Source organism: Microvirga sp. HS2, from assembly GCF_055792805.1.
The window spans coordinates 56136-113524 of record NZ_JBVVAJ010000003.1 but is presented as its reverse complement, the minus strand read 5'-3'; the positions used below and the strand labels follow the sequence as shown (position 1 = coordinate 113524).

At 65.1% G+C, this 57389-nt stretch carries 49 protein-coding genes, 1 pseudogene and 1 riboswitch (2 of these 51 cut by a window edge); of the genes and pseudogenes, 27 read left to right on the top strand and 23 right to left on the bottom strand.

Annotated features, from left to right (window positions below; all coding sequences use genetic code 11):
• From ACS5Q0_RS04345 to ACS5Q0_RS04325, 5 genes are all read right to left on the bottom strand, one after another.
• Positions 1–346, bottom strand: partial view of a potassium transporter Kup gene (locus ACS5Q0_RS04345; RefSeq protein ID WP_473125372.1) — the 5' end (the start) only. It extends 1586 nt beyond the left edge of the window; the window shows 346 of its 1932 coding nt (coding positions 1–346); the start codon lies at positions 344–346; the stop codon falls past the left edge of the window.
• Positions 347–646: 300 nt separating this feature from the next.
• Positions 647–1933, bottom strand: a complete 1287-nt coding sequence (ispG, locus tag ACS5Q0_RS04340; protein ID WP_473125371.1) for a flavodoxin-dependent (E)-4-hydroxy-3-methylbut-2-enyl-diphosphate synthase — start codon at positions 1931–1933, stop codon at positions 647–649.
• 68 nt (positions 1934–2001) lie between these two features.
• On the bottom strand, positions 2002–2538 hold the full coding sequence (locus tag ACS5Q0_RS04335) for a Fur family transcriptional regulator (RefSeq protein WP_473125370.1): 537 nt from the start codon (positions 2536–2538) through the stop codon (positions 2002–2004).
• 165 nt (positions 2539–2703) lie between these two features.
• Entirely contained in the window at positions 2704–3354 is a 651-nt protein-coding gene (locus ACS5Q0_RS04330) for a class I SAM-dependent methyltransferase (RefSeq protein WP_473125369.1), read from the bottom strand.
• On the bottom strand, positions 3351–4499 hold the full coding sequence (locus tag ACS5Q0_RS04325; protein ID WP_473125368.1) for a glycosyltransferase family 4 protein: 1149 nt from the start codon (positions 4497–4499) through the stop codon (positions 3351–3353). Before ACS5Q0_RS04325 ends, ACS5Q0_RS04330 begins: the two co-directional genes overlap by 4 nt.
• Positions 4500–4603: 104 nt before the next feature.
• Between ACS5Q0_RS04325 and ACS5Q0_RS04320 the strand changes: the two genes are divergently transcribed.
• The 15 genes from ACS5Q0_RS04320 (at position 4604) to ACS5Q0_RS04250 (ending at position 23257) form a co-directional block, all read left to right on the top strand.
• Entirely contained in the window at positions 4604–4933 is a 330-nt protein-coding gene (locus ACS5Q0_RS04320) for a SemiSWEET family sugar transporter (RefSeq protein WP_473125367.1), read from the top strand.
• Positions 4934–4958: 25 nt separating this feature from the next.
• Complete coding sequence (locus ACS5Q0_RS04315) at positions 4959–6146, top strand: DNA topoisomerase IB (RefSeq protein WP_473125366.1); 1188 nt, start codon at positions 4959–4961, stop codon at positions 6144–6146.
• 66 nt (positions 6147–6212) lie between these two features.
• Entirely contained in the window at positions 6213–6548 is a 336-nt protein-coding gene (locus ACS5Q0_RS04310; protein WP_473125365.1) for a hypothetical protein, read from the top strand.
• 81 nt (positions 6549–6629) lie between these two features.
• Positions 6630–7508, top strand: a complete 879-nt coding sequence (locus tag ACS5Q0_RS04305; RefSeq protein WP_473125364.1) for an MBL fold metallo-hydrolase — start codon at positions 6630–6632, stop codon at positions 7506–7508.
• Positions 7509–7659: 151 nt separating this feature from the next.
• The gene (locus ACS5Q0_RS04300; RefSeq protein ID WP_473125363.1) at positions 7660–9096 is read left to right on the top strand and encodes a cytochrome ubiquinol oxidase subunit I; all 1437 of its coding nucleotides are present in this window, start codon (positions 7660–7662) and stop codon (positions 9094–9096) included.
• A gap of 11 nt (positions 9097–9107) precedes the next feature.
• Complete coding sequence (gene cydB / locus ACS5Q0_RS04295; protein WP_473125362.1) at positions 9108–10157, top strand: cytochrome d ubiquinol oxidase subunit II; 1050 nt, start codon at positions 9108–9110, stop codon at positions 10155–10157.
• Entirely contained in the window at positions 10157–10288 is a 132-nt protein-coding gene (locus ACS5Q0_RS04290) for a hypothetical protein (protein WP_473125361.1), read from the top strand. The genes cydB and ACS5Q0_RS04290 overlap by 1 nt, the downstream gene beginning before the upstream one ends.
• Positions 10289–10825: 537 nt before the next feature.
• On the top strand, positions 10826–12601 hold the full coding sequence (locus ACS5Q0_RS04285) for a type I secretion system permease/ATPase (RefSeq protein ID WP_473125360.1): 1776 nt from the start codon (positions 10826–10828) through the stop codon (positions 12599–12601).
• Positions 12602–13924 (top strand): HlyD family type I secretion periplasmic adaptor subunit, encoded by a 1323-nt coding sequence (locus ACS5Q0_RS04280; RefSeq protein WP_473125359.1) that lies wholly within the window; start codon positions 12602–12604, stop codon positions 13922–13924.
• A 428-nt stretch (positions 13925–14352) separates the two neighbouring features.
• Positions 14353–16587 (top strand): alpha,alpha-trehalose-phosphate synthase (UDP-forming), encoded by a 2235-nt coding sequence (locus tag ACS5Q0_RS04275; protein ID WP_473125358.1) that lies wholly within the window; start codon positions 14353–14355, stop codon positions 16585–16587.
• Complete coding sequence (gene otsB, locus ACS5Q0_RS04270) at positions 16580–17350, top strand: trehalose-phosphatase (RefSeq protein ID WP_473125357.1); 771 nt, start codon at positions 16580–16582, stop codon at positions 17348–17350. The genes ACS5Q0_RS04275 and otsB overlap by 8 nt, the downstream gene beginning before the upstream one ends.
• A 4-nt stretch (positions 17351–17354) precedes the next feature.
• Positions 17355–19166, top strand: a complete 1812-nt coding sequence (locus ACS5Q0_RS04265) for a glycoside hydrolase family 15 protein (RefSeq protein ID WP_473125356.1) — start codon at positions 17355–17357, stop codon at positions 19164–19166.
• A gap of 101 nt (positions 19167–19267) precedes the next feature.
• Positions 19268–20203, top strand: coding sequence for a glucokinase (locus ACS5Q0_RS04260; protein WP_473125355.1), 936 nt, complete (start codon positions 19268–19270; stop codon positions 20201–20203).
• Between the two features lie 68 nt (positions 20204–20271).
• A complete protein-coding gene (locus tag ACS5Q0_RS04255) occupies positions 20272–21387 on the top strand; it encodes a succinylglutamate desuccinylase/aspartoacylase family protein (protein WP_473125354.1) in 1116 nt (371 codons plus the stop codon).
• A gap of 286 nt (positions 21388–21673) precedes the next feature.
• Positions 21674–23257: a peptide chain release factor 3 gene (locus ACS5Q0_RS04250; RefSeq protein ID WP_473125353.1), complete on the top strand. Its 1584-nt coding sequence runs from the start codon at positions 21674–21676 to the stop codon at positions 23255–23257.
• Positions 23258–23284: 27 nt separating this feature from the next.
• Here ACS5Q0_RS04250 and ACS5Q0_RS04245 read toward each other — a convergent pair whose 3' ends face one another.
• The 6 genes from ACS5Q0_RS04245 to ACS5Q0_RS04220 form a co-directional block, all read right to left on the bottom strand.
• Positions 23285–24757, bottom strand: a complete 1473-nt coding sequence (locus ACS5Q0_RS04245) for a PAS domain-containing protein (protein WP_473125352.1) — start codon at positions 24755–24757, stop codon at positions 23285–23287.
• A 148-nt stretch (positions 24758–24905) separates the two neighbouring features.
• Positions 24906–25808, bottom strand: coding sequence for a sugar kinase (locus tag ACS5Q0_RS04240; protein ID WP_473125351.1), 903 nt, complete (start codon positions 25806–25808; stop codon positions 24906–24908).
• A gap of 81 nt (positions 25809–25889) precedes the next feature.
• The gene (locus ACS5Q0_RS04235; protein WP_473125350.1) at positions 25890–26798 is read right to left on the bottom strand and encodes an N-acetylglucosamine kinase; all 909 of its coding nucleotides are present in this window, start codon (positions 26796–26798) and stop codon (positions 25890–25892) included.
• 44 nt (positions 26799–26842) lie between these two features.
• Positions 26843–27736: an N-acetylmuramic acid 6-phosphate etherase gene (locus tag ACS5Q0_RS04230; protein ID WP_473125349.1), complete on the bottom strand. Its 894-nt coding sequence runs from the start codon at positions 27734–27736 to the stop codon at positions 26843–26845.
• A 100-nt stretch (positions 27737–27836) separates the two neighbouring features.
• Entirely contained in the window at positions 27837–28862 is a 1026-nt protein-coding gene (locus tag ACS5Q0_RS04225) for a serine hydrolase domain-containing protein (RefSeq protein ID WP_473125348.1), read from the bottom strand.
• A 6-nt stretch (positions 28863–28868) separates the two neighbouring features.
• The gene (locus tag ACS5Q0_RS04220) at positions 28869–29966 is read right to left on the bottom strand and encodes an anhydro-N-acetylmuramic acid kinase (protein ID WP_473125347.1); all 1098 of its coding nucleotides are present in this window, start codon (positions 29964–29966) and stop codon (positions 28869–28871) included.
• Positions 29967–30106: 140 nt separating this feature from the next.
• Here ACS5Q0_RS04220 and ACS5Q0_RS04215 point away from each other — a divergent pair, with 140 nt between their 5' ends.
• The 4 genes from ACS5Q0_RS04215 to ACS5Q0_RS04200 all read left to right on the top strand — a co-directional run bounded on the left by ACS5Q0_RS04215 (position 30107) and on the right by ACS5Q0_RS04200 (position 33912).
• Positions 30107–31606, top strand: a complete 1500-nt coding sequence (locus ACS5Q0_RS04215) for an ABC transporter substrate-binding protein (RefSeq protein ID WP_473125346.1) — start codon at positions 30107–30109, stop codon at positions 31604–31606.
• A gap of 72 nt (positions 31607–31678) precedes the next feature.
• Positions 31679–32626 (top strand): ABC transporter permease, encoded by a 948-nt coding sequence (locus ACS5Q0_RS04210; protein ID WP_473125345.1) that lies wholly within the window; start codon positions 31679–31681, stop codon positions 32624–32626.
• Between the two features lie 3 nt (positions 32627–32629).
• Positions 32630–33469, top strand: coding sequence for an ABC transporter permease (locus tag ACS5Q0_RS04205; protein WP_473125344.1), 840 nt, complete (start codon positions 32630–32632; stop codon positions 33467–33469).
• Positions 33466–33912, top strand: coding sequence for a GNAT family N-acetyltransferase (locus ACS5Q0_RS04200; protein WP_473125343.1), 447 nt, complete (start codon positions 33466–33468; stop codon positions 33910–33912). The genes ACS5Q0_RS04205 and ACS5Q0_RS04200 overlap by 4 nt, the downstream gene beginning before the upstream one ends.
• Here ACS5Q0_RS04200 and nagA read toward each other — a convergent pair.
• The 7 genes from nagA to thiB form a co-directional block, all read right to left on the bottom strand.
• A complete protein-coding gene (nagA, locus tag ACS5Q0_RS04195) occupies positions 33909–35045 on the bottom strand; it encodes an N-acetylglucosamine-6-phosphate deacetylase (RefSeq protein ID WP_473125342.1) in 1137 nt (378 codons plus the stop codon). The genes ACS5Q0_RS04200 and nagA overlap by 4 nt on opposite strands.
• Positions 35045–36094 (bottom strand): SIS domain-containing protein, encoded by a 1050-nt coding sequence (locus tag ACS5Q0_RS04190; RefSeq protein WP_473125341.1) that lies wholly within the window; start codon positions 36092–36094, stop codon positions 35045–35047. Before ACS5Q0_RS04190 ends, nagA begins: the two co-directional genes overlap by 1 nt.
• Positions 36084–36863 (bottom strand): GntR family transcriptional regulator, encoded by a 780-nt coding sequence (locus tag ACS5Q0_RS04185; RefSeq protein ID WP_473125340.1) that lies wholly within the window; start codon positions 36861–36863, stop codon positions 36084–36086. The genes ACS5Q0_RS04190 and ACS5Q0_RS04185 overlap by 11 nt, the downstream gene beginning before the upstream one ends.
• Positions 36860–37741: a glucosamine kinase nucleotide-binding domain-containing protein gene (locus ACS5Q0_RS04180; RefSeq protein WP_473125339.1), complete on the bottom strand. Its 882-nt coding sequence runs from the start codon at positions 37739–37741 to the stop codon at positions 36860–36862. Before ACS5Q0_RS04180 ends, ACS5Q0_RS04185 begins: the two co-directional genes overlap by 4 nt.
• Before the next feature lie 148 nt (positions 37742–37889).
• Positions 37890–38591, bottom strand: a complete 702-nt coding sequence (locus ACS5Q0_RS04175; RefSeq protein WP_473125338.1) for a thiamine ABC transporter ATP-binding protein — start codon at positions 38589–38591, stop codon at positions 37890–37892.
• Positions 38578–40119 carry an ABC transporter permease subunit gene (locus ACS5Q0_RS04170; RefSeq protein ID WP_473125337.1) on the bottom strand — a complete coding sequence of 514 codons (1542 nt, stop codon included), beginning with the start codon at positions 40117–40119 and terminating at the stop codon, positions 38578–38580. The genes ACS5Q0_RS04175 and ACS5Q0_RS04170 overlap by 14 nt, the downstream gene beginning before the upstream one ends.
• Before the next feature lie 43 nt (positions 40120–40162).
• Entirely contained in the window at positions 40163–41167 is a 1005-nt protein-coding gene (gene thiB / locus ACS5Q0_RS04165; RefSeq protein ID WP_473125336.1) for a thiamine ABC transporter substrate binding subunit, read from the bottom strand.
• A gap of 68 nt (positions 41168–41235) precedes the next feature.
• A riboswitch (TPP riboswitch) is annotated at positions 41236–41342 on the bottom strand.
• 142 nt (positions 41343–41484) lie between these two features.
• On the opposite strand from thiB, the gene solA reads away from it, so the two are divergent.
• On the top strand, positions 41485–42663 hold the full coding sequence (solA, locus tag ACS5Q0_RS04160) for an N-methyl-L-tryptophan oxidase (protein ID WP_473125335.1): 1179 nt from the start codon (positions 41485–41487) through the stop codon (positions 42661–42663).
• 92 nt (positions 42664–42755) lie between these two features.
• Here the strand turns inward: solA and ACS5Q0_RS04155 are convergent, their stop codons facing one another.
• Positions 42756–45107, bottom strand: coding sequence for a Tex family protein (locus ACS5Q0_RS04155; RefSeq protein WP_473125334.1), 2352 nt, complete (start codon positions 45105–45107; stop codon positions 42756–42758).
• Between the two features lie 193 nt (positions 45108–45300).
• Here ACS5Q0_RS04155 and ACS5Q0_RS04150 point away from each other — a divergent pair, with 193 nt between their 5' ends.
• The 3 genes and pseudogenes from ACS5Q0_RS04150 to ACS5Q0_RS04140 form a co-directional block, all read left to right on the top strand.
• On the top strand, positions 45301–46611 hold the full coding sequence (locus ACS5Q0_RS04150; protein WP_473125333.1) for an Hsp70 family protein: 1311 nt from the start codon (positions 45301–45303) through the stop codon (positions 46609–46611).
• Positions 46612–46711: 100 nt separating this feature from the next.
• Positions 46712–49474 (top strand): phosphoenolpyruvate carboxylase, encoded by a 2763-nt coding sequence (gene ppc, locus ACS5Q0_RS04145; RefSeq protein ID WP_473125499.1) that lies wholly within the window; start codon positions 46712–46714, stop codon positions 49472–49474.
• Positions 49475–49580: 106 nt separating this feature from the next.
• A pseudogene (locus ACS5Q0_RS04140) lies at positions 49581–49748 on the top strand (plasmid stabilization protein); the annotation flags it as partial.
• A 71-nt stretch (positions 49749–49819) separates the two neighbouring features.
• Here ACS5Q0_RS04140 and ACS5Q0_RS04135 read toward each other — a convergent pair.
• A complete protein-coding gene (locus tag ACS5Q0_RS04135; RefSeq protein WP_473125332.1) occupies positions 49820–50758 on the bottom strand; it encodes a DUF817 domain-containing protein in 939 nt (312 codons plus the stop codon).
• A 130-nt stretch (positions 50759–50888) separates the two neighbouring features.
• Here ACS5Q0_RS04135 and ACS5Q0_RS04130 point away from each other — a divergent pair, with 130 nt between their 5' ends.
• The gene (locus tag ACS5Q0_RS04130; RefSeq protein ID WP_473125331.1) at positions 50889–51803 is read left to right on the top strand and encodes a dihydrodipicolinate synthase family protein; all 915 of its coding nucleotides are present in this window, start codon (positions 50889–50891) and stop codon (positions 51801–51803) included.
• An 18-nt stretch (positions 51804–51821) separates the two neighbouring features.
• Positions 51822–52601, top strand: coding sequence for an SDR family oxidoreductase (locus ACS5Q0_RS04125; RefSeq protein WP_473125330.1), 780 nt, complete (start codon positions 51822–51824; stop codon positions 52599–52601).
• Positions 52602–52659: 58 nt separating this feature from the next.
• Here ACS5Q0_RS04125 and chrA read toward each other — a convergent pair whose 3' ends face one another.
• The 3 genes from chrA to ACS5Q0_RS04110 are packed head-to-tail and all read right to left on the bottom strand — an operon-like array spanning position 52660 to position 55092.
• Positions 52660–54006: a chromate efflux transporter gene (gene chrA / locus ACS5Q0_RS04120; protein WP_473125498.1), complete on the bottom strand. Its 1347-nt coding sequence runs from the start codon at positions 54004–54006 to the stop codon at positions 52660–52662.
• Positions 54007–54040: 34 nt separating this feature from the next.
• A complete protein-coding gene (locus ACS5Q0_RS04115; protein WP_473125329.1) occupies positions 54041–54820 on the bottom strand; it encodes an LOG family protein in 780 nt (259 codons plus the stop codon).
• A gap of 53 nt (positions 54821–54873) precedes the next feature.
• Positions 54874–55092, bottom strand: a complete 219-nt coding sequence (locus ACS5Q0_RS04110) for a hypothetical protein (protein ID WP_473125328.1) — start codon at positions 55090–55092, stop codon at positions 54874–54876.
• Between the two features lie 190 nt (positions 55093–55282).
• Between ACS5Q0_RS04110 and ACS5Q0_RS04105 the strand changes: the two genes are divergently transcribed.
• Positions 55283–56461, top strand: a complete 1179-nt coding sequence (locus ACS5Q0_RS04105) for a fumarylacetoacetate hydrolase family protein (protein WP_473125327.1) — start codon at positions 55283–55285, stop codon at positions 56459–56461.
• Between the two features lie 338 nt (positions 56462–56799).
• Positions 56800–57389, top strand: partial view of a hypothetical protein gene (locus tag ACS5Q0_RS04100; RefSeq protein ID WP_473125326.1) — the 5' portion only. Its footprint extends 181 nt past the window's final position; the window shows 590 of its 771 coding nt (coding positions 1–590); the start codon lies at positions 56800–56802; its stop codon lies off the right edge, out of view.

Sequence of the window (57389 nt, the reverse complement as noted above, 5' to 3'; positions counted from 1 at the left end):
CGGCGCGCTGCGCCAGGGCGACGAGCGTCAGGGTTCCGCCTTCGCCCTTGTTGTCGGCCCGCAGGAGGATGACGACATACTTGACCGTCACGACCAGCATCAGGGACCAGAGGATCAGCGACAGGACGCCCAAGATGATGTCACGCGTCACGGGTCCGCCCCCGGCGGCGGCGGCGACGGATTCCTTGAAGGCGTAGAGTGGGCTCGTGCCGATATCGCCGAAAACCACGCCGATGGCGCCGAGCATGAGGGGCCAGAAACCGACATGGACGTGGTTTTCGGGGAGGGTGGCCTCCGGGACTGCGGAGTCGGCGCGTCCGGGAGCGACGGCTTGCTGTTCTGCCATGGGTGCTTTTCTTTGCGGATGTGCCCGCGGACGGCCCTTTGTTGAAACACTCTGCCAAACGACGAAGGGCGGCCCCTTCCTCGAACATCGGACCCAGCGGTGGTCTCCACCTCCGGAATCCATCCGATGCTCTTTCCCTAGCGAGCGCATCGTTCTTCGCGGAAAACCGGATTCCCTTTTCCGCACGATGCGCCTGCGAGCGCAGCGGCCGTCATTGCCGGCGCGGCGGGCTCTCTAGCACATCGCGCTTGAGCTTAAAACGGAATTTCGCTGGAGGTTCCATGGCCGCGTTTGCCGCCCTCACTCGGCGGCGTCGCGTCCTGCCTGTCCGTAGGTCTTTTCGATGTAGTCGAGCACGATCGTCTGGAAGTCCCGCGCCAGGGTCGGACCGCGCAGCGTCATCGCCTTCTTGCCGTCGATGAAGACAGGGGCTGCCGGCTGCTCGCCCGTGCCGGGCAGCGAAATGCCGATATTCGCATGTTTCGATTCGCCGGGGCCGTTCACGATGCAGCCCATGACAGCCACGTTGAGGTTCTCGACACCGGGATAGGTGCGCCGCCATTCGGGCATGGAGGTGGAAATCCAGTTCTGGATGTCCCGCGCCAGTTCCTGAAAGACGGAGGACGTCGTGCGTCCGCAGCCCGGGCAGGCGGCGACGAGCGGCACGAAGGTGCGAAAGCCCATGGTCTGGAGCAGTTCCTGCGCCGTCTTCACTTCGAGGGTGCGGTCCCCGCCGGGTTCCGGCGTGAGAGAATAACGGATCGTGTCGCCGATGCCCTGCTGCAGCAGGATGCCGATGGCGGCGGACGAGGCGACGATGCCCTTGGTGCCCATGCCCGCCTCGGTCAGGCCCAGATGAATGGCGTAGTCGGACCGGCGCGCGAGTTCCTGGTAGACGGCGATCAGGTCCTGCACGGCGGAAACCTTGGCCGAGAGGATGATGCGGTCCTTGCCCAATCCGATCTCCTCGGCGCGGGCGGCGGAGAGGAGGGCGGACTGGACCATGGCTTCGCGCGTCACCCAGCGCATGTCGCGCGGGTTCGCGGAGGCCGCGTTCTCGTTCATCAGATGGGTGAGCAGTTCCTGGTCGAGGGAGCCCCAATTGGCGCCGATGCGCACGGCCTTGCCGTACCGGATCGCCATTTCGACGATGGCCCCGAACTGGCGGTCCTTCTTTTCCTTGAAGCCGACATTGCCCGGGTTGATGCGGTACTTGTCGAGAGCCTCCGCGCAGGCCGGGTGATCGGCCAGGAGCTGATGGCCGATATAGTGGAAATCGCCGACGAGCGGGACGTCCACCCCGAGCCGGTCCAGCCGCTCGCGGATCTTCGGCACCGCCGCCGCGGCCTCGTCCCGGTCGACCGTGATGCGCACCAGCTCGGACCCGGCCCGGGCGAGCGCCGCAACCTGAGCGACGGTGGCGTCCACATCCGCCGTGTCCGTGTTGGTCATCGACTGGACCACGATCGGCGCTCCGCCGCCAACCACGACGGAGCCGACGCGGACGCCCACCGTGCGGTGGCGCGGAGCGGGGCCTGCAAGGCTCTCGGGAGAGGCGGCTTCGGGGGAGGGAGACATCAAGGACATGCTGCAATCCACGGCGGCCGGTGGTTTCGAGGCCGTCGCCGTTTAGCTGATGCCAAAAGCCCGTCCCGTCAAGCGCGGCATGCTCGCCCGGGCCGCCCGATCCGTCCCGAAGGTTCGCAATGGGCGCAGCGTCCGGTGATCTCCAGAACTCCCGCATGCCGCGTGAACATGAGGCTTTCCTGGAGCTTCGACAGAGCATTCGAGAGTTCCGTCGAGGCAACCTCACTGACCTCTCCGCAGCTCTCGCAGATGAGGAAAGCGGTGATGCCCTGGCTCTCGGGGGCGTTCTCGCTGGCGATGTACGCGTTGAGGCTGGCCAGCCGATGGGCCAGTCCCTGCTCGATCAGGAAATCCAGGGCCCGGTAGATCGTGATCGGAGCGATGCGGCGGCCTTGGGGAGCGAGGTCGTCGGCGAGATCGTAGGCGCCGATGGGCCGGTGGGCGCGATACAGCGCTTCGAGGACCCGGCGGCGGATGGAGGTCAGCCGGGCCCCCTTGGCCCGGCACAGGCTTTCCGCGTGGGCGAGGCTTTTCGCAATCTTGGACGATTGCTGAACGGGTCGGGGGCGGTTGATCGATAGATGATGAGTTGCGAGCTGCGGCATCGTGATGGCTCTGTTGCTTGAAACGGAATTGATCGAAATGCTGAGGCGCGTGAGGAAGGCTCAATGCTGCCCCCCAAGAGGACAGGTCAGGTTATAAAGATGCCTTTTTCAGGGCATGGAAAGGGCGCAAAGGTATAATGCTTCAAAAAAGCGCGCGTGCCCCGGTTATCCGGGCCTGAATTCCCAGACGCTGGTTTTCTTGATCTCCGCGTCTTCGAGGGTTCGCGTCACGGGAACCTCGTAGGCCTGAAGCCGGTGAAGCCGCTGCTGGGGAAGATAGCTGCGCCCGGGGTCTCCGATGAGGACGGTGGCACCCCTCCGGCTGAGATCGAACAGCCAGTCCGTCACGCGGGCGGCAAGCTCCCGCTCGTAGCAGATGTCCCCGGCGAGGACCGTCTCCCATCCCTGGTCCTGTCCGACGAGGTCGGCCCGGACAGGCATGACCGCAACGCCGTTCGCCGCCGCATTCAGCTCGATCGCCGCAATGGCGAAGCCGTCGATATCGCATGCGGCGACCTCGGCGGCGCCCGCCTTCATGGCCGCGATGGCGACGAGGCCGGAGCCCGAGGCGAAATCGAGAACGCGCCGTCCGCGGACGGTTTCCGGATGATCGAGGATGTAGCGGGCGAGCGCCTGGCCCCCGGCCCAGGCGAAGGCCCAGAAGGGTGGGGGCAGGCCGATCTCGCCCAGTTCCTCCTCCGTGCGCTGCCACAGCTCCGTCGCCTCGTCGGCCACGTGCAGGGAGATCTCCGGCGCATGGGGCACCGGCAGAAGCCGGGTCTCGGCGCGGATGAAGGCTTTGGGATCGGCGATCATGAGCTCAGCATGGAGGCGTAAAGCCGTTTGACGTCGTCCATGACATTTCGTTCCGTGAAGCCGTCGAGGACACGGGCGCGTCCCGCCGCGCCCATGCGCGCCACCCGCTCGGGGTCGCCGGCGAGGGACGAAAGCGCATCCGCGAGCGCCCCGGCATCGCCGGGCGGCACGAGGCGGCCTTCCACGCCGTCGCGGACGAGGGTGCGGCAGCCGGGGACGTCCGTGGTGACGATGGCCCGGCCGCAGGCCGCCGCCTCCAGGAGCGTCCGCGGCAGGCCCTCGCCGCCTCTGGAGGGAAGACAGGCCACGTGATGATCACGCCAGACGGCAGCCACGTCCCGGGTCGCGCCATGCCACGCGATGCCGGGCTCCGTGCCCCAGGCTTTCAAGGTCTCTTCCGGAATGGCCTTCGGGTTCGAAGGGTCGGGGGCGCCATAAAGCGAGAGCTCGACAGGAGCGCCTCGGGCCCGGGCCGCGCGGACGGCCTCGACGGCGAGGTCCACGCCCTTCGACCACAGCATGCGCGCGACGAGCGCGACCTTCAGCGGCGGTTGCGGGGGAAGAGGCGAGGGGGCGAGGTGGTCGGGGTCGATGCCCGCTCCGCCGATAATGGTGACCCTCGGGTCCGCCGGATCGAGGCCGAGGAGCCTGGGATCGTCCGGGTTCTCGAAGAGGTAGCGGGTCTTCGCGGTTTCGAGCCCGCGCACCAGGAGCCGCACCGCGCGCTGCGACAGGCGCCCCAGCCGGCCTGTCCGCGCTCCGAGGAAGCCGAGGCCCGTGAGGGCATAGACCCGGCGGCCCACGCCCGCCAGGGCCGCGGCGAAGCCGCCCACCAGAATGCTCTTGAGCGCGATGCAATGGACGATGTCCGCCTTCTCGTCCTTCAGGATCGAGGCGAGCTGCCCGGCGGCGTAGCCCGCGGTCATCGGATTGATGCTGCGCCGCTCGACCTGCAGCGGGATCACCCGCGCGCCCGTGGCTTCGATGGTCTCGCGATGCGTGCGCACGCGGGTGACGACGGCCACGTCAAGGCCCAGCTCGCGCGCGGCGCGGGCCATGGGGAGGAAATGAGAGGCGAAGAACCAGTCCTCGGTGACGACGAAGACGAGCTTGCGGCCTGAAAGATCGGGATAATCGGACGACAAGAGAAACCTTGGATAAAGTAGCTGCGCTGTTCTAACGGTCTCGACCCGCCGAGGGAACCACTCTTTTCTCCCGCCCGTTCCATTCCGCCTGAAAGGAGGCGTGAATGAGCGAGTGGTTGCCGACGATACTGGCGACGGTTGCCGGAATTCTGTCCACGGCGAGCTTCGTTCCGCAGGTGCTCAAAGCGTGGCGGGAGCGCGATACGGCCGCGATCTCGAAGCGCATGTATCTGGTCACGGTGACCGCCTTCATCCTGTGGTCGGCTTATGGATTTCTGATTGGCGCCATGCCGCTCATCGTCTTCAACCTGCTGAGCTTAGGCTTGAGCGGCACCATCCTGTTCCTGAAGATCCGCAACGATCGTCAGGAGGCGCGGACGGGCAAGTCTGCCGCAGCCGTGCGGAAGGAACCCGGCATGGCGCGGTCCAGTTGATCCTCTGCTTCAAAGAAGGCGAGACATGCTGCTGGACCCGCAATCCTCCCCCGATTCCATCGTCGATCCTCGCGACGCCGCCGAAACGGCAGGGCTCGTCTATGTCTCCGACGAGGAGCCGGGGATCCGGCGCAAGAGATCCGGGAAGGGCTTCACCTATCTGCGCTCCGATGGGAAGAAGGTGGAGGATCACGCCACCCTCGACCGCATCAAGTCGCTGGCGATTCCGCCGGCTTATACGGATGTGTGGATCTGCTCCAAGGCCAATGGCCATATCCAGGCGACGGGCCGGGATGCGAAGGGGCGCAAGCAATATCGCTATCACCCCGCTTTCCGCGAGGCGCGGGAGAGCACGAAATACGAGCACATGCTTGAATTCGCGCGCGGCCTGCCCGCCATCCGCAGGATCATCGACGAGCACATGAGCCGGCGCGGCCTGTCCCGCGAGAAGGTGCTGGCGACGGTGGTGCATCTTCTTGAGAACACGCTGATCCGTGTCGGCAACGAGGATTACGCGAAGCAGAACAAGAGCTATGGCCTCACGACGCTGCGCGATCCGCATGTGAAGGTGGACGGCAGCGAGCTGCGGTTCCAATTCAAAGGCAAGAGCGGCAAGACCTGGAAGCTGCAGGTCAAGGATCGCCGCGTCGCCAAGATCGTGAAGGCCTGCCAGGACCTGCCGGGGCAGGATCTCTTCCAATATCTCGACGACGAGGGCGAGCGCCAGTCGATCACGTCCTCCGACGTGAACGCCTATCTCAAGGAGATCACGGGGCGCGACATCACCGCCAAGGATTTCCGCACCTGGGCGGGGACGGTTCTTGCCGCCCTCGCCCTGTCCGAGTTCGAGCAGTTCGACAGCGAGGCCAGCGCGAAGAAGAACATCCGCGCCGCCATCGAGCAGGTCTCGGCGCGCCTCGGCAATACGCCGACCATCTGCCGCAAGTGCTATGTGCACCCGGAAGTGTTCTCCTGCTATCTCGAGGGCGGGTTGCTCCTCGAGATCAAGCAGGAGATCGAGTCCGAGCTGCGCGAGGATCTGCCTTCGCTCAGGCCCGAAGAGGCGGCGGTGCTGAGCCTGCTGCAGGAGCGCCTGTCCCGGGAGGTCGAGCGGCAGGCGGACAAGCCGGCAAAGAGCGGCCGCTCCGCTGCGCGAGGCCGAAAGCAGGCCAAGAGCCGATCGGACAAGAGCCGTCCGGAGATGCGGGCGTGACATCGACATCTTGACCCGGACGCTCTCCCATGCTCCGTCGTCCCGGCACAGGAGCCGATGGGTGAGATGGGCCGCTCGATCATAACGCTGACGTCTCTCGCGATCATGCTGGCCGGATGGGTGGGCGCTTCGCCCTCGGCCGCGCAGGAGCCGAGCTGGGTCGAGGTAAAGTGCGCCCGCTACAAGAAGGCTTGGGGCGAGGCTCTCGAACGGACGAAGGCGAAGGGCCTGGGACGGGAATTCCTCGACCGGCATGAGGCCTTTCTGGCATCCGGATGCACGGCCAAGGCCGATGTCTGCCCCCGCTCCGACGAGGAGCTGGCGATCGCGAACATGATGGTCGTCGCCGCCATGAATGCGGGAACGGCGAGCACCTTCCCGCCTTTTGCCTGCGCCAAGTAGCAGGCGCGAGCCGCTCCCTCTCGAACATTTCGCTTCACTCTGGCGTTAGGCCTTCGCTTCATCCCATCAGCGAGGCTTCCCATGCGCATTCATCACCTCAATTGCGGCTGCATGTGCCCGGTCGGCGGACGTCTCTGGGATGGGGTGAGCCGCGGGATGACCGGGCAGCTGGTGTGCCATTGCCAGCTGGTCGAAACGGACGGGCACGGGCTGGTGCTTGTCGATACCGGATTCGGGTCCCAGGACGTGGACGACCCTTACGGGCGGATGAGCCCGCTGTTCGTGAACATGAACCGGATTCAGCTCGAGCATCGCTACACGGCGTTGGAGCAGGTGAGGAGCTTGGGCTTCTCGCCAAGGGACGTGCGCCACATCGTGCTGACCCATCTCGATTTCGATCATGCGGGCGGGCTGGAGGATTTCCCCGAGGCGAAGGTTCACGTGCTGCGCGCAGAGATGGAGGAGGCCGAGGTCCGCCAAGGCTTCATTCATCGGCGGCGCTACCGCCCCGAGCAATGGGACGAGGTGCGCGACTGGCGCTTCTACGATCCGTCGGGCGAGAACTGGTTCGGCTTCAACTCCGTGCGCGACCTCGACGGCCTGCCGCCCGAGATCCTGATGGTTCCTCTGCCCGGCCACACGATGGGGCATGCCGGAATTGCCATCGACACGCCGGAGGGCTGGCTTCTCAATGCGGGCGACGCCTATTTCCATCGTCACGAGATGGATGAGGAGCCGTCCTGCACGCCGGGTCTTCTCGCCTACCAGACGCTCATGGAGGAAAACCGGCCCCTGCGCCTGCGCAATCAGGAACGGTTGCGGGATCTGGCGAACGATTCTTCCAGCAACGTGCGGATCTTCTGCAGCCATGATCCGGTCGAGCTGGAGGCCCTGCAGCGCCTCAGCACGGGATGGCGACCGCTTGCGGCAGAATCTATTCCGCAGGCACGTTACTCTTAGGACCAGAGCCTCTGGTTTCGTGCTGCCCGTGCCCTAAAAGCAGGACAGGACGGCAGCGCATCGAACGATGCGCCGCCCGGGAGCGGGAGCATCGGACGGATCCTGAGACGTGGCTTCCACTTTCGGGGCGATGCTTGAGAGGGGAAGCGGTATGGAACTCGATGCCCTGATGCTGTCGCGCATCCAGTTTGCGTTCACGATCTCGTTCCACATCATCTTTCCGGCTTTCACCATCGGCCTTGCGAGCTGGCTCGCCGCGCTGGAATTCAATTGGCTGCGCACGAAGAACCCGCTCTACCGCAATCTCTTCCGCTTCTGGGTCAAGGTCTTCGCGGTCTCCTTCGGCCTCGGTGTCGTGTCGGGCATCGTGATGAGCTATCAGTTCGGCACCAACTGGTCGCGCTTCTCCGAGTTCACCGGCAACGTCCTCGGCCCCGTCATCGCCTACGAGGTCATCACGGCGTTCTTCCTGGAAGCGGCCTTCCTTGGCATCATGCTCTTCGGCTGGGAGAAGGTAGGTGACCGGCTGCATTTCTTCGCGACCTGCATGGTGGCTTTGGGAACCTTGATCTCGGCCTTCTGGATTCTCTCCGCCAATTCCTGGATGCAGACGCCGGCGGGCTATGCCATCGAGAACGGCAAGGCGGTGCCGGTCGACTGGTTCAAGGTCGTCTTCAATCCGTCCTTCCCCTTGCGCTACGCCCATATGGTGATGGGCTGCTACATCACGACGGCCTTCGCGGTCGCCGGCATGTCGGCGTGGATGCTCCTTCGCCACCCGCACGATGCGCCGGAAGCCAAGCTCGCGGCCTCGCGGCGTTCCATGTCAATGGCCCTGTGGTTCGCGGCAATCTTCGTGCCCGTCCAGATCGTGATCGGCGATCTTCATGGATTGGGGGTGCTGGAATATCAGCCGACGAAGCTCGCGGCCATCGAGGGCAATTGGGAGCGCATGTCCAACATGCCGCTGCGCCTATTCGCCATTCCCGACGAGGAGGCCGAAACCAACCATTATGAAATCGGCATCCCGAAGCTCGGAAGCTGGGTCCTGACCCATGCCTATGACGGCGTCGTACCCGGCCTCAAGGAGGTGCCGCCGGAGAACCGGCCGCCGGTCTGGCCCGTGTTCTTCTCGTTTCGCATCATGGTGGGCTTAGGCTTCGCCATGCTCGGCATCGGGTTGTGGAGCCTGTATCTGCGCTGGAACGGAACGCTGTTCACCAACAGAACCTTTCTCGCCGCCACGATGCTCATGACGCCCTCGGGATTTGGCGCGGTGCTGTTCGGCTGGTTCACGGCGGAAATCGGCAGGCAGCCTTATGTGGTCTACGGTCTGATGCGCACCGCCGATGCGGTCTCGCCCGTCACCACGGGAGCGGTGACGGCGTCGCTCCTCATCTTCATCGTCGTCTACACCTTCATCTTCGGGTTCGGCTCCTACTATCTCGCTAAGCTGCTGCGGCGCGGGCCCGATCCCATCGAGGACATCCGCGGCGACGACCTGGGCAAGAAGCCGAAGCGGCCGTTCTCCGCGTCGGACGAGGGCATCGAGGGCAGGTCCGGCCACCGGGCCCAACCGGCGGAATAGGAGGCGGGAGCATGTTCGGCTTTGGCAACGAATACGACGGTCTCGCCTTCTGGCTGCCGCTGATCTGGGCCGGACTGATCGCGGTGGCCGTGGCGATGTACGTGATCGTCGACGGGTTCGATCTCGGTGTCGGCATCCTGTTCAAGGCGGCCCGCAGCGAGAACTGGCGCGACCGGATGATGTTCTCCGTGGCTCCGATCTGGGACGGCAACGAAACCTGGCTCATCCTCGGCGGAGGCGGTCTCTTCGCCGTGTTCCACGTTGCCTATGCGGTGCTCATGCCTGCGCTCTACGTGCCGATCATCCTCATGCTGATCGCTCTGATCTTTCGCGGCGTCGCCTTCGAGTTCCGCTTCAAGGCGGAGCGCTCGAAGTTTCTGTGGGACAACGCCTTCTTTTTCGGGTCGCTGCTCGCGACGTTCTTCCAGGGCATGGTGCTGGGCGCCTTCGTGCAGGGCTTTTCCAATGACGGGCGCCAGTTCACCGGCGGCACCTTCGATTTCCTCACGCCCTTCAGCGTCGTCACGGGTCTCAGCCTCATCTGCGGCTATGGCCTTCTCGGCGCGACATGGTGCGTGATGAAGACCACGGGCGAGCTCGAGATATGGGCACGGCGCATGGCGGTGCGTTTCCTGCTGGCGACGATCGTCGCCATGGCGGTCGTGTCGCTCTGGGTACCCTTCCTCGGCCGGCAGATCGAGACGCGCTGGTTCTCCTGGCCCAACATCGCCTTTCTCGCGCCGGTTCCGCTGATCACGGCCTATGTGGCCTATCGCCTGCTCCGCGACCTGGACGACGGGCGTCACTACCGGCCGTTCTTCCTCGCCATCGCTCTTTTCCTGCTCGGCTATCTCGGGCTCGGCATCAGCCTGTTCCCGTACAACGTGCCGCCGAACCTGACGATCTGGGACACCGCCAACACCGTCCATTCCCAGCTCTTCGCGCTCGTGGGCTTTGCGATCGTGCTGCCGATCACCTTCGCCTACACGGCTTATGCCTATTACGTGTTCCGCGGGAAGGTGGCCGAGGAAATCCAGAGCGGCGGCTACGGATACCATTGATGGCGGCCCAAACGCATCGCCCGCCCGGAGGACGCTCGAAGCGCCTCCTGTGGTTCGTGCTGATCTATGTCGTAAGCCTCGCGGCTTTCGCCGCCGCGGTCTATGGCTTGAAGCTCATCATTCCGCGGTAAGGGGCGGCAGGGGCGGACATGACCCCTGCCAAGCCGAGGCTCCGGTCGCCCGCCTGTCCCAACCGGAGCGGTCCTGGGCACCTGCGCCCGAATCGCCTGTTTCGGGTCATCAAAAGAAAAGGCGGGCTGTCGGGCGTGTTCATAATGCGACCTCATTTCTGGGTCACAGACCGCCCATTGTATTAACCAAAGCGTTACTTTTGAACGAGAGGGGGCGTTACCTTCCCCTCTGAATAGAGGGCAAGATGAGGCCCTCTGAAAATTTGACGACAGTTTTAGTTGACATTCGTGTATGAAATAGGGTTACAACTTAGATGGCGTAACGGAAGCGCCGACTTTGGGGGCATCTCGCTATCCTTAAGAGCACTGCGAGCGCCGGGAAATCCAACCCGGACCTGCTAGAATGTTCTTATGGTCCAAAGCCCGATATCGAAGTTGTCGCGAGACAGCGCCCTGGTCGATAGGATATAGCCTGTCGAAAAAGGCGTTGAACTGAACGGTGTGCCGCGCAGCCGGACCATCGATGGAAAGAAGATAATGAAGCAGACATCGAGAAATCGGGAAGAGAGCACGGAAGTCCAAGACGCTCTGAAATCGTGCTTACCTTCCTTTTCGAACGTAGCCATTTTCTCTGCGGTCGTGAACGTCCTGGCGCTGACCGGTTCGATTTACATGCTCCAAGTCTACGACCGCGTCTTGTCGAGCCGGAGCATTCCGACCCTCGTCGGGCTCTCGCTGATCACCCTGGCGGCTTATGCCCTCTCCGGTGGTCTCGACATGCTGCGCGGCAGGATGCTGGCCCGCATCGGCGCCCGCTTCGACGAGATCCTCGCGCCCCGCGTCTTCGATCTGGTCGCCACCATGCCCCTGAAGGGAGCCAAGGCGACCGAGAGCATGCAGCCGATCAGGGACGTGGATACGATCCGCGGCTTCCTGTCGGGCCTCGGCCCCACGGCTCTGTTCGACATGCCGTTCATGCCGATCTTCCTCATCGGCTGCTTCATGATCCATCCGTGGATCGGCGTCTTCTCCGTGATCGGCGGCGTGTGCATCATCATTCTGACGATCTATACCGACGCCAAGAGCAAGGAGCCGTCCTTCGAGGTGACGAAGAGCGGCGCCGAGCGGCACGCCATGGCGGAAACCAGCCGCCGCAACGCGGAGGCGATCCGCGCCCTCGGCATGCTCGGCCATCTCGGCAAGCGCTATGACGAGGTGCATGTCCGCCACGTCAATGACGGCCTCGTCGCCAGCGAATCCTCGGCGGGCATCAGCGCCTTCGCCAAGGTGTTCCGCATGGCCCTGCAATCCGGCATCCTGGGCCTCGGCGCCCTCCTGGTGATCGAGGGGCAGATGTCCGGCGGCCTGATGATCGCGGGGTCGATCCTGATGTCCCGCGCGCTCGCGCCCATCGAAATCGCCGTGGCGCACTGGAAGGGCTTCACCGCCTCCCGTCAGGCTTACCGTCGCCTCCAGCACATCATGAGCCTGGTTCCGGCGCAGGGCCAGCGCATGCCGCTGCCTGCCCCGAAGCAGGCCGTGTCCGTCGAGGAGGTCTACGTTTCGGCTCCAGGCGCTCAGTTCCCGATCGTGCAGGCGGCCTCCTTGAAGCTGCAGGGCGGCCAGGGCCTGGGCCTGATCGGGCCCAGCGCCTCCGGCAAGTCGACCCTCGCCCGCGCCCTCGTCGGCGTCTGGCCGACCATGCGTGGCGAGATCCGGCTCGACGGCGCCGCCCTCGACCAGTGGGAGCCCGACAACCTCGGGCGTCACATCGGGTATCTGCCGCAGGACGTGGAGCTGTTCGAGGGCTCGGTGGCGGAGAACATCTCGCGCTTCCAACCGAACGCGAAGCCCGAGGACGTCATCGCCGCCGCGAAGTCGGCCGGCGCTCATGAGCTGATCCTCAACCTTCCGGACGGCTACGATACGCGCATCGGCGAAAGCGGAGCCTCCCTGTCGGGCGGCCAGCGCCAGCGCGTCGCCCTGGCCCGGGCGCTCTACGGCGATCCCTTCCTAGTGGTCCTCGACGAGCCGAATGCCAGCCTCGACGGCGCAGGCGACGAGGCCCTGAATCAGGCGATCCTGTCGGTTCGGCAGCGTGGCGGCATCGTCATCGTCATCACCCATCGCCCGGCCGCTCTCGGGCAGGTCGATCAGGTCGCGATCATGGAAGAGGGTCGCATCAAGGCCATGGGTCCGCGGGACGAGGTTCTGCAGAGCGTGATGAAACGCAACACGGCTCCGGCGCAAACCCCCACGGTGCGGGTGCAGCCGGCGCAGGCGCAGGCGGGTAACCTGCGGGAGGTCGGTTAAATGATTGTCATGCAGAAACCCCAGAAGCCTTCGTTGCACGAGAAGGTTCTGCGTCAGTCGAGCGTCGCGGGTCTTTCGATGATCGCCCTGTTCGCCGGCACGATCGGGCTCTGGGCGGCAACCTCGACCCTGTCGGGCGCCGTCGTGGCCGGCGGCCAGTTCGTGGTCGACAGCAGCGTCAAGAAGATCCAGCATTCCACCGGCGGCATCGTCGGCGAGCTGAAGGTGAAGGACGGCGACCGCGTCAAGGCGGGCGATCTCCTGCTCCGCCTGGACGAGACCCTGACCCGCGCCAACCTTCTGGTGGTGTCCAAGCAGCTCGACGAGTTCATCGGGCGCCAGGCGCGCCTGGAGGCCGAGCGCGACGGCACAAATGAGGTCAAGACGCCGCAGGAATTCGCCAATCGTCTCAACGAACCCGCCATTCAGAAGATCGTGACCTCCGAGCGCACGCTCTTCGAGGCGAGGCGCGCCACCCGCGAGGCCCAGAAGGATCAGCTGAGGAAGCGCATGGCCCAGTCCCAGGACGAGATCACGGGCCTGAAGGCGCAGCAGGAGGCGAAGTCCCGCGAGGCCGAGCTGATCAAGCAAGAGCTCGTCGGCGTCCGCGACCTCTATCAGAAGAACCTGGTGCAGCTTCCGCGCCTGAACGCGCTCGAGCGCGACGCCGCCAGCATCGAGGGGCAGCGGGGCCAGCTCATCGCTTCCGTGGCCCAGGCCGAAAGCCGTATCGCCGAAACCTCGTTCCAGATCATCCAGATCGACGAGCAGATGCGTGCGGAGGCGATGCAGGAGCTGCGCGAGATCCAGAGCAAGATCGCCGAATACACGGAGCGGCGCGTGGCGGCTGAGGATCAGCTGAAGCGCGTCGACATCCGCGCGCCGAGCGACGGCTATGTCCACCAGCTCAATGTGCACACCATCGGCGGCGTCATCTCTCCGGCCGAGCCGGTCATGCTCATCGTTCCCACGAACGACAAGCTCGAGCTCGAGGCGAAGGTGCTTCCCAACGATATCGATCAGGTGAAGCTGGGGCAGAAGGCGACCGTGAAGGTGCATGCTTCGAATGCGCGCATGATGCCCGACCTGCACGGCAAGGTCAGCCGCATCTCGGCGGACGTGTCCCGCGACCAGCAATCGGGCGTGACCTTCTATACGATCCGTGTGGAGCTGCCGCAGGAGGAGATCTCGCGCCTCGAAGGTCTGCATCTCATTGCAGGCATGCAGGCCGAAGTCTTCGTCGAGGTCAACGAGCGCACGCCGCTCGAGTACTTCTTCAAGCCCATGAAGGACCAGATCGCCCGCGCTTTCCGCGAGCACTAGAGCATTTTTCGGCGAAGTGGATCCGGTTCGCCGTCAAAAAATGCGGCAAGGCAAAGGAGAGAGCTGATTCCACGCAAGGGGAAACAGCTCTAGCGCCGCGCGGGCTTCTGTCCCGCGGCGGGCGATGCGCCCCATAACAGTGGCACCAGGGTGATGACAAAAGGGAAACTCCCTTTGCATCCGGTGCGCCGAGCCTCCTCGTCGGGGCTGACCTTCAGACCGCACTCGGCCCATGAAGCCGGGTGCGGTTTTTTCATGCCCGGGTTGCCTGACCCGGTCTCAAACCTGGAAAGTTCGACACGGGAACCCATAAACAGGGACGGGCGGGCCACCAAGGCAACGCCTGGACGGGGCGAAACGTCGAAACCTTCGCGTAGTTGAGCCTTCAGTCCTTTGAAATGTCTTGGGTATCCTGAGGAAGCAGAGGTTTGAGGATTATTTTTCGCTTCGGCGGTATTGCGTTGCTCGTTGCGGCCATCGTCATCCTGGCCGTTCTCCCGTTCGCCACGTCCTTCGTCGAGCAATGGGCGCGGCGGGATGTGGAATTGCGGTCCCAGCTCGTCTTCAACTCGGCGCGCGACCAGGTTGCCGGTTTCCTGGCCCGCAACGACGAGGCAAGGCTTGCGGCCCTCTTCGAGCGTATCGCCTCCGACGAGCGGGTCCTCGCCATCGGCTATTGCGATGGGGAGAGGTTGCGTGCGCCGACACGGAACATGCCGCCCTCCTTCTCCTGCGAGCAGGCGGCCAGGGGCGATGCCGTGAGCTTTTCGACCATTCGCAGCGACGGCCGCAACGTCCTGGTCAGCTCGTTCCCGCTCTCCGCGGCGGGGCGCGAGGGGCACCTCGTGGTGCTGCATGACCTGAGCTACGCGGAGCTTCGCGGAGGGGAGGCCCGGAATTACCTGTTCCTCGCCCTCGTCGGCGTCGCCTTCGGGGCGGCCGCCCTCGCGGCTCTGATCGCGGCGTTCATCATGCGCCGATGGCTCGCCTCCATCCGGCAGGCTCTGGACAGTGCCCGCGCGGGCGCCGTGGGTCCGACGGAGCAGGAGGACATCATTCCCCTAGGCCAGGAAATCCGGGACGTGCTCCAGGAACTGGAGTCCTCGCGCCGGACCATCGATGCGGCGCATACGGACTGGAACCCCGAGACTCTCCGCGCCGCCCTGTCGAACGAATTGTCGGGATCCGAGGTGATCGTGGTCTCAAACCGCGAGCCTTACATTCACAATCGGACGGAGAATGGGGGCATCGCGCTGCAGATCCCGGCAAGCGGGCTCGTCTCCGCCCTGGAGCCGGTGGTGCGGGCCTGCGGCGGCACCTGGGTGGCGCACGGCAGCGGAACGGCGGATCGCGAAACGGTGGATGCGAACGACCGGGTGCCGGTGCCGCCCGCTCATCCGTCCTACACGCTGCGCCGGGTCTGGCTGACGGACGAGGAGCAGGACGGCTACTACTACGGGGCCGCCAACGAAGGCCTCTGGCCGCTCTGCCACATCGCCTTCGTGCGGCCGGTTTTCCGCGAACAGGACTGGCAATATTACCGCGCCGTCAACGAGAAGTTCGCCGATGCCATCGTGGCCGAGGCCAAGCGCGAGGATCCGATCATTCTGGTGCAGGATTATCACTTCGCGCTCCTGCCGCGCATGATCCGCAACCGTCTTCCGCAGGCGACCATCGTCACCTTCTGGCATATCCCCTGGCCGAACGCGGAAACCTTCGGCATCTGCCCGTGGCGCGAGGAGATCATCGACGGCCTGCTCGGCTCGTCGATCCTCGGATTCCATACACAGGCCCATTGCAACAACTTCATGGATGCGGTGGATTCTTACGTGGAGAGCCGCATCAACCGGGAGAACGACTCGGTGACGTTCGGCGGTGAGGAAACCCTGATCCGTCCTTATCCCATTTCCATCGAATGGCCCCCCACGGCGCTGGAAGGGCAGAAGCCTGTCGAGGAATGCCGCCGCGCCGTGCGCGAGCGGCTGGGACTTCCGTCGGACATGCACGTCGGCGTCGGCATCGAGCGGTTCGATTACACCAAGGGCATTCTCGACCGGATGCAGGCGATCGACGCAGTGCTCAACGAGCATTCCGAATGGCGTGGCCGTTTCACCTTCGTCCAGGTGGCGGCTCCCACCCGCAGCAAGCTCGCGAATTACCGGCAGCTGCAGGAGGAGGCCGAAGCGCTGGCGCGGGACATCAACGAGCGGCATGGCAGCGATGGATACGAGCCGATCAAGCTCCTCGTCCGGCATCACGAGCCCAATGAGGTGTTCGAGCTGTTCAGGGCCGCCGACCTCTGCATCGTGTCGAGTCTTCACGACGGCATGAATCTCGTAGCCAAGGAGTTCGTGGCGGCGCGTGACGACGAGGAGGGCGTCCTGATTCTCTCCGCCTTCGCCGGCGCTTCGCGCGAGCTGTCGGAAGCGCTGATCGTCAATCCTTACAACGCCCATGCCATGGGGGAAGCCATCAACCGCGCGCTCACCATGCCCCAGGCCGAGCAGCGCGAGCGGATGCGCCTGATGCGTGATCAGGTGAAGGAGCGCAACGTCTATCGCTGGGCCGGGCAGATGCTGCTCGCCGCATCCCGTCTGCGCAAACGGCAGAGAATCCGACGCCTGATCGCTGCAGGCAGAAACCGGGCCGTGACCCATGCATGACGTCCCTGTTCGGCCTTCCCGTCAGGAGGAGGCCTACGCACTCTTCCTCGATTTCGACGGAACGCTCGTGGACATCGTCGATCGTCCCGAGGCCGTTGTCGTGGATCCGGGCTTGCCCGGCATTCTCCTGCGCCTCCAGGAGAGGCTCGGCGGGGCGCTCGCCATCGTCAGCGGCCGGCCCGTGGCCTTTCTCGATCGGCATTTTCAGCCTCATCGCTTCGACATGGCAGGGCTGCATGGCCTCGAACAGCGCATCGCGGGCGAGCTTCATCTGTGCGATCCGGACGAGCACCCTCAGCTGCGCCGGATGGTCGGGCGCCTGACGGATGTGGTTGCCGGCAAGACCGGCGTTCTGATCGAGGACAAGGGCTGCTCCGTCGCCATCCACTGGCGCCTCGCGCCGCAGGAGAAGGAATTCGCCCTGGCGATGGCCCATGCCGCCGTCGAGGCTCTCGGGAGCGAATACCGCCTCCAGCACGGCAAGGCGGTCGCGGAAATTCTCCCATCGGCGGCCGGCAAGGGAAAGGTCATCGAGCACTTTCTCCACGAGGCGCCCTACAGGGGGCGTCGGCCCATCTTCGTCGGCGACGACTTGACCGACGAGAATGGGTTCAAGACAGTGAACGCCCGCGGTGGCCTGTCCATCCGCATCGGTGCCGGCGAAACCCTGGCCAAGGTTCGCCTGGGAACGCCTGCCGATCTGCGACATTGCCTGTCCGCATGGGCTGAGGATGGCTGCCTGCCCTTCAACGTGGATGATTGATCAGATGAGTTCGCTGGACCTCGCCGTCATCGGCAATTGCATGATCTCGGCCCTGGTGGATCGCCGGGCGCAGATCGTCTGGAGCTGCTTTCCCCGGTTCGATGGCGATCCGGTTTTCTCGGCGCTGCTCGATTGCCCGGAGGGACAGACGGATGCGGAGCAGAAGGGTGTCTTCGCCATCGACATGGTCGGCATGGTCAGCTGCGAGCAGAGCTATCTGCAGAACACCGCCGTTCTCGTCTCCCGCATGACGGATTCCTTCGGAAACATCCTCGAGATCACGGATTTCGCGCCGCGCTTCAAGCATTTCGACCGGACGTTCCGGCCGCCGCTGCTGATCCGCCGCGTGACGCCACTGAAGGGACGTCCCCGCATCCGCGTGAGGCTGCGGCCGCATTACGAGTGGGGCGGCTGCGCTCCGGACACGACCCGGGGCAGCAATCACCTGCGTTTCGTGGGGCCGCATTATTCCTTGCGGTTGACGACCGATGCGTCCGTCTCCTATGTGCACGAGGAGCGGCCCTTCGTAGTGGAGCGGCCGATCTCCTTCTTCTTCGGAGAGGACGAGCCGCTGCGCTCCGAGACCGATACGACCGCACGCGAGTTTCTGGACAGCACGATCGACTTCTGGCGCGACTGGGTGCGTTCGCTCTCCATTCCGTTCGACTGGCAGGAGGCGGTGATCCGCGCGGCGATCACGCTGAAACTCTGCAATTTCGAGGAGACGGGCGCCATCGTGGCCGCGCTCACCACCTCGGTGCCGGAAGCGCCGAACACGCAGCGCAACTGGGATTACCGCTATTGCTGGCTGCGCGACGCCTATTTCGTCATTCAGGCGCTGAACCGATTGGGCACCACGAAGACGATGGAGGAATACCTCACCTACATCACCAACATCGTCGACGACATGGAAGCCATTCCCGACCAGAAGGACATGCCGCCGCTGTTCAGCATCACGCGTTCTCCCGACCTCGAGGAGCGCGAGGCAACCGCCCTTGCGGGCTATCGCGGCATGGGGCCGGTGCGTGTGGGCAACGCCGCCTATACGCAGGTTCAGAACGATGCCTATGGCAGCATCGTGCTGGCCTCCGTGCACGCCTTTCTCGACAAGCGCCTGATCAGGGCAGTCGGCAACCGGGCCCTGTTTTCGCATCTCGAGAAGCTGGGGCAGCGCGCCATCGAGGTCTTCGATCAGCCCGATGCCGGGCCCTGGGAACTGCGCACCAAGGCGGCCGTGCATACCTTTCCGAGCGTGATGTGCTGGGCGGCCTGCGACCGGCTCGCCAAGATCGCCATCGCCATGGGGCGCGAGGACCGGGCCGCCTTCTGGCGCGAGAACGCGGATCGGATGCATCGCACGATCGATCACCAGGCTTTCAACCCGGAGAAGGGCACCTTCGTGTCATCCTTCGGGGGAGAGCATCTCGACGCGACGCTGCTGCTCCTCTCGGAACTCAATTTCGTCAAGCCGAGCGATCCGCGCTTCATCGCCACCGTGGATGCGGTGGGCAAGACCCTGCGGCGCGGGGACCTGCTCCTGCGTTATGATGTGGAAGACGATTTCGGGCGCATGCACACGGCTTTCATGATCTGCGGCTTCTGGTACGTGGATGCTCTGAACGCCATCGGACGCAAGGACGAGGCGAGGGAGTTGTTCGAGCACATCCTGAGCTTGCGCAATTCCTTCGGCCTCTTTTCCGAGGATGCCGACTTCACGACCGGCGAGTTGTGGGGCAACTTTCCCCAGACCTACTCAATGGTGGGTCTCATCAACTCCGCCGTGCGCCTGAGCCGGAGCTGGGAAGACGCGCTCTGAGGGTGACTGCTCCGCTTGGGGCAACAGGAGAATAGGCTCGCTCGATGTTCGCATTTCCCGTTCTGCTTGGAGATATCGGCGGCACGAACGCGCGATTTGCCGTGCTGCCCGCACCCGGCGAGCCCGTTCACTTCTTGCCCCGCACGTTGACCGCGCAGACGCCCGACCCTGTCGGCGCCATCCGGATCGCGCTGCAGGGTTACCAGGGGGAGGCGCCCCGGTCGGCCATGATCGCTGTGGCGACCCGGGTGGATGCCCCCGCTATTCGCCTCACCAATGCGCAATGGGTGATCGATGCCGAGGCGATCGGGAAGGCCCTGGGGCTCGAGCGCGTGACCCTCGTCAACGACTACACGCCCGTCGCGGCTTCCGTGGCGGTCTTGAGCGAGGAGAAGGGCGACCTCGCCCCGATCGGCAATGGCCATCCGGGGGCCGGTGCGCGGGTGGTTCTCGGGCCGGGCACGGGGCTCGGGGCGGGCGCGCTGGTTCCCGTGGAGGACCGCCTGGCCATCCTGGCGACCGAGGCGGGGCACATCGAGTTCGGACCGGCCACGGAGGAGGAGGCGGCGCTCTGGCCGCATCTGGAGCGGGTCGGCGGCCGGGTCTCGGCCGAGGTGGTGCTATCCGGTCCCGGCCTCTTCCGCATCGCGAAGGCGATCGCCGCCTACCGCTGCGTGGATTGTCCCTACAAGAAGCCCAACGATATCCTCTCCGCGGCCCGCGAGGGCGACGAGCTGGCGCAGGCTGCGCTCGATCTCTTCGCCCGCTGGCTCGGGCGCTTTGCGGGCGACATGGCGCTGACCTTCGAATCCTCCGGGGGCGTGTTCATCGCCGGGGGCATCGCGCCCCGCATGGTGGATATTCTCCAGAACGGCGGCTTCCGGGAGGCCTTCGACCACAAGGCGCCCCACGAGGCCTGGGCGCGCAAGGTGCCGGCTTTCGTGATCGTCAATCCGGAGCCGGCCTTGCAGGGGCTTGCCGCAATCGTTACCAATCCGGGACGCTTCGTGTTCAAGTCGCAAGGGTGGGCCGCCTGAAAAGTGCCCGTCGGCCTTGACCACGGTTCAACGAAACCTCGCTCAGGCTGACGCAGTCCTTCGCTCCCATGAAAACAGAACAGATCGCTCTTTCGCCGCTTGCTCCCGGTGCCGGCCTGTCGCTCACCGTCCACCGCTTCGGCGAGGCCGGCGCACGTCCGCGCGTTTATGTGCAGGCCTCCCTCCATGCCGATGAAATCCCGGGCATGATTGCGGCCCATCACCTGCGTGAGCGGCTGACGGCTCTGGAAGCGGAGGGCAGGATCAGGGGCGAGATCATTCTCGTTCCTTTCGCCAATCCCATCGGCCTCGCCCAGCGCGTTCTCGGCGATCATATCGGCCGCTTCAATCTCGCGGATGGTCTCAACTTCAACCGGGGCTATCCCTATCTCGTGCCCAAGGTGGCCGATCGGGTCGAGGGGCAGCTCTCGGCCGACCCGGAGGCGAATGTTCGCCTGATCCGCGAGGCGCTGCGCGCCGAGCTCGACGCCTGGGGGACGAGCAATCCCGCCGAGGTGATGAAGAAGGCGCTGCTCACGCTCGCCATCGAGGCCGATATCGTCCTCGACCTCCATTGCGATGCTGAGGCCGTGGAGCATCTCTATACCCACACCCGCTCGGCGGACGAATTCGCGCCGCTCTCCGCGCTGATCGGCGCTCAGGCCTATCTGCTCGCCGACGAGTCCGGCGACGACCCGTTCGATGAGGCCTGCAGCCGCCCCTGGGGGGAGCTGGCCAACCGTTTCCCGGATCGTCCGATCCCCTTCGGCTGCCATTCCACCACTCTCGAGTTCCGGGGCGAGCGGGACGTGAGCCATGAACTCGGCCGGCGCGATGCGGCTGCGCTCCTCGCCTACATGACATTGCGCGGGGTCATCGCAGGCGAAGCCCCTCAGGTTCCGGCCCCGCTTTGCCAGCCGACGCCGCTCGCGGCCTCCGAGCCGGTTTCGGCGCCCGCAACCGGCATCGTGGTGTTCCTTGCGCAGATCGGAGACCGGGTGGGGGCGGGGGACGTCGTCGCGGATATCGTGGATCCGCAGACGGGCGCCGTCACCCAGGCGAAATCCCCTTGCGAGGGGGTGGTCTTCGCCCGGATCGCACAGCGTTTCGTTACGGAAGGAACCCGTCTCGCCAAGGTGGCGGGCACCACGGCCAGGCGCACGGGCAAGCTGCTCAGCGCCTGACGCGCCATGCAAAAAGAAAGGCCGCCCTCAGAGGCGGCCTTTCCATTGTCGGTTCCGTGGCCCCAGAGGAGCCGGACGTCCATGTGCGTTACGCACCAATCTCGGCAGAGGCCAAGATCCAGATCGCGGCAACCGGGGACCGTAGGGTATGACAATGAGACACTGGATCACCTCCTTTCGTTGTTGACGGGAAACCCCCATATGGGGTGAGAAGAATGATACGAAAGGGTGGGGCGCCGCGGCGTTCTGTCCTCCAACCGGGTTTTTCCTGAAGTACCTGAGCGCCATGACCGATCTTCCGGCCCCTGTGGGCCGCCGCCGAACCTTTGCCATCATCTCGCACCCCGACGCGGGTAAGACCACGCTCACCGAAAAGCTCCTGCTGTTCGGGGGCGCGATCCAGCTCGCGGGCGAGGTGAAGGCCAAGAAGAACCGCGTCTCCACCCGATCCGACTGGATGGGGATCGAGAAGGAACGCGGCATCTCCGTCGTGACCTCGGTCATGACCTTCGAATACGGCGGCTGCGTCTTCAATCTGCTCGACACCCCGGGCCACGAGGACTTCTCGGAGGATACCTACCGCACCCTCACGGCGGTGGATTCGGCCATCATGGTGATCGACGCCGCGAAGGGCATCGAGGCGCGCACGCGCAAGCTCTTCGAAGTGTGCCGCATGCGCGATATCCCGATCGTGACCTTCATCAACAAGATGGACCGCGAGGCGCGCAGCCCCTTCGACCTGCTCGACGAGATCGAGAAGACGCTCGCCCTCGATACGGCGCCCGTCACCTGGCCCATCAGCCAGGGCAAGAGCTTCGCGGGCACGTTCGATCTGCGGCGCAACGTGGTGCGTCGCATCGACACGGACGAGGAGCCGATATCCGTTTCCGGCCCGGATGATCCGAAGGTCGTGAGCCTGCTGCCGCCTGAGGAGGCGGATGCCTGGCAGGAAGAGGTGATGCTGGCGCAGGAGGCCTGCAAGCCGTTCGACCTCGAAGCGTTCCGTGAGGGCCATCTCACGCCCGTGTTCTTCGGCAGCGCCTTGCGCAATTTCGGCGTGCGCGACCTCATTGATGCGCTCGCCGAATACGCTCCGCCCCCGCGTGGGCAGGAGGCCGACAAGCGCCTCGTGGAAGCGGGCGAGAGCCGCATGACCGGCTTCGTGTTCAAGATCCAGGCGAACATGGATCCGAACCATCGCGACCGCATCGCCTTCATGCGCATCTGCTCGGGAAAGCTCCAGCGCGGGATGAAGGCGAAGCTCGTGCGCACGGGCAAGCCCATGAGCCTCAACACACCGCAATTCTTCTTCGCGCAGGACCGCGCGATTGCGGACGAGGCCTGGGCGGGCGATGTGGTGGGCATTCCCAATCACGGCACCCTGCGCATCGGCGACACATTGACCGAGGGCGAAGACATCGTGTTCCGCGGGGTTCCGAGCTTCGCGCCGGAAATCCTGCGCCGCATCAAGCTGCAGGACGCCATGAAGGCCAAGAAGCTGCGCGAGGCGCTGCAGCAGATGGCGGAGGAGGGCGTCGTTCAACTCTTCGTTCCGCAGGACGGCTCCGGCGCCATCGTGGGCGTTGTCGGCGCGCTGCAGCTCGACGTGCTGAAAGAACGTCTTTCCGCCGAATACAGCCTGCCGATCGACTACGAGCCGACCCGCTTTTCGATCTGCCGCTGGATCACGGCGGACGATCCGCGGGAGCTCGACAAGTTCATCGAGAGCCACCTGTCGTCCATGGCGCGCGATCTCGATGAGGCGCCCGTGTTCATGGCGGCGAACGCCTTCAACCTGCAATACGAGATGGACCGCTACAAATCGATCCGCTTCTCGGATGTGAAGGATTATCAGAAGAAGGCGGCTTGATAGCCGCCTTTTCTTCATCTGCGCCGCTCATAGGGACAATCCCGTGAATGGAATCCGCAGCGCGACGCGCAATCCCTCGCTGAGCCAGTCGTAAGTGATTTCGCCCTCGAGTTGATTGATCACGCTCTTGCGCGCCAGGTTCGATCCGAAGCCCTCCGAGGCCGGCGGGCCCTCGATGAGCGGACCGTCCCTTTCCTGCCATACGAGCAATACTGCATCCCCATCGCGCCAGCAGGTGATTATGAGAGATCCATCGATCACGGAGAGCGCTCCGTATTTGGATGCATTCGTTGCAAGCTCGTGCAGAACGAGAGTCAGGCTGGTAGCCGATTGTGCGCCGACCGCGATCGGAGCGCACTCGATCAGGATTCGTCCGGGCGGGCCGAAATGTCGATGCGGCGCCAGGATCGTCTCCGCAATCGCGGCAACGGTGGTTTCGCCGTGGTGCGGACGGTCTTCGGCCAGCGCCGGGCGAATGAGCTCATGGGCCCGCGCCAAGGCCTGAAGGCGTCCGTGCAGGGCAGCCGCCATGTCGTCCGGCGAAGTGGCGGTTCGTGCGGTCAGGGTCACCATGGCGCTGGCCATGGCGAACAAGTTCTTCACCCTGTGATCGAGTTCCTTCGCCAGAAGGCGTCGGGCTTCGTCATGCGTGCGGCGTTCCGTGATGTCGAGAATGGTGCCGAGAAGCCGGGCGGCCTGCAGCCTGCCGTCCACGATCTCGTAGAGCATGCGTCCCCGGCTGCTGATCCAGCGGGTCTCCCCATCGGGGCGGACGATGCGGTATTCGGTTTGCAGCTTGCCTTGCGAATCCGGGTTCTTGAGGGCCTCGACCATGTCGACGACCCAATCGCGATCCTCCGGATGGATGGACGAAACCCAGAGTTCGTGTGTGAGCGGTTCATCCGCGGGGACGCCAAAGATGTCCCTTTGGCGATCCGACCAGTAGATCTTGCCAGTCTCGGCGATCCATTCCCATAGGCCCAGTTCGGTCGCCTCCACTGCGAGCGCAAGGCGCTTGCCGGTGATGACGCCCTCCTGTGCCTGTCGTGCCGCCTCCATCGTGACGGTGACGCGCGACGTCACGTCGATGCCCAACGACAAGACCCCGATGACCTGATCGTCCGCATCGCGCAAGGGGAGGAACGTGATGTCCCAGAAGGTCGTGTCCTGCGCGGCATCGGGGCCGCAGGGCACGCTCGTGATCTGGGTCGGCTGGCCGGTTTCAAGAACAAGCTGTCGAGGGCCCTGCGTCTGCTCCGTGTAGCGGTCGCCGAGGGCTTCACGGAGCGTTTTACCGACCAGATCGTCTCCCGAAACCGCGAGAGCTGATCGGAAGATCTTGTTGGCTAACGCATAGCGGTGTTCGGGGCCGAGCGTGATGCAGATTGCAAGAGGGACGTTCTCCAGAACACTGGACAGGAACTTGCGGCTGAGGCCTGTCGCTCCTGGCCCAAAGCGGATCTGGTCGAGGCTATGTGTCCAGATTCGGAATGAACTCAAGCTCGTATCCTATGAGACCCGCCAGTCGGGATATGCAAAGGACAGGAGTTTAGCCGGTCAAGGTTATTTTGTAACTTTATTTTGTTGGGTTCACGATGGGGTGGTTGAAGCCCGCCCCGCAAGTCGTCTTCACCGTTTCGAGCACCGCCTACGCGGCCAGTTTACGTTCGGAAAAGCTCGCCTGCGTTTCCGCGATATCGTCCAGGCTCGGCAGGCTCGCCTCGTTGCCGAGATGCTGAATGGCATGGGCGGACGCGGCCCGGGCGAAGACGAAATGCTCGCGCCAGGGCAGATCGGGGCGCGCCATGGCGGAATAGACGTACGAGCCGTGGAAGATGTCGCCCGCGCCGTTGGTGTCCACCACCGCCGATGCAGGGACGTTGAGGGCGGGCAGCACGCTCTCCGCGCCGCTCTCGTCGTACCAGAGCATCCCGCGCTCACCCATGGTCACGCCACCGATCCTGCAGCCGCGACCCTTCAGGTAGCCCAGCATCTCGCCAGGGCTGAGCTCCATCTGCTCGCAGAGACGTTCGGCCACGATGGCCACATCGATGAGCTCGAGAAGCTCATGGGTGTTGGAGCGCAGGCCGCCGCCGTCGAGAGAGGTGAGAATCCCTGCCTCCCGGCAGGCCTTCGCGTAGTGCATCGCCGCGTCGGCCTGGTGGCCGTCGAGATGAAGTGCGCGGCAGCCCTGCAGGTTGAGCGGCGGCACCGGATGAAGATAGTGGTCGTCGCGGCAGCGCACGATGGCGCGCTTGCCGCCGCGCGGCATGATGAAGGAAAGCGAGGATTCCTTCACTTTCCGGTGATGGACCGAAATGCCGTATTTCGCCGCCATGTCGATGAACATGCGGCCCAGCCAGTCGTCTGCGATCGAGGTCAGAAGGTCGGGAGCAATGCCGAGCTTCGCGCAGGCAAAGGCGGCCGTGACCGCATTGCCGCCGAAGGAAATGGCGTAATCGCGCGCAACGGTCTTGTCGTCACCCGTGGGGAGTTCGTCCGCCAGGAACGTCACGTCGATATAGGTCTGGCCTACGAAGAGAGCTTGCATGGCTTCAACAACAATCTCGATCCGAATGAAGACGGAAGTCTTGGACGACGAGGGGGCAATAGGCAAGCCTTAGGGACATGGTCACGTCCTGTTCAACGTGGCCGCGAGCCTCGCCGCGGTCAGGCCCGCATCCAGATCGGTCGTGATGAACTCGACCGGGGCGACGAGATCCCGCCGGAAGGCCTCCGCCACAATGGGATGGAGGCGGGAGCTGCCGCCCGCCAGGGCGACGGGTCGGGGGCCGATGCGCTTGGTCAGGCTGTTGGCGAGACGGGCCAGCTCCTCGCCGGCCTCCTGGAGGATCCGCAGGGCCGTCTGGTCATCCGCCCTCGCGGCCTCCGAGACGGCCCTCGCAAGGGAGCCGATCTTGCCCCTGTCCCCGCCATAAACGAACGAGCGCACGATGTTCCAGTCCGTGCCGCCGAGGGCCTTTTCGAGATAGCGGCCCAGGGTCGTGGCCCAGCCTTTGCCGGGGCACTCCTCTTCCTTGCGGAGAATCGTCTTCAGCGCCTCGCGCGCGATCCAGAAGCCGGAGCCGCCGTCGTCGATCAGGTTGCCGCGCCCGCCGACGCGGATCACCTCCTTCGCATCGGACAGGTAATAGCCGATGGAGCCCGTGCCGCTGTAGACGAGGATGCCTTCCCCCAGCGCGAAATAGGAGAGGTACGCGATCCACATGTCCTCCGCGACGAAGACCCTGTCGGGAGGAAGCTCGAAGATTTCCGCGAAGAGGGCGCGCATCTTCGCTTCGGACGGCGTGTCGCGGGTCAGCCCCGTGATGCCCGCGACGATGCCGAGGGGCTTGCCCTGACGCATCACCGCTTGAGCCATGTCGAGAATGATCTGGCGGGCCCGCTCCTCGGCGGCCGCGGAGAACAGATGGCCGGTCAGCGGTTCGGCATTGCCCTGCGCGACGCAATGACCCTGATCGTCCGCCAACCGCCAGCGCGTCGCCGTTCCGCCCGCGTCGATGCCAAGCCCCAATGCCATGACGCTTCTTGATGCCCTTCCTGCCGTCGGCCCTCTGCGGTGCCTTATGTCTTCAGCTTCGAGAACTCTGCCAGGGCTCCGCGCAAATTGCCAGCGCTGCGCGCAAGCGCGTCCCGGGCCTGCTGCGGATCGGCGCCCATGGCGATGAGAACGGCCGTCTTCAGGTCGCCGCCCGCCTGAAGAATGGCGTCGGCGGCTTTGGCCTCGTCACAATCGGTAATCTGGCGGACCATGATCTCGCTGCGGCGGCGCAGCTTCGCGTTCGTCGCGCGCATGTTCACCATGAGGCCGCGATAGACGCGCCCCATGCGCACCATGACGAGGGAAGAGAACAGGTTCAGGATGACCTTCTGCGCCGTGCCGGCCTTCATGCGGGTCGATCCGGCGATCACCTCCTCGCCCGTATCGGCGAGGATCGGATGGGAGCAGGCATCGAGAATGGGCGCGTCCGCGTTGTTGGAAATGCCGATGGTCTGCGCGCCGCGCGAGGCGGCCTCCTTGAGGGCCGCGATGGTGAACGGCGTCCGGCCGCTTGCGGCGACGCCGATCACCACGTCGTTCGGGCCGACATCGTTGTTGCGGATGCCGGCCGCGCCTTCCTCGACCGAATCTTCCGCATTCTCCACCGCCTTCATGATGGCGCGGTCGCCGCCGGCGATCAGGTAGACGAGCTTGTCGTCGGGCCAGTTGAAGGTGGGGGGCAGCTCGGTGCCGTCCTGCACGCCGATGCGGCCGGAGGTGCCGGCGCCCACATAGACCAGGCGACCGCCCCGGCTCAGGCGCTTGGCGGCTTCTTCTGCGGCCGCCGCGATGGCGGGGAGCGACGGCCTGACGGCGGCGACGGCGGAGAGCTGGCCCTCATAAAAGGCAGACAGCACGTCGAGGCTTGGCCACGTATCGAGATCCTGAAACCGGGCGCTGAAATGTTCTGTTGCCATGGCCTACCTTTCTAGCAGACCAATATAGGTCCAGTTGAGAGCGCCAGCAATCGGGACCGGACCCCGGAGGGCCGGCCTCACCAGATATTTGCGGACATCCTTAAAGCCCGGTCCGGCGGTCGAACAACGCGATCACCTGATCGCCCGTTGCACGGCGCAGATCCATGATTCCGCTGCCCCTGTGCCGGGAGGGGTGAACCCGGTTGGTCAGGAGCGACCAGGCGAGCCCCCGTTCGAAATCGATCCAGAGTCCGGTGCCGGTAAAGCCCGTATGCCCGATGGTTGCGGGCGAGCAGGCATCGCCCCCGTGCCAGCCGGGATAAGAGCCCTCCCAGCCGACGGTCCGTTTTTCCGATTCGCGTGTCCTGACGGCCTCGAGCGATTCCGACGAGAGGATAGAGCCGTCGAGAAGCCCGTGGGCGAAATCCAGCACGCCGTCGATGGTGCCGAACAGGCCCGCATGGCCGGAAGCGCCCCCGAGCGCGAAGGCGTTCTCGTCATGGACCTCGCCACGGATCACGCGGCCGCGCCACGTGCAGCGTTCCGTCGCCGCGCACAGGCGCGGGTCCGGACGGAAGGACAGGTTGCGAGGAAGCGGCTGATCGATCAGAGGCCGTCCCGTGATGCGCTCGATGGCGATGCCGAGCAGCATGAAGTTGATGTCCGAATAGACCGGCGGGCCGCTTTGCCAGACGCGCTGGAGAATGAAGGCGCGCAGCGTGTTCGGATCCTGGCCGTAGGTGTAGAGCGGCTCGACGGCCGGCAGATGCGTCTGGTGAGCGAGGCATTGGCGGAAGGTGAGTCGCCGCTCGGCGGCGGTCATGTCGTATTGCCGCAGGTCGGGAATGACCGTGATCAGCGGATCGTCCAGCGCGATGCGGCCTTCCTCCACGACCTTCAGGATCGCCGTGGTGGTGAAGATCACCTTGGTGAGCGAGGCGAGGTCGAACCATGTCTCGCGCGCGAGGCTCTCCTCGTGGGGCTTGATCTGCGCCAGGCCTTTCCAGCGGACGGCGCGCTGCCCGTCGGCCGTGACGATGCCGAGCACGGCGCCGGGAACGTCTCGGCGCTCGACGGCGGCGGCGGCCGGCGAGAAGGCCTGGTCGACGATGTTTTCAATGGGCATGGACGCTCACGCCGCGCGATGCAGTTCGCCGCCCGGCATGGGATGCGGCACGCCCGTCGTGGTGGGAAGGCTGAGCGGAAGACCCAGCGTCGCGCGGACGGCGAGATAGCCGAAGGCCTGGGCTTCGAGGAAGTCGCCGTTCCAGCCCACGGCCTCCACGGGATCGACGGGGACGCCGAGGCGCTCGTGCAGCCGGCGCATGAAATGCGCATTGAGGCGTCCGCCGCCGGTGACGAGCCAGCGCTGCGGCGCGCGCGGAACATGGCGAAGGGCCGCGACGACCGATTCGATGGTGAAGGCCGCGAGCGTCGCCGCACCGTCCTCGTCCGAGAGCGCTTCGACGCCTTTGGCGCGGGCGTGAAAATCCTGCCGGTCGAGGGATTTGGGGGCGGAGCGGTCGAAGAAGGGATTGCTCATGAAGCCCGTGACGAGGTCGTCGTCAACGCGGCCGGAGGCGGCGAGCCTACCGTTCTCGTCGAAGCTCAGGCCCCTGCGGCGCAGAACGAAATCGTCCAGCAGGGCGCTGGCCGGTCCGGTGTCGAAGGCGATCACCGTCTCGCCGTCGATATAGGTGACGTTTCCGACGCCGCCGAGATTGAGGATCATGATCGGCTGCGCCAGCCTGCTCGCGAGCGCGCGGTGATAGAGCGGAACGAACGGAGCGCCTTCGCCGCCCGAGGCGACATCCGCGTGACGGAAGCGGTCCACGGTGTCGATGCCGAGCTCCTGCGCGACCAGCGCGCCGATGCCGAGCTGACGGGTGAAGCGGATCTCCGGACGATGATAAACCGTCTGGCCGTGGAAGCCGATGAGGCTTACGTCCCGCGTTCCTACGCCCGTCTCGTCCATAAACCGTCGTATCGCGGCGATATGCGCGCTCGTCACCGCGCGTTCGAGCTCATCGAGCGGCTCGCTCTGTGCGCGGGCAGGCTCCGCGATCAGCTCCTGGAGAGTCTGTCTCAGATCGGAGGGATAGGAGAACGTCCGGCCGGGCCCCGGCTCGACGAAGGCGTCCCCGTCCGTTTCGACGATGGAGACGTCGATGCCGTCCATGGACGTTCCGCTGATCACGCCGATGGCTTTGACGGGTGGGCGTTGCGACATCGGTTCCTCCGGGGCATCGGGCTGTTTCGCGGACCATAGCACAGGCCAGCAAGTGGTCCAGAGAGGTATGATATTGGACCATGACAGAGCCTGGAAGCTCCTCTATAAATTCCCCGCGGCTTCCAAGGGAGAAAAGACGCATGTTCAGGTCAACGCTGCGCGGCATGGTGAGCGCGGGCTTCATGGTGGCGGCAATGACAACCGCCTCGGCACAGGTTCTGGAAATCGGGGCGGACAACGGCCCCACCGGCCTCGATCCTCACCTCATCACGGCCTTTCCGAGCTTCATGGTGGTGAACGGCAACATCTACGAGGGCCTCACCGCCATCGACAAGGACCTGAAGATCGTTCCGAGCCTTGCCGAATCATGGACCGTCTCTGAGGACGGCAAGACCTACACCTTCAAGCTGCGCCCGGGCGTGAAATTCCACGACGGCTCGCCCATGGAGGCCGCGGATGTGGTCGCCTCCGTGAAGCGTCTCCTGAGCAAGGAGATGGCCTCGCCCCTCGCCAGCCGCCTCTCGGCCGTGGAAAGCGCCAACGCCGTCGACGCGCAGACCGTGGAGCTGAAGCTCAAGGAGCCGTCCGCGGCGCTTCTCAGCTCGCTCTCCGTGATCGCCATCGTGCCGCGCGCCATGGAAACCAACAAGGACGCGCTCCAGAAGGCGCCCGTGGGGACCGGCCCCTTCAAGTTCCAGGAATGGCAGCCGAACGGCTACATTCTTCTCGCCAAGAACGATGCATATTGGGAGAAGGGGCTGCCGAAGCTCTCGGGGCTCAAGTTCAACATCGTGCCCGAATCGGCCACCCGTCAGGTGGGCCTGACCAACGGCCAATACGCCCTTCTGCCGAACATCGACGCGGCGACGGCGCTTCAGCTCAAGGGCAAGCCGAACGTGAAGCTCGCCGAGACCATGGATCTCGCCTACACGCTGATCGGCATGAACGTGTCGAAGCCGCCCTTCGACAACCCGAAGGTGCGCGAGGCCGTCAACTACGCCATCAACCGCCAGGAGATCGTGGACGCGGCGCTCTTCGGCGCGGGCGTGCCCGGCGGGCCGCTGTCGCCGGCGCTCAAGTCCTGGGCGCTGGATGTGAAGGAGTTCGGCTGCTACGCGCCCGATCCGGCGAGGGCCCAGGCGCTTCTGAAGGAAGCGGGCGTCGCGATGCCGGTCGCCGTCTCCATGAAGGTTCTGCCGCGCCAGGACATCAAGGATATCGCCCAAGTGGTGCAGGAGCAGCTGAACAAGGCGGGCTTCAAGGTCGAGCTGGTCAACCAGGAGCAGGGCCAGTTCATCCAGGATTGGCGCAACAGCAACTTCGACATGTTCGCCTCCATCAATGCGGGCCAGCCCGATCCGGACGAATATTTCTACCGCACCTTCCGCACGGGCGGCTCGACCAACGTGTTCAAGTTTTCGGACGCGGAGATCGACGGCCTGCTCGACAAGGCCCGCACCCTGTCGGATCAGACCGAGCGCAAGAAGGCCTACGACCAGGTGCAGAAGAAGCTCGCCTGCGCCGGGCCGGTAGCGCATCTGACCTACGGCACGCTGTTCTCGGCGATGAACGACAAGCTCAAGGGCTATGACGTGATGCCGAACCGCTCGCTCATGATGCTGCGCGGCGCGTCCTACTGATCGTTGTCCACGCACCGGCGCGGCCCGTTCGGGCTGCGCCGGTGCTTTTCTTTTCAGGAGAGCCTGTCCCCGATGAGCCGCGTTCTGCTCGCACGTCTGATCGATCTCGTCATCGTTCTCTTCGGCGTGTCGATCATCGTCTTCCTGATGATCCGCCTGATTCCCGGCGACGCGGTGGCGATCATGCTGGGGGCGAATACCGAGATCACGCCCGAGCGCATGGCGGAGCTCAACCGCCGCGTCGGCCTCGACCGTCCCGTGATCGAGCAATATCTGCTCTGGGCGGGATCGGCCCTGCGGGGTGATTTCGGCACGTCGCTCTGGACCGGACGCCCGGTCTCGGCCGAAATCCTCCTGCATCTGTGGCCCACCCTCGAACTGACGCTCCTGTCGCTCACGCTCGGAGCGGTGCTGGCCGTTCCCGTCGGCTGCCTGATGGCGCAGACGCGCGGCGGCGCTGCGGACGTCACCATGCGCATCGGGGCGATCGCGGGGCTCACGATTCCGTCCTTCTGGCTTGGCATCGTCATGATCCTTCTGCTCGCCGCCTGGGCGCCGAGTTTCGCATCGCTCGGCTATGTGCCGTTCTCCGAGGATCCCGTCGGCAATCTCCAGCGCATGCTGCTGCCCTCCATCGCTCTCGCCCTGCCGATCCTGGCCAATCTCTCGCGCCTCGTGCGTTCGGCCATGCTCGATGCCCTGGGGCAGGATTACGTCCGCACGGCGCGCGCCAAGGGCCTTCCGGAGCGGAGCGTGGTTTACAAGCATGCGTTGCGCAACGCGCTGATCCCGTTCCTGACCTCGGTCGGCATCATGACGGGCTATCTGCTCGGCGGCGCCATCGTGGTGGAGCAGGTCTTCGCTATTCCCGGCCTCGGCCGACTGATCCTCGGCGCGATCGCCGAACGCAATTATCCTTTGATTCAGGCCACGATCCTCGTCGTGACGGCGGGTTTCGTGCTGGTGAACTTTCTGGTCGACCTCCTCTACATTCTCGTCGATCCGCGCGTGAGGGCTTGAGCCGTGGTGAAGTCTCTCGCTGGCACAATCACGAAGAACAAACTCCTCACCTTCGCCGTGGTGCTCGTGGCGATCCAACTCTTTCTCGCAGTTGGAGCCCCTCTGATCGCGCCTTACGATCCCATGGCGCAGAGCGTCGCGCGCCGCCTGAAGGGACCGAGCGAACTCAACTGGCTCGGCACCGACCAGCTGGGCCGGGACGTGCTCACGCGCATCCTCTACGGCTACCGCACGTCGCTTATCGCCTGCGTTCTCGCCGTCGGCATCGCTCTTGTCGCGGGCGGAGCGCTCGGGCTCGTGGCAGCCTTCTATCGCGGCTGGCTCGACCGGATCATCATGCGCGTCATGGACGTGCTGTTCGCCTTTCCCGTCATGCTGCTGGCGATCGGCATCATCGCCGTCCTCGGGCCTCACACCTATAGCGCGGCCGCCGCCATCGCCGTGGTCTACACGCCGATCTTCGCCCGGCTTCTGCGGGGGCCCGCCCTCGTCCTGTGCGAGAGCGAGTTCGTCGCCGGAGCGCGCGCCATCGGCGCTTCCGACGCGCGCATCATCTTCCTGCATATCCTGCCGAACCTGGCCTCGGTCATTCTCGTCCAGACGAGCCTTCTGCTGTCCGCCGCCATTCTGGTGGAGGCCTCGCTCTCCTTCCTCGGCCTCGGCACGCAGCCGCCGACTCCGTCCCTGGGGCTCATGCTCTCGGAAGGCCGCAACTTCCTCATGCTCTCGCCCTGGAGCGCGATCTTCGCCGGTTTCGCGATCCTCTTCCTGTCCTTCGGCTTCAATCTTCTGGGCGACGCCCTGCGCGATACGCTCGACCCCCGGCTGAGAGGTCAGGCGTGATCGTCAGGCAGGCGAGGGCCGAGGATGTGCCGATCCTGGCTCAGGTCGCGGAACGTTCCTATCGCGCCGCGTTCTCGGCGATCCTGGAGCAGGATGTTCTCGCGACGCGCGACGCAGCCCTCTTCGCGCAGCGCTTCGCATCCTCCTGGCCGCGCATGCTGGTCGCCGTGCAGCGGAACGAGGTGACGGGCTTCCTGCTGATGACCGACGGACACATCGACATGCTGTTCATGGATCCGGCCGCGAACGGGCGGGGCGGGGGCGCGCAGCTCCTCGCGGAGGCAGAAGCCCAGGGGGCGAAAAGCCTCGAATGCTTCCGCGACAACTACGGTGCGCGACGCTTCTACGAACGTCACGGCTGGCGCGTGGCGCGCGAGTACGAGCGCGACTTCGCAGGACGCAAGCGCAGCTTCGTCTTTTACGAAAAGGACACGACCGCTTAGGCCGACGCTTCGCCCGCAATCCACGTGTCCTGCACGTGAAGGCCTTCGTCGAGCAGCACGAGATCGGCGCGATAGCCTGGGGCGATGCGCCCGAGTTCGTGGTCGAGCCTCAGGAAGGCGGCCGGAACGAGGGAGGCCATCCGGAGCACGTCGGGAAGACCGAGGCCGAGCCGCTCCACGCTGTTGCGGACGGCGCATGCCATGTCGAGGTCGGACCCTGCGAGCGTTCCGTCCTCCGTGGTGAGCTTGCCGTCCTTGCGGTAGATCGTGCGGCCGTGGAGATCGAAGGTCTTCATGTCGGTGCCCGTCACCGCCATGGCGTCGGTCACCAGCATCATGCGCTCCGTGCCCTTGGCCGCGATGGCAAGCCGCAGGGCGGCGTCGCTCACATGGTGGCCGTCCACGATCAGGCCGCACCAGGCGTCGCGATTGTCGAGGGCCGCTCCCACCGGTCCGGGGTCGCGCCCGGCGAGCGGCGGCATGGCGTTGTAGAGATGCGTGAAGCCCCTGAGGCCGTGGCGGAAGGCTTCCATGACGGTGGCGTAATCGCTCATCGTATGCCCCGCGCAGACGAGCACGCCCTCTGCCGCCAGCCGCGCGATGCTTTCCATGCCGTTGCGTTCGGGCGCGAGCGTCACGAGGGTACGGCCTTCCTTCAGGGAGGTGAGGATGGCGAGGTCCTCGTCCTCGAGAGGCCGGATGAAGTCGGCGTTGTGGACACCCTTCCTCACCGGGTTGATGAAGGGGCCTTCGAGATGAATGCCGAGGATGCCCGGAACGCCGGCCGCCAGAGCGGCCCGCATCGCCTCCACGGCCTCCGCCATCTTGTCCCGGGTGTCGGTGATGAAGGTGGGCAGCAGGCCCGTGGTGCCGTATTTGCGATGGGCGGCGGCGATGGTCTTGAGACAATCCACGCTGCGCAGGTCGTTGAACATCAGGCCGCCGCCGCCATTCACCTGAACGTCGATGAAGCCGGGAGCGAGCAGGCCCGTCACCGGACGGCGCTTGAGCCCTGCGCCGAGGTCGCGCTCCTGCGGGAGCGCAACGATGCGGCCGTTCTCGATGACCACGGCGCGGCCTTCGAGCATGTGCGTTCCATCGAAGATCCGCGCGCCGGTGAGGGCAACAGGCATCAGACCGTCTCCGTGACCTTGCGCAGACGCGGGGGATTGTCCGGGTTGCGCCCGCGCGCCAGAGCGATCGCATTCACGAGCGGATAGAAGCTCTGAATCATGGCGATCGGAGCGAGATAGGGATGAACGTTCTCGACCGAGGGCAGCATGACGGCAGCCGGGCCTTCGGCTGCGCCCGCCACGACGACGGGAACGCCCTGATCGTTGAGCTTCGTGACGAGATCGTTCACGCCGCTCAAGGTCTCGTCGCGCTGACTCAAGACGAGAATCGGGAAGTGATCGCCCGCCAGGGTCCAGGGGCCGTGCATCAGCTCGGCGGCGCTCATGGCCTCCGCGTGAACGCCGGACGTTTCCTTCAGCTTGAGGGCCGCTTCCTGCGCGACCGCGAAGCCGACGCCGCGCCCGACGACAAAGAGGTTATTGGCCTCGGACAGCTTTGGAAGCGCGGCCGACCAGTCGATGGCGGCGGCCTTCGCGAGCACGTCCGGCAGGGTGTCGAGAGCCGACAGCAATTCCTTGTCCTGCGACCAATGCGCGACGAGCTGGAAGCCCGCGGCGAGCGCGGCGATGAAGGACTTCGTCGCGGCCACGCTCTTTTCGGGCCCCGCATGGAGCGGCAGCACGACTTCGCATGTGGAGGCCAGCGGCGAGGTGGTATCGTTGACGAGCGCCACCGTCAGGGCTCCGTCGTCGCGCCCCGCCTGGGCGAGGTTGAGAATGTCGGGGCTGCGGCCTGATTGCGAGACGGCGAGAAAGAGCGCGTCGCGCATGCGCGGGCGGGCTTCGTAGACCGAGGTCACCGAGGGGCCGACGGAGGCCGTGACGAGGCCCGAGTGAATCTCGAGCATGTATTTGACGAAGGTCGCCGCATTGTCCGAGCTGCCGCGCGCGCAGGTCACGGCGAAGGGCGGCGGCGATGCGCGCAGGCGCGCGCCGAGCTCCCGGCACAGGGGCGCGTTGCTGTCGAGCAGGCGCGCCACGACCTGAGGCGCTTCGCGGGCCTCGGTCAGCATGGCGGTCATGGCGGAGGAGTTCTGGTCAGGCATCATGTTGAATCCGCTCGGGCTGGCTGATGGTCAGCTCGGCCACGAAATCATAGGCATCGCCCCGGTAATAGGACGAGGTGAACTCGACGACCTCGCCGGCCGCCGTAAACGATCGCCGCTCGATATAGAGGGCGGGGCTCTGGGGTGGAACGTGGAGCAGCGAGGCCTGTTCCTCGTTCAGCAGCACCGCATGCAGCCTTTGCAATGCGCGAACCGGCATGAAGCCGTGCTCGTGCAGCGCCGCATAGAGCGACTGCTTCACGAGGCCGGGATCAGGCAGAAATCGTGACGGGAGCACCGCGTGCTCGATCGCCATCGGAATGTCGTTGGCCATGCGCAGACGATTGACGCGGCTCACCGTTTCTCCGGGAGAGAGGCCCAGCGCCATCAACTCATCGGGCGAGGCGGCTCCCGTGGAGCGGCTCAGGAGCACGGCGGAGGATTGCAGGCCGCGCGCCGACATGTCGTCCGTGAAGCTCGACAGGCGCGAGAGCGGCTGCTCCAGCCGCATCTGGGGCGCGATGAAGGTGCCCGATCCCCAGCGTTGAACGAGCACGCCCTTCTTGACCAGTCCGGTAATGGCCTTGCGCACGGTGACGCGGGAAATGCCGAGCTGTCTCGCGAGGTCCCGCTCGCCGGGAAGGGCGTCGTCCGCCTTGAGGGTGCCCTTGCGGACCGCATCCTCGATGGATTGTTGAAGCTGCAGATAGAGCGGCGTGGGATTGGTCTCGTCCACGGGAAGGGCGAGAGCCGCCGTCGCATGCTCGCTCATGCCGGTCTCCCCGGCGCGGCGCTTCGTCCGAGAAGAATGGCGCCGTCCAGGGCATCCGCCTGCGGAGGCACGATCGTCTGCTGAACCGGCGGCGGCATCCAGGGGCGCAGGGGTTCGGCCAGGCCGCCAAAGAGGCACAGGGCCGGCGCGCCGAGTTCCAGCAGGCGCGTGGCGATGCGCGTGGCGCCGGCGGCGGAGTCCTGAACCAGCGCGATGCCGAGCGGATCTCGCCGGCCGGCATAGTCGAACACGAGGGGCGCATAGCGGGCATAATCGCCCGGGCGCGCGGTGCCGACCCAATCGACGAGCACCTCGAGATCGTTGCGGAACTCGGCCAGCAGCGCGTCGGAAAGCGGCGTAGAGGGAATCCGTCCGTCATGCGCCCAGACGCAGCGGCGCAGAAGCTCGCGTCCCAGGGCGGCTCCGCTGCCCTCGTCGGAAATCTCGAAGCCCCAGCCGCCCACATAGCGGCATTGCCCGCCGACGCCGCCATACCCGCAGGAGCCCGTGCCCAGGATGAGAATGGCGCCGTCGCCGCCATTGAAGGCGCCGAGCCAGGCGGTGTGCGCATCCGTGTCGATGGCGAAGGAGGCGAAGGGGTGCGGACGGGACAAAAGCCGCTCGACGGCGCTCGCCTGCCCCGCGCCGGCGGCCCCCATGCCCACATGCGCGGATGCGAGGACCTCTTCCGGCAGACCCGCCTGGGCCAGGGCCTCCCGGCAGGCGGTCAGAATGGAGTTCCAGACGAGATCGGGGTCGAGACGGATGTTCGAAGGGCCTCCGGAGCCTTCACCCAGCAGGGTCCCATCCGCATCCCGCAGCCGCGCCCGGCATTTCGTGCCGCCGCCGTCGATGCCGAGAAAGAGGGGAATGCTCATAGGGGAAGAGAACTCTCAGGAAAGCGGAAGACCGGACTGGTATGATGCCACTTAATATCCAGTTGGGGAAGGGGCGGGGCAAAGCCATACCCAGGCCTTTCGGGGCCGGCGCTCCGGATCGGTCATGAAATGCGGGGTATACCGCGCCTCAGGTCTCAGAGACGGCGGCGGCGATTCGAGAGGCGAGGGCGCCGCCGAGAATGACGGAGGGCTTGTCCGACGCCACGACCCTGCCGCCGGCCACGAACACCATCTGGTCGGCGAGATCGGCGACGTCCTCCGGGGTGTGGATCGTCATGAGGATCGTAACGGGGCGCCGGCGGCGCAGATCGTCGACGAGGCGGACCATGTCGCGGCGAAGGCCAGGATCGAGGCCGCTGAAAGGCTCGTCGAGGAGGATCATCGGCCGTCCCGAGACGAGGGCACGGGCCAAGGCCACGCGCTGTCGCTGCCCGCCCGACATCTCGCCGGGTTTGCGCGCGCCGAAGCCGTGGAGGCCGACGGCATCCAGCATCTCGCCGATGAGACGGGTCTCGTCTTCGGACATGCGCAGGGACGGCCGAATCCCTAAGGCGACGTTCTGCGCCGCCGAAAGATGCGGGAAGAGATTATGGTCCTGAAAGACGATCGCCACGGGCCGCTTGGCGGGTTCGAGCGGCAGCAGATCGATCCCATCGAAGGCGAGCGTGCCGCTCTCCGGCGTCTCGAAGCCCGCGATCATGTGCAGCAGCGTGGTCTTCCCGCCGCCCGAGGGGCCGACAATGGCGCACAGCGCGCCCTTCTCCACATTCATGGAGTAGTCGGCCGTGAAATCCGGCCATGTGAGACGGCAGTTTTCAATCACCAGCATGAGACAGGCGGCCTGACACGTGAGCGAGGAGAAAAGCGACGAGGACGATGAAGAGGCCGATGGCCGAGGCTTCGTCGAGCCGGTACGATCCGAGACGCTCGAAGAGGAGATAGGGCAGCGTGACGAGATCCTGCCCGCCGAACAGGGCGATGATTCCGAAATCTCCGAAGGACAGGGCCATGGCCAGCGCGAAGGCGGCGCCGAAGGGCCGCCTGAGCAGGGGCCAGTCCATGATGGCGAGCTTGTTCACGCCGGAAAGCCCCAGGGACGCGGCGATCCGGCCGTAGCGTTCCTCCGCCGTCAGGAGACGCGGCGCGAGCGAACGATAGGCGAAGGGAAGGGCGGCGAGTCCGTTGATCAGGGGCAGAAGAATGAGGCCCGCAGCGGAGGGATCGACGAAGCGCCGCACGATCAGGAACAGGCCCGCGGTCAGGGCGAAGGGTGGAATGGCCAGCAGGGTGTTGGGCAGAAAGTCATAGAAGGCCGCGATGCGCGGCGAGCGGCGAACGACGCGCCACCGCCGTGCGGCCGATGCGAGGGCGAGCGCGAGAAGGCAGGCGATCGTCGCGGCGAGGAGGGCGATGATCATGCTCGTCGCGAAGGCGCGCACGAGGTCCGAGTCGATGACTGCGAGGATGTGGCTCAGTCCGCTCAATAAGCTGAGCGCCAGAGGCGCGATGAAGAGCGCTCCCGCACCGAGGATGGCGGCATCGAGGATCTTCAGGCTTCTGTTGCGTGCGTCGGGGCGCTGGACCAGGCCCCGGATGGTATGGGCCGACGGAGGGCGCGTCAGAGCCCAGTTGAGAATGCCCGTCAGCGTCAGGCAGATGACGAGCTGAATCAGCGAGAGCCAGGCCGCGCGGCCGAAATCGAGATCGATCTTGAGCGCTTCGTAGATGGCGACTTCGAGGGTCGAGCGGCTCGGGCCCCCGCCCAGCGCCAGCACGATGGCGAAGCTCTTGAAGCAGAGCAGGAAGACGAGTCCCGCAAGTCCGGGAAGCTCCGCGCGCAGCACCGGCCAGTCGAGATGGCGGAAGATATGGGCCGGCGTGAAGCCGAGAGCCGATGCGAGGCGCCAATGCTCGGCGGGAACGAGGCTCAGCGAATCGAGCAGAATGCGCGCCACGAAGGGCCCGTTGAGGAACACATGCGCGATCAGAATGCCGGGATAGCCGAAGATGCTGAAGCCGTTCGTCCATCCGAAGAACGAGAGGAGCTGCGCGGCCCATCCGCTTCGTCCGTAGACGGCGAAGACTGCGAAGACGGCGACGATGGTGGGGATCACCATGGTGGTGCCCAGAAAGGCCAGAGCTGCGCCGCGCCCCGGAAAGCGGCGTCGCGCCAGCGCGAGCGCCAGGGCGACGCCGAGGATGAGCGAGAGAAGAGTGGAAAGCGAGGCCTGGACGATCGAGAAGGTCAGGACGCGCCAGAGATAGGGGCCGATGGAGAGAAGCGTCGGCTTCTCTCCTCCGACGGCCGCCAGGGCGATGAAGCCGCCCGCAACCAGGGCCAGGAGGGCAAACGCCACGAGGCTTCCGGGCTGGGGCAGCGTTCTCGTCATCGCGGTGCGGTCAGCGCGCGGTGGCGTTGAGCCATGTGTCCGTGAACGCGCGGCGGTTCTGCTGCACCTCCTCCGGCGTGAAGAGCAGGGCCTTCTGCGGCTGGGGCAGATCCTTGAACGCGGCCGGCAGGCCCGCGGCGGGCGTCTTGGCCGGCATCATCCAGTTGCCTTCCGGCATCGCCGATTGGAAAGGCTCGCTGAGCACGAAGGCCATGAACTTTTTCGCGAGCTCGGGCTGCTTGGTCGTGCGCGTCATGCCGGCGATCTCCACCTGCATGTAGTGCCCTTCCGAGAAGATCGCGGCCTTGTAGTTGTTCTTCTTCTCCACGACGATGTGGTAGGCCGGAGACGTGGTGTAGGACATCACCATGTCCGCCTCGCCCTTCAGGAACAGGCCATAGGCCTCCGACCATCCCTTGGTGAAGGTGACGATGCGCGGCTTCAGCTGGGTCCAGGCCTCGCCCGCCTTGTCGCCATAGATCTTCTGCATCCAGAGCAGGAAGCCGAGGCCGGGCGCGCTGGTGCGCGGATCCTGCAGCACCACCTTCGGGCCGTTCGGGTTCTCGATGAGTTCCTTGAGGCTCTTCGGCGGATTGGGGAGCTTGTCGGAATCGTAGACGAAGGCGTAGTAGCCCCAGTCGAAGGGAACGAAGGTATCGTCGTTCCACGCGATCGGCAGCGCCAGATCCTTCACTTCCACGCCGTGCGGCGCGAAGACGCCGAGCGCCTTGGCTTCCGCCGCGAGGTTCACGTCGAGGCCGAGGACCACGTCGGCCTTCGTATCGGCGCCTTCGAGGCGCAGACGCCCGACGAGGCTTCCCGCGTCCTCGGCGGTGACCCAGGTGAGCTCGCAGCCGCAGGTCGCCTCGAAGCGTTCCTTGACGGTTTTGCCCGGGCCGTATTTCCCGGCGAACGAGCCGTAGGTGTAGACCGTGAGGACGGGCTTGCCCTGCGCGAAGGCGGCATTCGCCGCGAGGACGAGCGAGGCGAGGGTGAGAAGAGTTCGGCGTAACATCAAGATTGCTCCCATGCATGATGCAGGCCGGGTTGGCGGCACAACTCGCACGGGGCGCAGTTTCGGCTGCGATGTCGCATGCTCATTCCCTCCGCCGGCATGACCCGGATCAGGTTCGACGGGTCGGCGGCCGTTCCGCCTCTCAGCCCCTTGTGAGGCCCCCCGTGAGACACAAAAGCTTCTAAGGGAGATTGTCCTGTAACACAAGCTGAGCCCCCCAGGGCCGTCCTACGGCCCGGGCGCAACCTCGCGGCAGTGACCTTGCGGCAGAAGGTCGATTCTGGTTGGAATGGAAAAAACCAGGGACCTTACCTTCAATGAGCCTTCCTCAATCGTGTGATATTGTCGTCGTCGGCCTCGGCGCCATGGGTTCGGCTGCGCTCTACCAGCTGGCGAAACGCGGCGTGAAGGCCGTCGGGATCGACCGGTTCTCTCCCCCTCACGATCAGGGCTCGACCCATGGCGAGACGCGGATCACCCGCCAGGCCATCGGAGAAGGCGAAGTCTACGTGCCGCTCGTCCTGCGCTCCAACGAGATCTGGAAGGAGCTGGAGGCCGAGACCGGAGAGCGGCTTCTCGTGCAGAACGGATGCCTGATCATGGGGTCGAGCACGCCCCTGTCCAGCGGCGTCATCCGCTCGGCCTTTCTGGAGCGCACGCGAAGGGCCGCCGTCGCGTTCGATATTCCTCATGAGATGCTCAATGCGGCGGAGATCCGCCGGCGTTACCCGCAATTCATGCCCGGCGAGGACGAAATCGGCTATTTCGAGCCGGGCGGCGGTTATCTCAACCCGGAGCGGTGCGTCGCGGTGCAGCTCGAGCTTGCCCGGGCTCTCGGGGCAGTGACGCAGCTCGGAGCGCGCGTGGTCTCCGTGTCACCGGAGGGTGACAATGTGAGGGTCGTCACCGACCAGGGGGAGATCCTGGCCGGGCAGGCGATCGTCTCCGCCGGATCCTGGGCTCCCTCGCTTCTGGGGGCTCAGTTCGCACGGCTGCTGTCGCCGGCCCGCCAGGTGATGCACTGGTTCGAGGTCGATCCGGATTACGCCGGGTACTGGTCGCAAAGCCCCGTCTTCGCCTGGGGGCATGGGCCGAACCCCAACGACTTCTTCTACGGCTTTCCGGCCTTGAGCGGCAGCAATGCGATCAAGACGGCGGGCGAGCAATATGACGCCTTCGTGCATCCGGACGAGGTCGAGCGGGGCGTGGCGCCCGCTGAATCCGCGGCCATGTACGAGACGCATCTCGCCGGACGGGTTCAAGGACTTCGCCCTCATGCCGTGCGCGCCGTGACGTGCCTTTACACCATCACGCCGGATTCCAACTTCCTGATCGACCGGCATCCGGAGAGCGAGCGCATTCTCGTCGTGTCGCCGTGCTCGGGCCACGGCTTCAAGCATTCGGCGGCCATCGGCGAAGTGGCCGCGCAATCCATGATCGACGGAACCAGCAAGATCGACATCTCCGCTTTCGCGCTGTCCCGCTTCTCTCGCTGACGCCGTCGATCATTGCATGTCGCATAAAAAGGCCCGCGCAGGTTTTGAGGCTGCGCGGGCCGGGAACTGACTGATCCAGTCTGAGCTGATGATCAGCGGCGGGTGTTCTTGTCCTTGCCGGAGCCTGACGCCATTCCGGCGCGGCGCAGGGCATCGGCGAGAGCTCCTCCGCCCGATGCGACTGGCGCGGACGCCTTCTTCTCGTTCTGCGAGCGGTGCTTCTGGAAAGCGCCGCGATTGTCGTCCTGGCGGCCGGACGGGCGCTTCTCGGCAGGATCGCTCATGCGCATGCTGAGGGAGATGCGCTTGCGCGGAATATCGACCTCGAGCACCTTCACCTTCACGATGTCGCCGGGCTTCACCACGTCGCGCGGGTCCTTCACGAAGGTCTCGGACAGGGCGGAGATGTGAACCAATCCGTCCTGGTGCACGCCGATATCGACGAACGCCCCGAAGGCGGCCACGTTGGTCACGACGCCTTCCAGCATCATGCCGGGCTGAAGATCGCTGATCTTCTCGACGCCGTCCATGAAGGTCGCGGTCTTGAACTCGGGGCGCGGATCGCGACCGGGTTTCTCCAATTCGCTCAGGATATCCTTCACCGTCGGCACGCCGAATTTCTCATCCGTGAAGCTCTGAGGATTGAGCTTCTTCAGAACGCCGCCGTTACCGATCAGAATCTTGATGTCGCTCTTCGTCGCTTCGAGGATGCGGCGCACGACCGGATAGGCTTCGGGGTGCACGCCCGAGGCATCCAGCGGATCGTCGCCGTTCGGAATGCGCAGGAAGCCCGCGGCCTGCTCGAAGGTCTTCGGGCCAAGGCCCGACACTTCGGTGAGAGCCTTGCGTGTCTTGAACGGACCCTTGGCATCGCGATGCGTGACGATGTTCTTGGCGACCCATTCGCCGAGACCTGATACCCGCGCGAGCAGCGGCGCGGACGCGGTGTTGAGGTCGACGCCCACCGCGTTCACGCAATCCTCCACCACCGCGTCGAGCGAGCGGGAGAGCTTGTACTCGGCGAGATCGTGCTGGTACTGGCCGACGCCGATGGATTTGGGATCGATCTTCACCAGTTCCGCCAGCGGGTCCTGCAGGCGGCGTGCGATGGAGACCGCGCCGCGCAGCGAGACGTCGAGATCGGGCAGTTCCTGGCTCGCATAGGCCGAGGCCGAGTAGACGGAGGCGCCGGCTTCCGAGACCATGATCTTCGTGAGCTTCAGGTCCGGATGCTTGGACACGAGTTCGCCCGCGAGCTTGTCGGTCTCGCGCGAGGCGGTGCCGTTGCCGATGGCGATGAGCTCGACCTTGTGCACGCGGCACAGGCGCGCGAGGGTCGCAAGGGACTCGTCCCACTGACGCTTCGGCTCGTGCGGATAGATCGTATCCGTCGCCACGACCTTGCCGGTGGCGTCCACCACGGCCACCTTCACGCCGGTGCGATAGCCTGGATCGAGGCCCAGTGTCGGGCGCGTGCCGGCGGGCGCCGCGAGCAGAAGATCGCGCAGGTTTCCGGCGAACACCTTCACGGCCTCGTCCTCGGCGAGCTGCCAGAGTTTCATCTTCATGTCGAGTTCGATGGAGAACCGCAGCTTCGTGCGCCAGGCCCAGCGCACGGTGTCGAGAAGCCACTTGTCGCCGGGGCGGCCCTGATCGGCGATGCCGAACGCGAGAGCCGTGCGGCCCTCGTAGCGGCTGACATAGCCGGGCTCGGCCGCATCCTTGTCCTCTTCCATGCGTAGGTCGAGAATTTCCTCCTTCTCCCCGCGGAAGAGCGCGAGAATGCGATGGGAGGGAAGTTTCGGGAGCGGCTCCGCAAAGTCGAAGTAATCGGAAAACTTCGCGCCGTCCGTCTGCTTGCCATCGCGCACCTTGGACGTGAGGCTGCCGCGCTCCCAGTAGATCTCGCGAAGCGCGCCAAGAAGTTCCGCGTTTTCCGCGAAACGCTCCACGAGAATGGAGCGCGCGCCCTCGAGCGCGGCTTCCGGTGTCGCAACCTCCTTGTCCGCGTTCACGAAAGCGGCGGCGGCCTCCTTCGGGTCGCGCTGCGGTTCGGCGAGGATGAGATCGGCGAGCGGTTCGAGCCCCGCCTCCTTGGCGATCTGGGCCTTGGTGCGGCGCTTGGGCTTGTAGGGGAGGTAGAGGTCTTCGAGGCGCGCCTTGGTATCGGCGTTGTTGATCTGAAGCGCCAGCTCGTCCGTGAGCTTGCCCTGCTCGCGGATGCTGTCGAGGATCGTCTTGCGGCGGTCCTCCATCTCGCGCAGATAGCGCAGCCGCTCTTCCAGGGTTCGCAACTGTGCGTCGTCGAGAGTGCCGGTAACTTCCTTACGATAGCGCGCGACGAAGGGCACGGTCGCGCCGCCGTCGAGCAGCTCGACCGCCGCCTTGACCTGCCATTCCTGAACATTCAGTTCGCTCGCGATGCGCTGGCCGATGGATAGCATGGACCTCTCCGAAATGAGACAAGGTGCGGCTTCTACGGGGTGCTGGCCCCCGGGGTCAACGGCCTATCCCCAGCTCCGGGGTCGCAGTGCCCCTAGGGAAAGATCGGGCGAAGATCCGTCAAAATCCTCTTGGCTCCCGGGAATGAGCCGTATAGACCATCCGGCCCTTCCACCCCTTTGAGCCGGGTCCGCCATGTCCGCTGTCCAAGATCTTTCCATCGGCATCGACTTCGGAACCAGCAATACCGTCGTGGCGGTCGCCGATTCGCACGGGCATGTGGAGGCGATCACCTTCGATCACGGCGGCGAGACCCTGAAAGTCTATGTCACGGCCCTCTGTTTCTGGGACGAGCGCCACGGCAACGGGCTCAAGACCCAGGTCGAGGGCGGGCCCTGGGCCATCGAGCAGTTCCTCGAGGGGCTCGATCCGCACCGTTTCATCCAGTCGTTCAAGACCTTCGCGGCGAGCGCGACCTTTCAGGAAACCCGGATCTTCCGTGACCGCTATCGCTTCGAGGATCTTCTGAGCACGTTCCTGCGCACGCTCGTGCGCCATGGCGGATCGCGGCTGGACTGGGGCGCGCGCAACGTGGTGATCGGCCGGCCGGTGCAGTTCGCCGGCTACAATCCGGACGACGATCTCGCCATGCAGCGCTACCGCGCGGCGTTCGGCAAGCTCGGGGCCGATCATGCGCGCTATGTCTACGAGCCTGTCGGCGCCGCCTTCTTCTATGCGCGCGGGCTCGATCGCGATTCCACCGTGCTGGTGGCGGATTTCGGCGGTGGCACCAGCGACTTCTCGGTGATGCGGTTCTCCCGCGCGAGCGGCGTGCTTCGCGCGGAGCCGCTCGGCCATTCGGGCATCGGCATCGCCGGCGATGCTTTCGACTACCGCATCGTCGATCACGTCGTCTCGCCCCGGCTCGGCAAGGGCGGGCTCTATCGGTCCATGGGAAAGACTCTGTCGATTCCCAATCACTACTACGCCAATTTCGCGCGCTGGAACCAGCTCGCCATGATGAAAGGCAGCGGGGATCTGAAGGAGCTGCGCGAACTGGCGAAAGTGGCGCTCGAGCCCGAGCCGCTGGAGAAATTCATCGACATCATCGAATACGACCTGGGCTTTGCGCTCTACCGCGCCGTGTCCGCCGCGAAAGTGGCGCTGTCGAACGGGGAGGAGACGGAGTTCCGCTTCAAGGCCGAGGGCGTGGACATCGAGGCGACGATCACCCGCGCGGATTTCGAGGAATGGATCATGGACGACGTGAAGCGGATCGCGGCGACGGTCGACGAAGCGATCGCCCGATCCGGCATTTCGGCAACCGAGGTCGACAGGGTGTTTCTGACCGGGGGAACCTCCTTCGTCCCCGCGATCCGCCGCCTCTTCGCGGAGCGCTTCGGCGAGGAGCGGCTGGCGTCGGCGGACCAGTTCGAGTCGATCGCCTATGGTCTGGCGCTGATCGGACAGAGCGACGATCCGGGCCGCTGGGCGGTCGGCACGTAAGATTGCTCTTGCGGCCGGCGGCGGCGAGGAGTCTACTTCGCGGTGCAGCATGAAGACCTGACCAGGGAGCCGCGCCGTGTCCCTCATCAATCCCGACGTCATGCCTGAGAAGGATTTCCCGCTCCGCGACGATATCCGGCTCCTGGGCCGCCTTTTGGGTGATACGATCCGGCAGCAGGAGGGCGAGGCGGTTTTCGAGATTGTCGAGCGGATCCGCCAGACCTCGATCCGCTTCCACCGAGATGAGGACGAAGCCGCGCGCCAGGAACTGGAAACAATCCTGGACAGCCTCTCGCGGGGGCGCACCAACCAGATCATCCGCGCCTACACTTATTTCTCGCATCTGGCGAACATCGCGGAGGACCAGCACCACGTGCGCCGCTCCCGCGCGCACGCCGTGGCGGGAGCCCATGCCATGGCCGCGCCGGAGCCGCGCGAGGGCACGCTCGCCCGCGCCCTGAAGCTCGCCCGGGAGGCTGGAATCAGCCAGGAAACGCTGCAGGCCTTCTTCGCCTCCGCCCTCATCGTTCCGGTCCTGACCGCGCATCCGACGGAAGTGCGCCGCAAGAGCACCATCGACCGGGAAATGGAGATCTCCCAGGTTCTCGCGCAGCGCGACCGCTATGCGCTCACGCCGGAGGAGGAGGCAGCGTCGGAGGAGGCTCTCCGCCGCGCCGTTCTCACCCTGTGGCAGACGAGCATCCTGCGGCGCAACCGCCTGAAGGTGATCGACGAGGTCGTGAATGGCCTCGCGTATTACGATTATACCTTCTTCAAGGAGCTGCCGCGGGTTTACGCCTCGCTGGAAGACCAGCTCGCGGCCATGGATCCCAAATGGCAGAGCATGGAGATCCCGTCCTTCCTGCGCATGGGAAGCTGGATCGGCGGCGACCGCGACGGAAATCCGTTCGTCACGGCCGATGCGCTCGAACAGGCGCTGCGCCTGCAGAGCAAGCATGCCCTCGGATTCTATCTGGAGGAGCTGCATTGTCTCGGCGCGGAGCTGTCGCTCGACGAGCATTACGTGAATGCGTCCGAACAGGTTCATGAATTGGCGAAGGCCTCGCCCGATCAGTCTCCGCACCGGCAGAGCGAGCCCTATCGCAAGGCCATCACAGGCATGTATGCGCGTCTGGCCGCGACGGCCGCCGGGTTCGGCCATGCGGATATCGCGCGGCACGCCGTGGGCGATGCGCCGGCCTATGAAAGCGTCGAGGCGTTTTCAGGGGACCTCTCGATTCTGCACCGCTCGCTGATGTCGAACGGTTCGGGCACTCTCGCACGAGGCCGCCTGCGCCGCCTGCGCCGTGCGGTCGATGTGTTCGGCTTCCATCTCGCAAGCCTGGACCTGCGCCAGAACGCCGACGTGCATCAGCGCGTGGTGGGTGAGCTCTTCGAGAAGGCCGTTCCGGGCACGGCCTATGAAACGCTGGCCGAGCAGCAGCGGGTCGATCTGCTGCTGGAAGAACTCAGGACACCTCGGTTGCTGACGTCTCCTTACCTGGAATACTCGCCGGAGACAGCGTCGGAACTCGCCATCACCCGTGAAGCGGCAAAGGCGCACCGGCGCTACGGGAAGGCTGCGGTTCCCAATTACGTAATCTCGAAGGCCAGCGACCCGTCCGACGTGCTGGAGGTTGCTCTCCTGCTGAAGGAGGCAGGTCTTCTTCGCCCGCACGAAGGCGACATGGCGGTGAACGTCATTCCGCTCTTCGAAACCATCGCGGACCTGCGCAATTGCAGCCGCGTCATGAACGACCTCTTCATGCTGCCCGACTACATGCGCCTCCTGCGCAGCCGCGGGCAGGTGCAGGAGGTCATGCTCGGCTATTCCGACAGCAACAAGGATGGCGGCTATCTCACCTCGGGCTGGGAGCTCTACAAGGCAGAGACCGAACTGGTCGCCGTTTTCGAGCGCCATGGCGTCCGCCTGCGCCTGTTCCACGGGCGCGGCGGCTCCGTCGGCCGCGGCGGAGGGCCGAGCTACCAGGCCATTCTCGCGCAGCCGGGCGGAGCCGTGCAGGGCTCCATCCGCATCACCGAGCAGGGTGAAGTCATCGCGGGCAAATACTCGAACCCCGATCTCGGACGGCGCAACCTGGAGATTTTTGCCGCAGCCACGTTGGAGGCATCTCTGCTGCATTCGGGCCAATCCGCGCCGCGCAACGAGTATCTCGGCGCCATGGAGGAACTTTCCGAGAGCGCCTACGAGGCCTATCGCGCTCTCGTCTACGGGACCGAAGGTTTCGAGCGCTATTTCTGGGAATCCACGGTGATCGGCGAGATCGCCCATCTCAACATCGGCAGCCGCCCGGCTTCGCGCACGAACTCCCGGCGGATCGAGGACCTGCGCGCCATTCCCTGGGTGTTCGGATGGGCGCAGTGCCGTCTCATGCTGCCGGGCTGGTACGGTTTCGGCTCCGCCGTCAATGCTTTCGTCGAGAAGCATCCCGAGACCGGGCTCGCACTGCTGCAGGAGATGTACCGCGAGTGGCCGTTCTTCCAGGCGCTGCTGTCGAACATGGACATGGTGCTCGCCAAGAGCAACATCGCCATCGCGTCGCGCTACGCGAAGCTGGTGGCGGACGAGGCCCTGCGCCAGGCCATCTTTCCCCGTCTCCGGCACGAATGGGAGGATTCCATCAGGACGCTGCTCGCCATCATGGGACAGCAAGCGCTCCTTGACGGAAATCCGCTGCTCGCCCGTTCCATCCGCAATCGCTTTCCCTATCTCGATCCGTTGAACCATCTTCAGATCGAGCTGTTGAAGCGTCACCGTTCAGGGGATGCGGACGATGAGGTGGTCGAGGGTCTTCATCTCTCCATCAACGGAATCGCCGCGGGCCTGCGCAACAGCGGCTGACCGGCGCACCCCGGAACCCACTTGTCGCACGCGGGGTTGAAACAACGAAGCGTCGCCTGCTTTCGGGCAGGCGACAGCCGAGTGTTTTGACTCACAGGAGAACACCATGTCCCGTGGCGACAAGTCGGCTTACACCGACAAGCAGAAGCGCAAGGCCGAGCATATCGAGGAATCCTACGAAAGCCGGGGCACCCCGGAAAAGGAAGCGGAGCGGCGCGCCTGGGCGACCGTCAACAAGCAGGCCGGCGGCGGCAAGAAAAGCGGTTCCGGCCGGCATTGATAGAGTGGCCGCCGAAGGACCTGCCCTCGGGTCGTCGACGCGAGGCGAGCGCCTTCGGCGTGCCGTCAGGCCTGGGCGGGACTGGGATCCGCGACAGGCCTCTTTCCCTTCGGTTCCGGAGTGTATGGTTGCGGCCGGTTCAGAGCTGCGATCATCACGTATGAGATGATCATCAGCAGGAACCAGGCGCCCAGCTTGGTGAACGGCACCATCGACCATCCCTTCATCTGATGCGGGTAAAGCCACGCACCGGTGATGGTGCCGATATTCTCCGCAAGCCAGATGAAGAGCGAAACCAGCACGAAGCCGAGCAGCAGCGGCATCCGGCGGTGGACGCGCCATACCTTGAAATAGACCGTCGTGCGCCCGAACAGCAGAGCCGTGAAGGCGAACAGCACGAGCCGGAAATCCGTCGTAAAATGGTGAGCGAAGAAATTGAGATAGATGCCGATGGACAGGATAATCGTTGCCCAGACGGTTGGATGATGGGCGAAGCGGAAGTCGAACAGCCTCCACACCCGAGCGAGATAGCTGCCGACAGCCGCGTACATGAAGCCTGCGAAGAGCGGGGCTCCGCCAATTCTCAGAAAGCTCGCTTCGGGATAGGCCCAGGAGCCTACCGAGGTTTTGAAGATCTCCATGGCTGTGCCGACCACATGAAAGAGCAGGATGACCCTGGCCTCTTCCGTGGTTTCGAGGCGCGCCGCAATCAAACCCGCCTGGATCAGGATGGCCATGACGAACAGCGCATCATAGCGGGGGATCGGTGATGCTGCCGGATACCAGAGCTTCGTGGCGATCAGCAGAGCGACCATGAGGCCGCCGAACAGGCACGCCCACCCCTGCTTGATGCCGAAACGGAGGAATTCGAAGAGTCCGGATATCCACGGGCCCTTGCTCTCCGCTGATCGTGCGAGGCTTTCTTCGGCCGCGATGAAGCGGGCCGTGAAGGGCCAGAGCTTGGCGGAGCTCCGGCGAGAGATCTCAGTTTTATGTAACGTCATATCATGCTTGTGGCATGATCTTTTCCGCCTGCCAAGTCTGGGCCCGTCAGGTCTGAGATGGTCTTGCCCCTGGAGATACCCCGCGAGGCCGTGTAAGGAGGGGGCTCGTTGACCTTCCAGGGAGGAAGCCTTGCTCACGAGTTCCGCCGCCGGCGTTTATGTCATCTGTCCCACCCCCTTCGAAAGCGACGGTCGCCTCGATACGGCCTCGACCGATCGCATGGTCGAAGCCTATCTCGAAGCCGGTGCAACGGGTCTCACGATTCTCGGCATCATGGGCGAGGCACCGAAGCTCACTGCCGACGAGTCGCAAGCTTTCGTGCGCCAGGTCATGAAGGCCGTCGCAGGGCGCGTTCCCGTGATCGTCGGCGTCTCGGCCGCGGGCTTTGCCGCCATGTCGGCCTTGTCCGGCAACGCGATGGATGCGGGCGCGGCCGGCGTGATGATCGCGCCGCCTTCGACGCTCAGGACCGACGATCAGATCGTCTCCTATTATGCCGATGCGGCGGAAGCCATCGGAACGGACGTGCCTTTCGTGCTTCAGGATTACCCGCTCACCACCAACGTGGTGATGACGCCCAAGGTGATCATGCGCATCATCGAGCAGAACCCCTCCTGCGTCATGCTCAAGCACGAGGATTGGCCGGGTCTCGACAAGATCACGACGCTGCGCCGCGCGAGCGATGCGGGCGATGTGCGCCGCGTCTCAATTCTCTGCGGAAACGGCGGCCTGTTCCTTCCCTTCGAGATGGAACGCGGCGCCGACGGCGCCATGACGGGCTATGCTTATCCCGAGATGCTGGTGGGCGTCGTCAACCTCATCAATCAGGGCCGGCGCAAGGAAGCGCACGATCTGTTCGACCGCCACCTGCCGCTGGTGCGCTACGAGACGCAGCCGGGCGTGGGCCTCGCCGTCCGCAAATATGTGCTCAAGAAGCGCGGCATCATCGCCCATGACACGTTGCGCAAGCCCGGACCGAAGCTGAGTCCGGAAACCGTTTCCGAAATCGACTGGCTGATGCAGCGCATCGAGCGCTCGGAATAAGCAGGGAGCCTCACACAGATGAAGACAGGATTGGAAGGAAAGCGCGCGCTGGTGCTCGGCGCCAGCAAGGGCCTGGGCTTCGGCATCGCTCAAGGGCTTGCCGAGGAGGGCGTCCGCGTCGCCATCGCGAGCCGCACCATGGACGGCTCGAAAGCGGCTGCCGACAAGATCGGCCGCGGCGTCGTGCCGTTCGTCTGCGATACGGGCAAGGTCGATCAGGTCGATGCCCTTGCGAAGGACGTGACGGACGCCTTCGGCGGCGTCGACATTCTCGTGCTCAACAGCGGCGGTCCGCCTCCCGGCAAGGCGCAGGGCGTCTCGTCCGACCAGTGGCGGCAATCGTTCGAGGGCATGTTCGTCAACCTCGTGCGCATCACGGATCACCTGCTGCCCGGCATGATCGAGCGCAAGTTCGGGCGCATCATCTCGGTGATCTCGTCCGGCGTCATCCAGCCGATTCCGAACCTCGCGATCTCGAACGCCATCCGCCCGGCCCTCGTCGGCTGGGGCAAGACGCTGTCGAGCGAGGTGGCCTCCTCGGGCGTGACGGTCAACGCGATCGCGCCGGGACGGATCGCGACGGACCGCCTGAAGCAGCTCGACGCCGCCAATGCGGAGCGCACGGGACGTTCCGTCGAGGACGTCGCCGCCGCCGCGCGCGGAGGCATTCCGGCGGGACGCTATGGCACGATCGAGGAGTTCGCGGCCGCGGCGGTGTTCCTCGCCAGCGAGCAGGCCTCCTTCATGACAGGCTCGATCCTGCGCGTGGACGGCGGACAGATCTCGTCCGTGACCTGATGTCGTTAAAGGGGGAGGGACATGGATATGTCTCTCCCTCATGCCTTGCGGACTGCGATCAGCCGATCACTCCCGCCGCGTAGAGGGCAATGCCCGCCGCCGATGTCGTCGCCAGGGTCGGCAACATCCCGATCTTGAAGCGGAACATCATCAGGACGGCTGCGGCCGACAGCAGAAGCGCCCAGAGATCGGCGCTCGCCCAGACCGGCATGTCGAGGCTGATCGGTCCCCAGGCGACATGATGAACCTCGCGGAAAATCGTGTGGATGCCGAACCAGACCGCCAGGTTCACGATGACGCCGACAACCGCCGCCGTGATGGCGGAAAGCGCTCCGCTCAAGCCTCTGTTGCCCCGCAGCGCCTCGATGTAGGGCGCACCGAGAAAGATCCACAGGAAGCAGGGCGTGAACGTCACCCAGGTGGTCAGAAGCCCTCCCAGCGTACCGGCCACGAGCGGATGGAGCGCCCCCGGGTCGCGGAAGGCTGCCATGAAGCCTACGAATTGCAGCACCATGATGAGCGGTCCGGGCGTCGTCTCGGCCATGCCGAGCCCGTCCAGCATCTCGCCGGGCTTCAGCCAGCCGTAGGTTTCGACGGCCTGCTGCGCCACGTAGGCCAGCGCCGCATAGGCGCCGCCGAAGGTGACCATCGCCATCTTGGAGAAGAACAGGGCGATCTGGCTGAAGACGTTTCCAGGGCCGAGCACGAGCAGGAGCAGGCCAACCGGCACCAGCCAGAGTCCAAGCCAAAGCGCCGCGACGCGGATGCTGCGCCTGATGTTCGGGTGAGCATGAGCAGGGATGTCCCTGCCGAGGAGATCGTCGGATTCTCCCTCGGTGCCGGTGGACGGAACGAAGTGAGGAAGTCCGAGTTTCGCGCCCGCGAAGCCGATCAAGGCGGCAGACAGGATGATCGCCGGGAAGGGGATCCTCAGGAAGAAGATCCCCACGAAGGCCGCCGCCGCAAGGGCGATCATGGCGTTGTTCCTCAGCGCGCGCCTGCCGATCCGCATCACGGCTTCGAGGACGACGGCGAGCACGGCGGCCTTCAGGCCGAAGAACAGGGCGGCGACGAATCCGGCATGGCCATAGAGCGCATAGATCCAGCTCAACCCCATGATCGCGATCACGCCGGGCAGGATGAACAGGCCGCCGGCCATGATGCCGCCCCGCGTCCGATGCATCAGCCAGCCCACATAGGTGGCGAGCTGCTGCGCCTCCGGCCCCGGCAGGAGCATGCAGTAATTGAGCGCGTGCAGGAAGCGCTCCTCGGAGATCCAGCGCTTCTCCTCGACGAGGATGCGATGCATCACCGCGATCTGCCCCGCAGGCCCGCCGAAGCTCAGGGCCGCGACGCGCAGCCAGACGCGGAAGGCTTCACGGGTGGACACATCGTGCCGGAGGATTGGCCGGGGTGAGCCCTCCGCAGGGCCCGCATCCCTACCCAAGATGCTCCTCCTGGGTGGGAACGACCAGGCCATTCTCCACCAGGGCCTTCCACGTGCCTTCGGCATTGTCGGCGAAATTCACGAGCTTGCGATCGTCTGCATTGACCATCCCGTGTTCGAGCAGGGCATCGAACTTGACGACAGACTGCCAGTATTCCTTGTCGAACAGGACTATCGGCAGGGGGGCCACCTTGCCGGTCTGACGGAGGGTGAGGATCTCGAACAGCTCGTCCAGGGTGCCGAACCCGCCCGGGAACACCACGAGCGCATTGGCGCGCATCGCCAGGTGCATCTTGCGCATGGCGAAGTAGTGGAAGCGGAAGGTGAGATCGGGCGTCGAATAGGGGTTGGGCGCCTGCTCGTGGGGCAGGGTGATGTTGAAGCCGATGGAAGGAGCGCCCGCCTCGAAGGCGCCGCGATTGGCAGCCTCCATGATGCCGGGGCCTCCGCCGGTCGCGATGACGTTGTCGCGGATGCCGCCGTTCACGGTCAGTGCGCCGCCCCGCTGCGAGGCGATCGCCCCGAAGGCGCGGGCCTCCTCGTACCAGTACGGATGCCGTCCCGGCCCGTCCTCGCGAACGCGCGCGCTTCCGAACACGACGATGGTGGAGCGCACCCCCCAGATCCGCAGGCTCTCCTCGGCCTTGGCATATTCCAGCTGGAAGCGGACGCCCCGCATGGAATCCCCCAGCAGGAAATCCTGGTCGAGGGCCGCCAAGCGGTAGGAAGGAGAATCGAGATGGGCCGCGTTGGAAGGCCTTCTGGTGTCCATCGGCAGGAGCTCCTGTGAGTCTGGACCGCAGAAAGCACATCCTCGCGCCGCCGTTAAGAGCCCAACGGCCCCGTTGGAATTTCCTGGGGACCGGAGGGCGGAACGCCGATGGGTTCGCTCGGGCTGGGAGTTTCGCTCGGCGTGTCGGGCGGGACGCCCAGAGGTTCTCCGGGGCTCGGGAGGCCGGCGGGGCCGGGATCCGGGTGAACCGGCTGAGGGGCCGGACTCGGCACGTCCGGCTGCGGCGGCGTCGGGTTGGGCGTGTCTGACATGGCCGGGCTTCCTTCTATGGCAAGGCTCCGGTTCCGAACGGAAGACAAACGGCCTTTGTTCCGAACCGCGCCGCGCCCGGGCATTCGCCTATTTGTCCGTAGGCTCCACCGCCACGCTCGCTATACTTACCGACCGGAAGGGCGAAGCGGCCCTTTGGACGATCGAAGGGAGCGCCTGCCTGTGAAACGCATGTCTTCAATCAACGCCACGGACATCCTGCCTGCCGACGGATATCGGGGAGCGCTCGCCGGCCGCGTTTGGCGGCCGGGGCTCGGCCCCTGTGTGGCGGCCATCCGGGAGGAGGGCGTGTTCGACATCTCCGCAACCTGCGCCACCATGAGCGAATTGGCCGCCATGGACGATCCGGCGCGGACGCTGAGGACGGCCCGGGGCGAGAGGATCGCCTCCATCGAGGAGCTCGTGGCCAATACGCCCTCCGACAGCCGTGACATGTCGAAGCCATGGCTGCTGGCGCCGATCGACCTTCAGGTGATCAAGGCCGCCGGGGTCACGTTCGCGGTGTCGATGCTGGAGCGCGTCATCGAGGAGCGGGCCCGGGGGGACGCGAGCGCCGCCGCCGCCATCCGGGCGGAGGTGTTGCGCCTGGTCGGGGACGATCTCAGCCGCCTGAAGCCGGGATCGTCCGAGGCGATGGCCTTGAAGGACGTGCTCGTCGCCCAGGGAGCCTGGAGCCAGTATCTCGAAGTGGGCATCGGGCCCGATGCGGAGGTGTTCACCAAGGCGCCGACCCTGTCGGCCGTCGGCGCATTCATGGATGCGGGCCTGCACCCGAAATCCACCTGGAACAATCCTGAACCGGAAGTGGTGATCGTGGTCACGGCCGACGGCAGGATCGTTGGGGCGAGCCTGGGCAACGATGTGAACCTGCGCGACTTCGAGGGCCGGTCCGCATTGCTCCTGTCGAAGGCCAAGGACAACAATGCCTCCTGTGCCTTGGGGCCGTTCGTCCGTTTCTTCGACGAAACCTTCTCCCTCGACGACGTGCGCAGCACGACCGTGACGCTCACCGTCGAAGGCGAGGACGGGTTCAAACTCGAAGGCTCGTCGTCGATCACGAAGATCAGCCGGGATCCCGAGGATCTCGTCGCGCAGACGCTGGGCCCGCATCATCAGTATCCGGACGGTTTCGTGCTGTTTCTCGGCACCATGTTCGCGCCGACGCAGGATCGTGACGACGCCGGCATGGGGTTCACGCACAAGACCGGCGATATCGTCACGATCGCAGCGCCGAAACTCGGCGCGCTCGTGAACCGGATGAGGCCGAGTTCGGAATGCGAGCCGTGGACGTTCGGCCTGAGCGCTCTCATGCGCAATCTCGCGGAGCGCAATCTGTTGAAGTCGCAATGAATTGTTCTGGAGATGCGCGCGTTCACGACCGCGCATCTCTTTAAGCATCGTCCATTTTAATATTTAAAATAACGTTACTTGAAAAATTAACTCCATTTGCAGGTCCCGAAGCGGCTTTCTCCCTAATTCCATTGAAGTTTGCCTTGTGAACGCCATCATAAGCGACCACGAGAGTTGCCGATCCGAAGGGTTCGCCTTACGCCGTATGGATGTTGTTGCGTGTCAAGACATGCTTGCCGAGCATGCTTGATATGAATTGAAACTTCATTCTGTTGAATGTCGGTGTAGCGCGTTTTAAGGCCCGACGATGGATTGTGCATTGCATCAGAGAGCTAAAAATGGTTGCTTCTAGACGTTATCTTATTGCCTCGTCTCTTGCGCGCCTGATCAGAAAAGAGAGAGGCGGCAACCGCATCACCGAAGGCCACTTTCCGAACCAGGCCGACCGGAGCTCATTCGTGATCGTGGACGGCGACAAGGGGAGCCTCGTCCTCGTTCAGTCTGGGCCGAATGGTCCGGTCGAGGAGCGCACCGACGTGCCGCGCGCCCACGCCGAGGCGCTGCTCGATGTGACGCCGGGAAAGATCGACTATCTTCTGACGCATCTGGCCGTCGGCACCCGTGACGTTCAGATTGCCCGCTTCGTCACGCCGGGTCCGCTCGACATGATCTCCGTCTCGTTCGAAAGCGAGGAAGAGGCGCGGGACTTCCGCCCGTTGTCGTGGTTCGGCCCGGACATCACGTCGGATGCCGCCTACCAGAACCGCGCGATCGCCCTCAACGGTGCGCCGCAGGTGCCGGAAGTTCCGCTGAACAATGCGGCCCTCAACAGCCTTCTCGATACGCTCGAGAACCGCTACAGCGGCTCACGCTCCTATGCCCAGCAGCCGCAGGCGAGGCCTTCCGCCGAGGTCGAGATCGTTCAGAC

Bases quoted from the DNA above. Each gene is read 5' to 3' on its own strand.
- ACS5Q0_RS04115 (WP_473125329.1), bottom strand. From the start codon at position 54,820: ATGGACACCAGAAGGCCTTCCAACGCGGCCCATCTCGATTCTCCTTCC.
- ACS5Q0_RS04175 (WP_473125338.1), bottom strand. From the start codon at position 38,591: ATGCTGGTGATTGAAAACTGCCGTCTCACATGGCCGGATTTCACGGCC.
- ACS5Q0_RS04185 (WP_473125340.1), bottom strand. From the start codon at position 36,863: ATGAGCGAGCATGCGACGGCGGCTCTCGCCCTTCCCGTGGACGAGACC.
- ACS5Q0_RS04255 (WP_473125354.1), top strand. From the start codon at position 20,272: ATGAAAACAGAACAGATCGCTCTTTCGCCGCTTGCTCCCGGTGCCGGC.
- ACS5Q0_RS04125 (WP_473125330.1), top strand. From the start codon at position 51,822: ATGAAGACAGGATTGGAAGGAAAGCGCGCGCTGGTGCTCGGCGCCAGC.
- ACS5Q0_RS04335 (WP_473125370.1), bottom strand. From the start codon at position 2,538: ATGCCGCAGCTCGCAACTCATCATCTATCGATCAACCGCCCCCGACCC.
- thiB (WP_473125336.1), bottom strand. From the start codon at position 41,167: ATGTTACGCCGAACTCTTCTCACCCTCGCCTCGCTCGTCCTCGCGGCG.
- ispG (WP_473125371.1), bottom strand. From the start codon at position 1,933: ATGTCCTTGATGTCTCCCTCCCCCGAAGCCGCCTCTCCCGAGAGCCTT.
- ACS5Q0_RS04285 (WP_473125360.1), top strand. From the start codon at position 10,826: ATGAAGCAGACATCGAGAAATCGGGAAGAGAGCACGGAAGTCCAAGAC.
- ACS5Q0_RS04105 (WP_473125327.1), top strand. From the start codon at position 55,283: ATGTCTTCAATCAACGCCACGGACATCCTGCCTGCCGACGGATATCGG.
- ACS5Q0_RS04330 (WP_473125369.1), bottom strand. From the start codon at position 3,354: ATGATCGCCGATCCCAAAGCCTTCATCCGCGCCGAGACCCGGCTTCTG.
- ppc (WP_473125499.1), top strand. From the start codon at position 46,712: ATGCCTGAGAAGGATTTCCCGCTCCGCGACGATATCCGGCTCCTGGGC.
- ACS5Q0_RS04230 (WP_473125349.1), bottom strand. From the start codon at position 27,736: ATGGCAACAGAACATTTCAGCGCCCGGTTTCAGGATCTCGATACGTGG.
- ACS5Q0_RS04240 (WP_473125351.1), bottom strand. From the start codon at position 25,808: ATGCAAGCTCTCTTCGTAGGCCAGACCTATATCGACGTGACGTTCCTG.
- ACS5Q0_RS04265 (WP_473125356.1), top strand. From the start codon at position 17,355: ATGAGTTCGCTGGACCTCGCCGTCATCGGCAATTGCATGATCTCGGCC.
- ACS5Q0_RS04180 (WP_473125339.1), bottom strand. From the start codon at position 37,741: ATGAGCATTCCCCTCTTTCTCGGCATCGACGGCGGCGGCACGAAATGC.
- ACS5Q0_RS04290 (WP_473125361.1), top strand. From the start codon at position 10,157: ATGGCGGCCCAAACGCATCGCCCGCCCGGAGGACGCTCGAAGCGCCTC.
- ACS5Q0_RS04190 (WP_473125341.1), bottom strand. From the start codon at position 36,094: ATGATGCCTGACCAGAACTCCTCCGCCATGACCGCCATGCTGACCGAG.
- ACS5Q0_RS04235 (WP_473125350.1), bottom strand. From the start codon at position 26,798: ATGGCATTGGGGCTTGGCATCGACGCGGGCGGAACGGCGACGCGCTGG.
- cydB (WP_473125362.1), top strand. From the start codon at position 9,108: ATGTTCGGCTTTGGCAACGAATACGACGGTCTCGCCTTCTGGCTGCCG.
- ACS5Q0_RS04210 (WP_473125345.1), top strand. From the start codon at position 31,679: ATGAGCCGCGTTCTGCTCGCACGTCTGATCGATCTCGTCATCGTTCTC.
- ACS5Q0_RS04150 (WP_473125333.1), top strand. From the start codon at position 45,301: ATGTCCGCTGTCCAAGATCTTTCCATCGGCATCGACTTCGGAACCAGC.
- ACS5Q0_RS04215 (WP_473125346.1), top strand. From the start codon at position 30,107: ATGTTCAGGTCAACGCTGCGCGGCATGGTGAGCGCGGGCTTCATGGTG.
- ACS5Q0_RS04250 (WP_473125353.1), top strand. From the start codon at position 21,674: ATGACCGATCTTCCGGCCCCTGTGGGCCGCCGCCGAACCTTTGCCATC.
- otsB (WP_473125357.1), top strand. From the start codon at position 16,580: ATGCATGACGTCCCTGTTCGGCCTTCCCGTCAGGAGGAGGCCTACGCA.
- ACS5Q0_RS04155 (WP_473125334.1), bottom strand. From the start codon at position 45,107: ATGCTATCCATCGGCCAGCGCATCGCGAGCGAACTGAATGTTCAGGAA.
- ACS5Q0_RS04305 (WP_473125364.1), top strand. From the start codon at position 6,630: ATGCGCATTCATCACCTCAATTGCGGCTGCATGTGCCCGGTCGGCGGA.
- ACS5Q0_RS04280 (WP_473125359.1), top strand. From the start codon at position 12,602: ATGATTGTCATGCAGAAACCCCAGAAGCCTTCGTTGCACGAGAAGGTT.
- ACS5Q0_RS04300 (WP_473125363.1), top strand. From the start codon at position 7,660: ATGGAACTCGATGCCCTGATGCTGTCGCGCATCCAGTTTGCGTTCACG.
- ACS5Q0_RS04135 (WP_473125332.1), bottom strand. From the start codon at position 50,758: ATGACGTTACATAAAACTGAGATCTCTCGCCGGAGCTCCGCCAAGCTC.
- ACS5Q0_RS04220 (WP_473125347.1), bottom strand. From the start codon at position 29,966: ATGTCGCAACGCCCACCCGTCAAAGCCATCGGCGTGATCAGCGGAACG.
- solA (WP_473125335.1), top strand. From the start codon at position 41,485: ATGAGCCTTCCTCAATCGTGTGATATTGTCGTCGTCGGCCTCGGCGCC.
- ACS5Q0_RS04310 (WP_473125365.1), top strand. From the start codon at position 6,213: ATGGGCCGCTCGATCATAACGCTGACGTCTCTCGCGATCATGCTGGCC.
- ACS5Q0_RS04110 (WP_473125328.1), bottom strand. From the start codon at position 55,092: ATGTCAGACACGCCCAACCCGACGCCGCCGCAGCCGGACGTGCCGAGT.
- ACS5Q0_RS04320 (WP_473125367.1), top strand. From the start codon at position 4,604: ATGAGCGAGTGGTTGCCGACGATACTGGCGACGGTTGCCGGAATTCTG.
- ACS5Q0_RS04225 (WP_473125348.1), bottom strand. From the start codon at position 28,862: ATGCCCATTGAAAACATCGTCGACCAGGCCTTCTCGCCGGCCGCCGCC.
- ACS5Q0_RS04315 (WP_473125366.1), top strand. From the start codon at position 4,959: ATGCTGCTGGACCCGCAATCCTCCCCCGATTCCATCGTCGATCCTCGC.
- nagA (WP_473125342.1), bottom strand. From the start codon at position 35,045: ATGCCTGTTGCCCTCACCGGCGCGCGGATCTTCGATGGAACGCACATG.